General features: G+C 66.1%; 51 protein-coding genes, 5 tRNA genes, 1 other RNA gene and 1 pseudogene (1 of these 58 only partly in view). 26 read left to right on the forward strand and 32 right to left on the reverse strand.

From position 1 onward, the window contains the following. Nucleotides 1-300: 300 nt before the first annotated feature. The gene (locus HMPREF3067_RS04290) at nt 301-1,614 is read left to right on the forward strand and encodes a Mur ligase family protein (RefSeq protein ID WP_070768503.1); all 1,314 of its coding nucleotides are present in this window, start codon (nt 301-303) and stop codon (nt 1,612-1,614) included. Beyond that, nucleotides 1,607-2,362: a type 1 glutamine amidotransferase gene (locus HMPREF3067_RS04295; protein ID WP_070768504.1), complete on the forward strand. Its 756-nt coding sequence runs from the start codon at nt 1,607-1,609 to the stop codon at nt 2,360-2,362. The genes HMPREF3067_RS04290 and HMPREF3067_RS04295 overlap by 8 nt, the downstream gene beginning before the upstream one ends. Here the strand turns inward: HMPREF3067_RS04295 and recR are convergent. From recR to ffs, 9 genes are all read right to left on the reverse strand, one after another. Then, complete coding sequence (gene recR, locus HMPREF3067_RS04300; RefSeq protein ID WP_070768505.1) at nt 2,359-3,015, reverse strand: recombination mediator RecR; 657 nt, start codon at nt 3,013-3,015, stop codon at nt 2,359-2,361. The genes HMPREF3067_RS04295 and recR overlap by 4 nt on opposite strands. Before the next feature lie 128 nt (nt 3,016-3,143). After that, complete coding sequence (locus tag HMPREF3067_RS04305) at nt 3,144-3,491, reverse strand: YbaB/EbfC family nucleoid-associated protein (protein ID WP_070768506.1); 348 nt, start codon at nt 3,489-3,491, stop codon at nt 3,144-3,146. Nucleotides 3,492-3,590: 99 nt separating this feature from the next. After that, nucleotides 3,591-6,290, reverse strand: a complete 2,700-nt coding sequence (locus HMPREF3067_RS04310; RefSeq protein WP_070768507.1) for a DNA polymerase III subunit gamma and tau — start codon at nt 6,288-6,290, stop codon at nt 3,591-3,593. Nucleotides 6,291-6,307: 17 nt separating this feature from the next. After that, a complete protein-coding gene (locus HMPREF3067_RS04315) occupies nt 6,308-6,751 on the reverse strand; it encodes a suppressor of fused domain protein (protein WP_070768508.1) in 444 nt (147 codons plus the stop codon). Between the two features lie 142 nt (nt 6,752-6,893). Continuing rightward, nucleotides 6,894-8,165 (reverse strand): aspartate aminotransferase type Ic, encoded by a 1,272-nt coding sequence (locus HMPREF3067_RS04320; RefSeq protein ID WP_070768509.1) that lies wholly within the window; start codon nt 8,163-8,165, stop codon nt 6,894-6,896. A gap of 94 nt (nt 8,166-8,259) precedes the next feature. After that, complete coding sequence (locus HMPREF3067_RS04325; RefSeq protein WP_141759324.1) at nt 8,260-8,937, reverse strand: hypothetical protein; 678 nt, start codon at nt 8,935-8,937, stop codon at nt 8,260-8,262. 53 nt (nt 8,938-8,990) lie between these two features. Further along, entirely contained in the window at nt 8,991-9,749 is a 759-nt protein-coding gene (locus HMPREF3067_RS04330) for an ATP-binding cassette domain-containing protein (RefSeq protein ID WP_070768511.1), read from the reverse strand. After that, nucleotides 9,746-10,114, reverse strand: a complete 369-nt coding sequence (locus HMPREF3067_RS04335; protein WP_070768512.1) for a GntR family transcriptional regulator — start codon at nt 10,112-10,114, stop codon at nt 9,746-9,748. The genes HMPREF3067_RS04330 and HMPREF3067_RS04335 overlap by 4 nt, the downstream gene beginning before the upstream one ends. Nucleotides 10,115-10,268: 154 nt before the next feature. Beyond that, nucleotides 10,269-10,367, reverse strand: an RNA gene (gene ffs / locus HMPREF3067_RS04340) — signal recognition particle sRNA small type. 194 nt (nt 10,368-10,561) lie between these two features. Between ffs and HMPREF3067_RS04345 the strand changes: the two genes are divergently transcribed. Both HMPREF3067_RS04345 and HMPREF3067_RS04355 read left to right on the forward strand, forming a co-directional pair. Continuing rightward, nucleotides 10,562-10,650: transfer RNA gene (locus HMPREF3067_RS04345), tRNA-Ser, on the forward strand. Between the two features lie 664 nt (nt 10,651-11,314). Next, a complete protein-coding gene (locus HMPREF3067_RS04355; RefSeq protein ID WP_070768514.1) occupies nt 11,315-12,397 on the forward strand; it encodes a 2,3-butanediol dehydrogenase in 1,083 nt (360 codons plus the stop codon). 149 nt (nt 12,398-12,546) lie between these two features. Here the strand turns inward: HMPREF3067_RS04355 and HMPREF3067_RS04360 are convergent, their stop codons facing one another. Then, entirely contained in the window at nt 12,547-13,050 is a 504-nt protein-coding gene (locus HMPREF3067_RS04360; RefSeq protein ID WP_070768515.1) for a GNAT family N-acetyltransferase, read from the reverse strand. A 127-nt stretch (nt 13,051-13,177) separates the two neighbouring features. Here HMPREF3067_RS04360 and HMPREF3067_RS04365 point away from each other — a divergent pair, with 127 nt between their 5' ends. Further along, nucleotides 13,178-13,546 (forward strand): cupin domain-containing protein, encoded by a 369-nt coding sequence (locus HMPREF3067_RS04365; protein ID WP_070768516.1) that lies wholly within the window; start codon nt 13,178-13,180, stop codon nt 13,544-13,546. A gap of 52 nt (nt 13,547-13,598) precedes the next feature. Here the strand turns inward: HMPREF3067_RS04365 and HMPREF3067_RS04370 are convergent, their stop codons facing one another. Both HMPREF3067_RS04370 and gluQRS read right to left on the reverse strand, forming a co-directional pair. Beyond that, nucleotides 13,599-15,155: a cation:proton antiporter gene (locus HMPREF3067_RS04370; RefSeq protein WP_070768517.1), complete on the reverse strand. Its 1,557-nt coding sequence runs from the start codon at nt 15,153-15,155 to the stop codon at nt 13,599-13,601. A gap of 68 nt (nt 15,156-15,223) precedes the next feature. Beyond that, nucleotides 15,224-16,150, reverse strand: coding sequence for a tRNA glutamyl-Q(34) synthetase GluQRS (gene gluQRS, locus HMPREF3067_RS04375; RefSeq protein WP_070768518.1), 927 nt, complete (start codon nt 16,148-16,150; stop codon nt 15,224-15,226). 41 nt (nt 16,151-16,191) lie between these two features. Between gluQRS and HMPREF3067_RS04380 the strand changes: the two genes are divergently transcribed. Then, entirely contained in the window at nt 16,192-16,902 is a 711-nt protein-coding gene (locus tag HMPREF3067_RS04380; protein WP_070768519.1) for a queuosine precursor transporter, read from the forward strand. 18 nt (nt 16,903-16,920) lie between these two features. On the opposite strand, the gene HMPREF3067_RS04385 is transcribed toward HMPREF3067_RS04380, so the two are convergent. The 7 genes from HMPREF3067_RS04385 to HMPREF3067_RS04415 all read right to left on the reverse strand — a co-directional run bounded on the left by HMPREF3067_RS04385 (nt 16,921) and on the right by HMPREF3067_RS04415 (nt 24,062). Continuing rightward, nucleotides 16,921-18,696 carry an ABC-ATPase domain-containing protein gene (locus HMPREF3067_RS04385; RefSeq protein ID WP_083319132.1) on the reverse strand — a complete coding sequence of 592 codons (1,776 nt, stop codon included), beginning with the start codon at nt 18,694-18,696 and terminating at the stop codon, nt 16,921-16,923. A 49-nt stretch (nt 18,697-18,745) separates the two neighbouring features. Then, nucleotides 18,746-20,005: a tRNA guanosine(34) transglycosylase Tgt gene (gene tgt / locus HMPREF3067_RS04390; protein ID WP_070768520.1), complete on the reverse strand. Its 1,260-nt coding sequence runs from the start codon at nt 20,003-20,005 to the stop codon at nt 18,746-18,748. Next, nucleotides 19,989-22,403, reverse strand: coding sequence for an MMPL family transporter (locus HMPREF3067_RS04395; RefSeq protein WP_070768521.1), 2,415 nt, complete (start codon nt 22,401-22,403; stop codon nt 19,989-19,991). Before HMPREF3067_RS04395 ends, tgt begins: the two co-directional genes overlap by 17 nt. Before the next feature lie 175 nt (nt 22,404-22,578). Further along, a tRNA-Ser gene (locus tag HMPREF3067_RS04400) sits at nt 22,579-22,669 on the reverse strand. 73 nt (nt 22,670-22,742) lie between these two features. Continuing rightward, nucleotides 22,743-22,949, reverse strand: a complete 207-nt coding sequence (locus tag HMPREF3067_RS04405; RefSeq protein WP_070768522.1) for a CsbD family protein — start codon at nt 22,947-22,949, stop codon at nt 22,743-22,745. Nucleotides 22,950-23,046: 97 nt separating this feature from the next. Continuing rightward, entirely contained in the window at nt 23,047-23,478 is a 432-nt protein-coding gene (locus HMPREF3067_RS04410) for a nucleoside deaminase (RefSeq protein WP_070768523.1), read from the reverse strand. A gap of 59 nt (nt 23,479-23,537) precedes the next feature. Next, entirely contained in the window at nt 23,538-24,062 is a 525-nt protein-coding gene (locus HMPREF3067_RS04415; RefSeq protein WP_070768524.1) for a tRNA adenosine deaminase-associated protein, read from the reverse strand. A 39-nt stretch (nt 24,063-24,101) separates the two neighbouring features. Between HMPREF3067_RS04415 and HMPREF3067_RS04420 the strand changes: the two genes are divergently transcribed. From HMPREF3067_RS04420 to HMPREF3067_RS04435, 4 genes and pseudogenes are all read left to right on the forward strand, one after another. After that, nucleotides 24,102-25,130 (forward strand): prephenate dehydrogenase, encoded by a 1,029-nt coding sequence (locus tag HMPREF3067_RS04420; RefSeq protein ID WP_070768525.1) that lies wholly within the window; start codon nt 24,102-24,104, stop codon nt 25,128-25,130. Beyond that, nucleotides 25,117-25,623: a DUF1990 family protein gene (locus tag HMPREF3067_RS04425; protein WP_070768526.1), complete on the forward strand. Its 507-nt coding sequence runs from the start codon at nt 25,117-25,119 to the stop codon at nt 25,621-25,623. Before HMPREF3067_RS04420 ends, HMPREF3067_RS04425 begins: the two co-directional genes overlap by 14 nt. Before the next feature lie 229 nt (nt 25,624-25,852). After that, nucleotides 25,853-26,641, forward strand: coding sequence for an acetoin reductase (locus HMPREF3067_RS04430; RefSeq protein ID WP_070768527.1), 789 nt, complete (start codon nt 25,853-25,855; stop codon nt 26,639-26,641). A gap of 216 nt (nt 26,642-26,857) precedes the next feature. Beyond that, a pseudogene (locus HMPREF3067_RS04435) lies at nt 26,858-28,051 on the forward strand (IS481 family transposase). Between the two features lie 73 nt (nt 28,052-28,124). Here the strand turns inward: HMPREF3067_RS04435 and HMPREF3067_RS04440 are convergent. The 3 genes from HMPREF3067_RS04440 to mgtE form a co-directional block, all read right to left on the reverse strand. Continuing rightward, a tRNA-Arg gene (locus HMPREF3067_RS04440) sits at nt 28,125-28,200 on the reverse strand. Nucleotides 28,201-28,321: 121 nt separating this feature from the next. Continuing rightward, complete coding sequence (locus HMPREF3067_RS04445) at nt 28,322-29,905, reverse strand: SLC13 family permease (protein ID WP_070768528.1); 1,584 nt, start codon at nt 29,903-29,905, stop codon at nt 28,322-28,324. Nucleotides 29,906-30,144: 239 nt separating this feature from the next. Beyond that, nucleotides 30,145-31,509: a magnesium transporter gene (gene mgtE / locus HMPREF3067_RS04450; protein WP_070768583.1), complete on the reverse strand. Its 1,365-nt coding sequence runs from the start codon at nt 31,507-31,509 to the stop codon at nt 30,145-30,147. Nucleotides 31,510-31,698: 189 nt separating this feature from the next. Between mgtE and HMPREF3067_RS10945 the strand changes: the two genes are divergently transcribed. Next, on the forward strand, nt 31,699-32,661 hold the full coding sequence (locus tag HMPREF3067_RS10945; RefSeq protein ID WP_083319133.1) for a TIGR00730 family Rossman fold protein: 963 nt from the start codon (nt 31,699-31,701) through the stop codon (nt 32,659-32,661). On the opposite strand, the gene HMPREF3067_RS04460 is transcribed toward HMPREF3067_RS10945, so the two are convergent. Beyond that, nucleotides 32,658-34,160, reverse strand: coding sequence for an MFS transporter (locus HMPREF3067_RS04460; RefSeq protein WP_070768529.1), 1,503 nt, complete (start codon nt 34,158-34,160; stop codon nt 32,658-32,660). The genes HMPREF3067_RS10945 and HMPREF3067_RS04460 overlap by 4 nt on opposite strands. A 119-nt stretch (nt 34,161-34,279) precedes the next feature. After that, nucleotides 34,280-34,368, reverse strand: a tRNA-Ser gene (locus HMPREF3067_RS04465). Nucleotides 34,369-34,684: 316 nt separating this feature from the next. Between HMPREF3067_RS04465 and hisC the strand changes: the two genes are divergently transcribed. Continuing rightward, on the forward strand, nt 34,685-35,743 hold the full coding sequence (gene hisC, locus HMPREF3067_RS04470) for a histidinol-phosphate transaminase (protein WP_070768530.1): 1,059 nt from the start codon (nt 34,685-34,687) through the stop codon (nt 35,741-35,743). 59 nt (nt 35,744-35,802) lie between these two features. Further along, entirely contained in the window at nt 35,803-36,255 is a 453-nt protein-coding gene (locus HMPREF3067_RS04475) for a phage holin family protein (protein ID WP_070768585.1), read from the forward strand. Here HMPREF3067_RS04475 and HMPREF3067_RS04480 read toward each other — a convergent pair. Further along, nucleotides 36,252-36,527, reverse strand: coding sequence for a MoaD/ThiS family protein (locus HMPREF3067_RS04480; protein WP_070768531.1), 276 nt, complete (start codon nt 36,525-36,527; stop codon nt 36,252-36,254). The genes HMPREF3067_RS04475 and HMPREF3067_RS04480 overlap by 4 nt on opposite strands. A gap of 128 nt (nt 36,528-36,655) precedes the next feature. On the opposite strand from HMPREF3067_RS04480, the gene HMPREF3067_RS04485 reads away from it, so the two are divergent. From HMPREF3067_RS04485 to HMPREF3067_RS04500, 4 genes are read left to right on the forward strand one after another with little or no spacing between them, the layout of a single operon-like run. Then, complete coding sequence (locus HMPREF3067_RS04485) at nt 36,656-37,855, forward strand: molybdopterin molybdotransferase MoeA (RefSeq protein ID WP_070768532.1); 1,200 nt, start codon at nt 36,656-36,658, stop codon at nt 37,853-37,855. A gap of 45 nt (nt 37,856-37,900) precedes the next feature. Next, a complete protein-coding gene (locus HMPREF3067_RS04490) occupies nt 37,901-38,374 on the forward strand; it encodes a MogA/MoaB family molybdenum cofactor biosynthesis protein (RefSeq protein ID WP_070768533.1) in 474 nt (157 codons plus the stop codon). Then, nucleotides 38,364-38,831, forward strand: coding sequence for a molybdenum cofactor biosynthesis protein MoaE (locus HMPREF3067_RS04495; protein ID WP_070768534.1), 468 nt, complete (start codon nt 38,364-38,366; stop codon nt 38,829-38,831). The genes HMPREF3067_RS04490 and HMPREF3067_RS04495 overlap by 11 nt, the downstream gene beginning before the upstream one ends. After that, entirely contained in the window at nt 38,828-39,976 is a 1,149-nt protein-coding gene (locus HMPREF3067_RS04500) for a ThiF family adenylyltransferase (RefSeq protein WP_070768535.1), read from the forward strand. Before HMPREF3067_RS04495 ends, HMPREF3067_RS04500 begins: the two co-directional genes overlap by 4 nt. A 93-nt stretch (nt 39,977-40,069) precedes the next feature. Here the strand turns inward: HMPREF3067_RS04500 and HMPREF3067_RS04505 are convergent. Further along, nucleotides 40,070-40,157 (reverse strand) — tRNA-Ser (locus tag HMPREF3067_RS04505). A 123-nt stretch (nt 40,158-40,280) separates the two neighbouring features. Here HMPREF3067_RS04505 and HMPREF3067_RS04510 point away from each other — a divergent pair. After that, on the forward strand, nt 40,281-41,243 hold the full coding sequence (locus HMPREF3067_RS04510) for an NAD(P)H-quinone oxidoreductase (RefSeq protein WP_070768536.1): 963 nt from the start codon (nt 40,281-40,283) through the stop codon (nt 41,241-41,243). Here the strand turns inward: HMPREF3067_RS04510 and HMPREF3067_RS04515 are convergent, their stop codons facing one another. Further along, nucleotides 41,244-42,488: an aminotransferase class V-fold PLP-dependent enzyme gene (locus tag HMPREF3067_RS04515; protein WP_070768537.1), complete on the reverse strand. Its 1,245-nt coding sequence runs from the start codon at nt 42,486-42,488 to the stop codon at nt 41,244-41,246. It lies immediately after the preceding gene. Between the two features lie 310 nt (nt 42,489-42,798). On the opposite strand from HMPREF3067_RS04515, the gene HMPREF3067_RS04520 reads away from it, so the two are divergent. From HMPREF3067_RS04520 to HMPREF3067_RS04530, 3 genes are read left to right on the forward strand one after another with little or no spacing between them, the layout of a single operon-like run. Then, complete coding sequence (locus HMPREF3067_RS04520) at nt 42,799-43,650, forward strand: galactan export ABC transporter permease subunit Wzm/RfbD (RefSeq protein WP_070768538.1); 852 nt, start codon at nt 42,799-42,801, stop codon at nt 43,648-43,650. A 14-nt stretch (nt 43,651-43,664) separates the two neighbouring features. Next, complete coding sequence (locus tag HMPREF3067_RS04525; RefSeq protein ID WP_070768539.1) at nt 43,665-44,465, forward strand: galactan export ABC transporter ATP-binding subunit Wzt/RfbE; 801 nt, start codon at nt 43,665-43,667, stop codon at nt 44,463-44,465. 55 nt (nt 44,466-44,520) lie between these two features. Then, nucleotides 44,521-45,432, forward strand: coding sequence for a galactofuranosyltransferase GlfT1 (locus HMPREF3067_RS04530; protein ID WP_070768540.1), 912 nt, complete (start codon nt 44,521-44,523; stop codon nt 45,430-45,432). A gap of 25 nt (nt 45,433-45,457) precedes the next feature. Here the strand turns inward: HMPREF3067_RS04530 and HMPREF3067_RS04535 are convergent, their stop codons facing one another. The 4 genes from HMPREF3067_RS04535 to HMPREF3067_RS04550 are packed head-to-tail and all read right to left on the reverse strand — an operon-like array spanning nt 45,458 to nt 47,875. Continuing rightward, nucleotides 45,458-45,934, reverse strand: a complete 477-nt coding sequence (locus tag HMPREF3067_RS04535) for a GtrA family protein (protein ID WP_070768541.1) — start codon at nt 45,932-45,934, stop codon at nt 45,458-45,460. Nucleotides 45,935-45,953: 19 nt separating this feature from the next. Further along, a complete protein-coding gene (locus HMPREF3067_RS04540; RefSeq protein ID WP_210400085.1) occupies nt 45,954-46,370 on the reverse strand; it encodes a GtrA family protein in 417 nt (138 codons plus the stop codon). A 50-nt stretch (nt 46,371-46,420) separates the two neighbouring features. Continuing rightward, on the reverse strand, nt 46,421-47,323 hold the full coding sequence (locus HMPREF3067_RS04545) for a hypothetical protein (protein ID WP_371259770.1): 903 nt from the start codon (nt 47,321-47,323) through the stop codon (nt 46,421-46,423). A gap of 57 nt (nt 47,324-47,380) precedes the next feature. Beyond that, nucleotides 47,381-47,875 carry a hypothetical protein gene (locus tag HMPREF3067_RS04550; RefSeq protein WP_083319134.1) on the reverse strand — a complete coding sequence of 165 codons (495 nt, stop codon included), beginning with the start codon at nt 47,873-47,875 and terminating at the stop codon, nt 47,381-47,383. Between the two features lie 33 nt (nt 47,876-47,908). On the opposite strand from HMPREF3067_RS04550, the gene HMPREF3067_RS04555 reads away from it, so the two are divergent. From HMPREF3067_RS04555 to HMPREF3067_RS04565, 3 genes are all read left to right on the forward strand, one after another. Further along, on the forward strand, nt 47,909-48,184 hold the full coding sequence (locus tag HMPREF3067_RS04555) for a hypothetical protein (RefSeq protein ID WP_070768543.1): 276 nt from the start codon (nt 47,909-47,911) through the stop codon (nt 48,182-48,184). Between the two features lie 161 nt (nt 48,185-48,345). Next, nucleotides 48,346-49,761 carry a decaprenylphosphoryl-beta-D-ribose oxidase gene (locus HMPREF3067_RS04560; RefSeq protein WP_070768544.1) on the forward strand — a complete coding sequence of 472 codons (1,416 nt, stop codon included), beginning with the start codon at nt 48,346-48,348 and terminating at the stop codon, nt 49,759-49,761. A gap of 12 nt (nt 49,762-49,773) precedes the next feature. Beyond that, on the forward strand, nt 49,774-50,532 hold the full coding sequence (locus HMPREF3067_RS04565) for a decaprenylphospho-beta-D-erythro-pentofuranosid-2-ulose 2-reductase (RefSeq protein ID WP_070768545.1): 759 nt from the start codon (nt 49,774-49,776) through the stop codon (nt 50,530-50,532). Here the strand turns inward: HMPREF3067_RS04565 and HMPREF3067_RS04570 are convergent. Continuing rightward, complete coding sequence (locus HMPREF3067_RS04570) at nt 50,529-50,864, reverse strand: hypothetical protein (protein ID WP_141759325.1); 336 nt, start codon at nt 50,862-50,864, stop codon at nt 50,529-50,531. The two genes, HMPREF3067_RS04565 and HMPREF3067_RS04570, sit on opposite strands and share 4 nt — an antisense overlap. Nucleotides 50,865-51,014: 150 nt before the next feature. On the opposite strand from HMPREF3067_RS04570, the gene HMPREF3067_RS04575 reads away from it, so the two are divergent. Then, the gene (locus HMPREF3067_RS04575; protein ID WP_070768547.1) at nt 51,015-52,997 is read left to right on the forward strand and encodes a galactan 5-O-arabinofuranosyltransferase; all 1,983 of its coding nucleotides are present in this window, start codon (nt 51,015-51,017) and stop codon (nt 52,995-52,997) included. A gap of 58 nt (nt 52,998-53,055) precedes the next feature. After that, nucleotides 53,056-55,398, forward strand: the 5' portion of a protein-coding gene (locus HMPREF3067_RS04580) for an arabinosyltransferase domain-containing protein (RefSeq protein WP_070768548.1). Its footprint extends 1,116 nt past the window's final position; 2,343 of the gene's 3,459 nt are visible here — the first part of the coding sequence; the start codon lies at nt 53,056-53,058; its stop codon lies off the right edge, out of view.

Genomic DNA, 55,398 nt, shown 5'->3' on the forward strand with positions numbered 1-55,398 from the left:
AGCCGGCGGCGGCGCCGGCGCAGCAGCCGGGGCGGGGCGAACCGTTCCGGGGCCAACAACTCCAGCGCCCAGTCGGCAGCCGCGCCGGAGCATCCGGCGGGGGCGAAAACCGACTCGCCGTCGCCGAGAAACGGCGAAGGCACAGGGCAGGGCGGCTCCCGCGGCTCCCGGCGCAAGCGCGGCGGACGGCGGCGCGGTGGGCGCGGCGGTCAGCGCAACAGCAAACCGCAGGCAAATTCTTAAAAACCCACCCGCGTGCACAATCGCGCCCGGGCCCACCGGCGGACTAACCTGTAGCCTATGAGTTTTAACCTACGCAGAACGCTCAGGAAGGTGCGGACATCCGTCGCCACCTCGGCCGCGAACCTGGCCACCACGGCTTCCCGCGCCACCGGGCGCGGCGCCGGCGGGATGATCGGCGGCTTGGTGGCCAACGCCATCGACCCGAGCATCATGTCCTCCCTGGGCGCCGGCCGCCCGGCCGTCCTAGTCACCGGCACCAACGGCAAGTCCACCACCACCCGGATGCTGGCCGCAGCCCTGCGTACGCGCCACACCGTGGCCACCAACGACGGCGGCGACAATATGGACGCCGGCATCATCTCCGCCCTGCTGGCGGGCAAGGACGCCTCCCACCTAGTCCTCGAGGTCGATGAGCTACACGTGCCGCACGTGGCCGACAACCTGAACCCGCAGGCGCTGGTGTTGCTGAACCTCTCGCGCGATCAGCTCGACCGCGTGGGCGAGATTAACAAGATCGAACGCGCCCTGCGCGCTTGCGTTAAGGCCCACCCGGACATGCTGGTCATCGCCAACTGCGACGACGTTCTGATGACCTCGGTGGCCTACGACGCCCCGAATGTCATCTGGGTGGCTGCCGGCGCCGGCTGGCTGGGCGACTCCGTGACCTGCCCGCGCACCGGCGGCCACGTGGTCCGCGAACCGGAGGACTGGTACGCGGTCAAGAAGCTGCCCGACGGGCGCGAATTCCGCCGCCCGCAGCCGGAGTGGACGGTCAGCGAAGAGGGCATCGTCAGTCCCGCGGGCACCTACCCGCTGAACCTGGCGCTTCCCGGGCGCGCCAACCGCGGTAACGCGGCCCAGGCCGTCGCCGCCGCCGCGGAGGCCTTCGGCATTGCTACCGATGCCGCCGTGACCGCCGTGGAGAGCATCGACGACGTGGCCGGGCGCTATTCCACCATCACCCGCGGCGAGCCCGAAATCCGCCTGCTGCTGGCCAAGAACCCGGCCGGCTGGCAGGAAGCGCTGTCCATGGTGGACCGCAGCGCGGACGGCCTCGTCATCGCCACCAACGGCCAGGTGGCCGACGGCGTGGACATGTCCTGGCTGTGGGACGTACGCTTCGAGGACTTCGAAGGCATTTCCGTCAAGGCCGCCGGCGAGCGCGGCACTGACCTGGCGGTGCGCTTGGTCTACGCGGACATTACCCACGAGCTCATCCCGGATCCGGTCCAGGCCATCGACGCCTGCCCGCCGGGCCGCGTGGAAGTTCTGGCCAACTACACCGCCTTCCGCGATCTGAAAAAGGCCCTCGAGCGCGACGCCGCTGAGCAGCACGGCAACTCGGAGAACAAGGAGAACCGCCATGCCTAATACCCTGTCTATCGGCCTGATTCTTCCCGATGTCTTGGGCACCTACGGCGACGACGGCAACGCCCTGGTGCTGCGCCAGCGCGCCCGCCTGCGCGGCCTCGACGCCGAGATCGTGCCCATCAAGCTGGGCGAGCCGGTCCCGGAACAGCTGGACATCTACACCCTCGGCGGCGGCGAGGACTCGGCCCAGATCCTGGCCGCGGAGCACCTCATCTCCGACGGCGGCCTGATTCGCGCCGCGCACGCCGGGCGCCCCATCTTCGCCATCTGCGCAGGCCTGCAGGTCTTAGGCGAGTCCTTCCGCGCCTCCGGGCGTGTGGTAGACGGCGTCGGCCTGCTGGACGCAACCACCTCTCCCCTGCAGGAACGCGCCATTGGTGAGGTCCAGTCGACCCCCTGGGCGGCCGGTTACACCAGCGAGCTGACCGAGCCGCTGACCGGCTTCGAAAACCACCTGGGCGCGACCATCCTGGGCCCGTCGGCCCAGCCCCTGGGTATTGTCAAGCGCGGCACCGGCAACAGCGATGTCGCCGCCACCGCCGACCTGCCCGATGCCAAGCAGCAGCGCGTCGGCGAGGGCGCGGTCCAGGACAGCGTCATCGCCACCTACATGCACGGCCCGGCCCTGGCCCGCAACCCGCAGCTGGCCGACCTGCTGCTGGCCCGCGCCACCGGCCAGCGGCTCCAGGACCTGGCTCCGCTGGATCTGCCTGCGGTCCAGCAGCTGCGGGCGGAGCGCCTAGCCTAGACCGTCAGGCGGCCCGACAGGGCGCGCGACAGCGTCAGCTCGTCCACGAATTCCAGGTCGCCGCCCAGCGGCATGCCGGAGGCCAGGCGGGTTATCCGCAGGTCCGGGAAGTCCTTGAGCAGGCGCACCAGGTAGGAGGCGGTGGCCTCGCCCTCCGTGTTCGGGTCGGTGGCCAGGATGACCTCCTTGATCTCCGGCGTGGAGTCGTATTGCGGATTCTCCTCCGTGGAATCCGCAAGCTCCCGGTCGGGTAGCACGCCGCCGATGCGCTGCAGCAGCTGGGAGATGTTCAGGTCTTTCGGGCCGATATTGGCCAACGGATCCAGCGCCCCGCCCAGCACGTGGTAGCGCCCCTCGTATTCGCCGGTGCGCTCGATGACCTGGATGTCCTTCGGCTCCTCCACCACGCAGATGGTGCCGCGGTCGCGCTGCGAGTTCACGCAAATGCGGCAGACCGATTCCCGGGAGATATTGCAGCAAATCCGGCAGAAGGTTACCCCGTCGCGCACGGCGGCCAGCGCGTTGCGCAAACGCTCGATGTCTTCGGGTTCCATGTGCAGAATGTGGAAGGCGATCCGCTGCGCGCTCTTCGGGCCCACGCCCGGCAGCCGGGAGAGCTCGTCGATGAGATCCTGCAAAGGTCCTTCAAACACCGGGCACCGACCTACTTTCTTTAATCCGGGAAGGGCAACGAGAACAAGAATAAGGCCGCAGCCTGCTTTTTCCCAAAAGCAAACCGCGGCCCTGTGCCACCGGCTACGTCACGCAGCCGGGGGCAAGACTAACCCATAAGGTTGCCCATGTCGCCCGGGGCGCCGCCCATGCCCTGGGACAGCGGACCGATCTTTTCCTGGGCCAGCTCGCCGGCCTTCTGGTGGGCGTCCTTGAAGGCGCCGATGACCAGGTCCTGCAGGGTCTCCACGTCCTCCGGATCTACGACGGACTTGTCGATCTTCAGGTCCTTGAGCTCCGCGCCACCGGTCATGGTGCAGGTCACCAGGCCGTTGCCGGCGGTGCCTTCGACCTCAGAAGCCAGGATTTCTTCCTGGACCTTTTGCAGTTCGGCCTGCACGCGGGCGGCCTGGGCGATCAGTTCATTCATGTCTGCGGGTTGATCCGGCTGGGTCATGGCTATGCCTTTCTCTCAAGAAAATTTAGGGATAAATTCGCCAGTGCCCGAGTCTACCGCCAAAACTCGGGCGCTGAAGAGGCTGCGTGCCCCTGATCGCTACAAGCGACGCGCCCCCAGCTGATCGCTGAGCAGCTCCATCGCCACTTCCAAAGCGCTGCGGTGGTCGCGCTCCCCGGTCTCCTGGGCCGCGGCCGCCATCATCTGCTCTTCCTCGTCCCGCAGCGCCGCCGCGTCCTGCGGGCCGGGCTGGCCCTGTCCCTGCCCCGGTGCATGTCCCTGCTGCGGGGCCGCTGTCTGACCGGCCGGTTGTTGCGGCACGTAGTCGTCTTCCGGCGGGATACCGTAGCCTTCCTCCGGGCCCGGGTCCGGCGGCAGCGGTACCCCGTTGCTGAAGGTGTTGGCGTCGCGCTTTTTCGCCTGCGCCGCCGCCTGCTGGATGCGGTCCTGCCAGCTGGGTCGCGCGTTAGCGGCATTCCCACCGCCGACACCCGCACCCACGCCCACACCGGGCCCCTGCGCGCTGGTCGCGGCAGGAGGGGCCTGTTGGGGCTGCGGGGACGGCGCGGTCGCCGTCTCTTCCGGCCCGCCCAAGGGCCGCGGGCTGCCCCAGCCAGAATTATTCGCGGGTTGCGGTTCGGGTGCGGGTGCAGCAGAGCTAGGCCTCTCGGACTCCTGATCGTCGCTGGATTCGCGCTGGTTTCTCTGGGGGTCCCAGGCCGGCTTGGCGCCCGGCTGAGCGTTGAAACCCTGTGGTACGGGGTCGGTTCCGACCACGCACTCGATGCCGAGTTCGACCTGGTATTCCTCGCGCAGGACCCGCTGCAGGTCCCCGGCATTCTCCGGGGCGTTCAAGCGCTGCGCCAGCGCCCCGGTGGTGTGTCCTATAACCAGTGTGTTATCGCGGATACCCAGCACGCGCGCCTCGGTCAGCATGATCTCGGCGACCTTGTTCGTCGTGCCCACGCGCTCGCGTAGGGTGGCCCACTGGTTCCGAATAGCCGCGGTCAGTTCCTCCGGGTCGGCAGCCACTCCGGCTTGCGCCGCCGGTGCAGACCCCGCGCTCGGCTCGGAGTCGTGCGCCGCATCCTGCGTTTGCTCCGGTGCTGATTCTGGGGCCTGCCCCTGCATCTCCTCTGCTACCTGGCCCTGCCCGAGCTGCCCGGCGCCGCCTTGTTGCTCCGCGGGTTGGGGCTCAGACTCCGGCTGCTCGGCGCGCTCCCGCTGGTCCGGCTGCGGTGCCTCCTGCTCGGCACGCGCGGTCGGCTGCGGTGCGTGTTCCGGCTTCGCGTCCGCGCCGTTCGGCGCGTGCTCGGTGACTCGAGCAGACTGCTCTTCCTGGGAATGCTCCTGCGTACCCGCTGGTTGCTCGCCCGGGTGCTCGGCAGGCACCGGCTTTTCGACATGGACCGGGGCCGGTGCCTGTGCCGCTGCCGGTTCGGACCCGTGTTTCTGGTTGCCCTGAGCCTGGGCGCTTTGAGCCTGGCTGCCGTGGGCTTGGGCATCGCGGTTTTGAGTGTTGCCCTGCTGCTGGCGCTCCCGGCGGGCGGCGGCGATTCGGGCGGCGGTGGCCGCGGCGGCTGCCGCGCCCTCCTGGGCGGAGCCGGCGGGCCGGGACTGGGCTTGTTGCTGCTGCGGCTGGCCGGACTGGGCTGCCTGATGGGGCTGGCCACTGGTGGTTGGCGCCGCGGGGCCGACGGCCGGGCGGGCGGCGGAGACCAAATGAGCGCAAAGGATTTCCAGTAGCAGGCGCGGCGAGGTCGCCCCGCGCAGGCCGGCAATCTGCTCGCTGACGGTCTCGGCCAGAAAGACCAGGTGGTCGCCGCTGAAGCGCTGCGCCTGATCGGTCAGCGCCTCGGCGCGGTCGGCGGGGGCGTCGACCAGCCCGGCGGAGATGGCGTCCGGGACGGCTTGGAGCACCATGAGATCGCGCAGGCGGTCCAGCAGATCGACAGCGAAACGGCGCGGCTCGTGGCCGGCCTCAATGACATGGTCGACCAGCTGGAACAGGGCGGCCTTGTCGCCGCTGGCCAGGGCGGCGACTGCGTCGTCGATGAGCGTGATGTCCGTGACGCCCAGCAGCGGGCGGGCGAGCTCGTAGGTCAGGCCGTCCGGGCCGGCGCCGGCCAGCAGCTGGTCCAGGATGGACAGGGTGTCACGCGGGGAGCCGCCGCCAGCCTGGATGACCATGGGGTAGACGGAGTCTTCGACCTGCACGCCCTCGGCGGCGACGGTGCGCTGCAGCAGCCCCTTCATCGCCGGCGGGGTCAGCAGCCGGAAGGGATAGTGGTGGGTACGCGAGCGGATGGTGCCGATGATCTTTTCCGGTTCCGTCGTCGCGAAGATGAAGATGACGTGCTCCGGCGGCTCCTCGACCACCTTGAGCAAGGCGTTCGCGCCCGAGGCGGAAATCATATGCGCCTCGTCGATGATGAAGATGCGGTAGCGGGACTCCGCCGGGGCGTAATAGGCGCGGTCGCGCAGCTCACGCATGTCCTCCACGCCGTTGTGGGAGGCCGCGTCCAGCTCGGTGACGTCCAGGTTGCCCGGCCCACCCGGGGCCAGGGAGACACACGACTCGCAGACCCCGCACGGGGTGGAGGTGGGCCCTTCCACGCAGTTGAGCGAGCGCGCCATGATGCGCGCCGAGGAGGTCTTGCCGCAGCCCCGCGGCCCGGAAAACAGGTAGGCGTGGTTGATGCGCCCCGAGTCCAGGGCAGCCGACAACGGGGTGGTGACCTGTTCTTGGCCTACCACCTCGGAGAAACTTGCGGGACGATATTTCCGGTAAAGAGCCACGCCGTAAATCCTACCGCTTAGCCATCGGCCCGGGAGAAGTCGAGCAGGTCAATCCCGCCGTCGGCGACCGCCTGCTGGAAAGGCCCCACGCCTTCGTCAGCGGCGTAGGAGTATTCGGCGTCGGTGAGCACCAGCAGCTGGCAGATCAGCGTCAGGCGTTTATCCTCTGCCACCTGCGGGGTCTGCCCGCCCCAAAGGTAGGGGGCGATGAGCAGCCCGTGCCGGGCCGTGACGGATTCGTCCTGCTCCAGGGCGCTGCCCGCGGCCATGTTCGGCAGCAGGACGCCGGGCTGGGCCGGGATGGCCCCGGCCGCCGCCGCAATCTGATCCGCGGCAGCCTGCACCGCCGCCGCCACCGTGGCGGGGTTCGTCCGGCCCACGGCCAGCAGCTCACAGCGCACGTCGACGCCATCGTCGGCGCGCTGCAGGCCGGTATCAACCTGGCTAAAGCCCACGGTCACCGCCAGCGCCTGGCCGTCGCCGAGCTCGGCGATTCCGATCCGCCAGCGGGTGCCGCCGTCAGCGGAGGAGACGTCGCGGAACTCCAGGGAGGCCGGGATTATCTGATCGAGCCAATACGCAATTTCCGTGTTGTTAATTGCGCTACGCCCCCAGCTTCTCGAGGGCGGCCAGAAGCACGCAGACGGCCACGCCGTCCATGGCGGCCTCGACCTCTTCCAGCGGCGGCATCGACGGCGCGAGCCGGATGTTGCGGTCGTTCGGGTCCTGCCCCAGCGGGAAGGAGGAACCGGCCGGGGTCAGCACAATGCCGGCCTCCTTGGCCAGCTCCCACACGCGGGTGGCGGTGCCATCAATGACGTCCAGGGAGACGAAGTAGCCGCCGGTGGGCTTGGTCCACTGCGCGACCTCGTACTTGCCCAGGCGCTCGTCTAGGATGCGCAGCACGGCCTCGAACTTCGGGGCCAGCAGCGCGGCGTGGCGGCGCATGACCGCGCGCACGCCCTCGGCGGAGCCGAAGAACTCCGCGTGGGCGAGCTGGTTGACCTTGTTCGGGCCGATACCGCGCTTGCCGGCGATCGACTTGAACCAGTCGAGGTTCGCCTCGGAAGAAGCCATGAAGCCCACGCCGGAGCCGGCGAAGGTAATCTTGGAGGTCGAGGAGAAAACGAAGAAGCGGTTGGGGTTGCCCACCTCGCGGGACAGGCCCAGCACGTCGATGATCTCCGGGAATTCGTCGGTCAGCGTGTGGACCGCGTAGGCGTTATCCCACATGATGCGGAAGTCCGGGGCGGCCGTGTCCATGGAGGCCAGCTCGCGCACGACCTCCTCGGCGAAGGTAACGCCCGAAGGATTGGAGAACATCGGCACGGCCCACATGCCCTTGACCTGCGGGTCCTTAACCAATTCGCGGATGGCCTCCACGTCCGGGCCGTCTTCCAGCATGGGCACGGTGACCATCTCGAAGCCGAAGCGCTGCGTGATGCCGTGGTGGCGGTCGTAGCCCGGCACCGGGCAGATCCACTTGATCGTCTCTTCCTGGCTCCACGGGCGCTCCGAGTCGTTGGTGCCGAAGGCATAGGCCCAGGAGATGACATCGAACTCGAAGTTCAGGGAAGAGGAGTCCCCGGCTATCAACAGGTCCGGGTTGATGCCCAGCAGCTTGCCCCACAGCTGGCGGATATCAACGATGCCCTGCAGGTTGCCGTAGTTGCGCACATCCGCGCCGGTGGCGTCGGTGTAGTTGTTGGGGCCCGGCAGCTCCAGCAGGTCCTCGGACAGCGCCAGCTGCTCCTTGGAGGGCTTGCCCCTAGTCAGATCCAGTTTCAGGCCCTTAGCCTTCAAATCTTCGTAATCGGCACGAATCTGAGTTGCTAGTTCGGCGCGCTCCGCCGCGCCCAAATCTAGAAGAGACATAGGAGCTAGTCTGCCTACCTTCCGGTATCCGAGGTGAGAGATCGGTGATTGTTTATTGGCCCCCTAGCATAGCGCCGCCTACGTGATTTAGCACTCAGCTGCGGGCGAGTTTAGCCCTATCCGCACTACCCGCCCAGCGTGTGCGGGACCGCTGGAGACTCACGGCAGCCACCACTACCCCCACGACGGCTACCGGGATGCAAAAGAGGAATACTCCCGGTAGCGGCGCGGACACAGAAATGCCCAGCACTTGGTCGATGAGCCACGCGACGGCAACGGTAGCAGCGATACCGGCGAAGGCCACCACCCACTGCGCGCGGGCCGAGCGGCGGGCGCGCACCGCGCCCAGCCCGACCCCGACGAGGGCGGCGGCCAAGAAAACGGTGAAGACCACCAAGAGGGTCAGGACAACTTCGCGCCCGCCTACCCCGGCGCCGGGGACGATATAGGGTTGCCCGTTGGTATCGAGCCATCCCACCGGGCCAGAGGTGACGATGAAGCTGTCGTAACCGGAGTAATACGGCGAGTCATCCTGCATGACAAACATCGCCACACCAAGCACGCCCGCGGCCACCGCGGCTGCGACTACCGCGCACACGACCGCGGAACCCAACCAGCGGCCGGGTGCGATCTGGTAATCGAGCAAGTGGGCCGAGTCCGCCGCCGCCAGGGTGAAAATCACGGCCGTGGCCACGACGGCCAGGATGGTCCAGGACCCGCCGTCCATAAAGAGGAAGCGGCCGCCTGCGGCCAGCCCCAGGGCCACCGCCATGCACCCGACGATCAGTCCCGGTTGGCTTGCTATAAATACTGGCGCTTTCATTGTTATTGCTCCTCTTCTTCCTGCACCAGCGCACCCGCTACCGCTACGTCCAGCAGTTCACTGGTGTCGAGATACCTCACTTCTACGCCGCGGGACTGGGCAAAATCCCGGGCTGAGGCCGAAAGTCCGGCCCCCAGCACCGCCCGGCGATACCCACCCAGCGCCTTGTCGGATAGCACCGGCGCGCTGCCGATGACCTCTGCCACCACCTCGGCCGGCCCGCTCAGCACGGGGTGGGTCTCGCGCAGTTCATCCATGGTCACAGGAGCCTGGGCGTGGAAATCACGCATGACCACCACCGCATCAACCAGGCCCGCCAGGTCCTGCGAGTGCTGGGAACTCACCCACACCTCGGCGGTTTCTGCGGCCTGCCGCAGCCGCTCCCGCACCTGGTTGCGGTGTGGTGCGTCCAAACCGTTGAAGGGTTCGTCCAGCAGCAACACCGGTTTGCCGGCGGCCACTACGCTGCTGACGATGACCAGCTGGCGTTGGCCCACGCTCAGCTTTGCCAGCGGCGTGGTTGGGTCGAAGCCCAGCGTTTTCTCCGCTTCGCCCACGTCCAGCCCCTGCCAGCCGCGCTGCACTACACGAAAATGGTCTCGGGGCGTGGCGCCGAAGAAGTGAATATCGGCGCTGGCCTGGCCGAAGGCCACATCGGGCTCCGCGCTGCGCCGGCGGAAAAACGTGGTCTTGCCGGACCCGTTCGGCCCGATCAGCCCCATGATGGGCCGCGGGCCCCCAGTATCTTGCGTGCTGGTCATGGTTTTAACTCCTTAGCGATCATCTGGGCAATGTCGTCTTCCCCCAAGCCCAGGGCACTGGCCTCCGCCACCAGCGGGCGGACAAAGTCTTGGGCGAACGCCTTCTTCCGTTGGTCCCTGATGCGCTCGCGCGCCCCGGGCATGACAAACATCCCTCGTCCTCTCTGGCTTTCCACGAGCCCGGCTTGCGCCAGCGCCGTGAGCGCCTTCGATGCCGTAGTCGGCGTGACCTCATGAAAATTTGCTAATTCGTGCGTCGACGGTGTCCTGTCGCCTTCGGGCAGCTGTCCGGACAAGATCATGCCGCGCAGCTCCTCCGCTATCTGCTGATAGATAGGGCGGGGATCCTTAGCCGTTATAGCCATCCCGTCACCTTCCTTGTTGTTCCCGCAGCAAACCGACCTACCAACATGGTTTACTACGTAGGTAGTAAACCTAACCCAGCCTGCCCACCCCGTCAAGCCCCAAAAGCGGACCAGACATAGAAAAAGCCACCCGGCAGGCGCCGGATGGCCACAAAGATTAAGGGGACCTCGCGCACCCGTCAGAGCCTGCTGACCCTTGCTGCATTCCTGCCCTGGGGGAGTTCACAGGATGGACGCCACGCGAGATCCTGCCCCATACTCTAGCCGGGATTCCGGCGATAGTCCAAACAGTCCACTCCCCGCCCAGGCGCCCAGGCGCGTCACCACCGCCGGCCCCGACAACCGCCTACCCGACAGCCACTCTTATAGCCCTAGATCACCCACCCATTTCCCAAGCTGACCTGCCGATTTTGTCGCCACTTGCCGGGGCTGCTACAGTTTCTTCTCGGAGGATTCGACTAGCGGCCTATGTCACACGCCTGGAACGCGTGCGGGGCTCACGCCCCTCGTGGGTTCAAATCCCACATCCTCCGCCACAACGCGCTTCACTTCGGTGAGGCGCGTTTTTCTTTGCGTTAACCAAAGCATGACGGGGTACCGGATTAGTCGCACATGATGTGACTACTCAACGCGTCAGGACCAGGCTCTCATCGAGCCTTTTGGACGCCTGGCAAGTAGCTGCACTCGGTGTCTATCGCACTGCCGAAAAAAGGCCGGTCGTTCGGCTTGGAGAGCAGCTTGAGCTTTCGGGCCTCGTCGACAGTGATGCAAGCTTTGAACCGCCCCAGGTTTTCCTCATAGGCACGTGCCTTGATTCCCATTGCCCCTTGGGGGTCGGCCTTCCAAAACTCGGTTTCAACCTCTGTCGGTGCGCGGCAGTCTAGGGGGCTGGGGAAGGCAACGAAAGTCGCCCCAGGGCAAGCAAACCTAGAGATACCTTCATTCAACTCCACCTTGTCTCTTCTTTGTCGTTTCACCCAAGCCGCTGTTTGGCGTAAAACCCGGGCCGCACCCGTTGGTCTAAAACCAAGGCGGCTCATGCTCAACCTGATATTAATTTACGCAGTCGAGACTGGCACTGCTCAGAAATAGACCACCCGAGGGAGACTTCTCGCGTACCGCCTCTAGTTACCAGGAAGGGATTGAAAATGCGACGTATCCTGGGAATTGAAAGAGCGCACTCGACATGAAGGAACTCCCATGAAAGCCGCCCGCCTTTACGGCAAGGAAGACGTCCGGATCGATGACATTGAAGAGCCACAACTGCAACCCGGTACGGTAAAGATCGCGCCGGCCTACAGCGGCATCTGCGGTTCTGACGTGCACCTTTACTTCGAAGGCCCGTTCCGCCCAGCACCCAGTGAGACCACACCGCACCCGGTCTCCGGGGAGACGCTGCCCGTCGTTTTGGGCCACGAATTCTCCGGCGTGGTGGAGGAAGTCGCTGCCGATGTCGAGGGGTTCGAGCCAGGTCAGCCCGTCGTGGTCGAGCCGCTCATGGTCGATGGCACCTGCCACGCCTGCCAGCGTGGCGACTACCATCTGTGCGACAACATGGGCTTTATCGGCATCTCCGGCCGAGGCGGCGGTATCGCCGAGCACATCGTGGTCGAAAAGCGCTGGGTCCACCCCATCGGCGATATCCCGCTAGACCAGGCGGCGCTGATCGAGCCATTGGCCGTGTCCCACCACTCCATCGCGCACGCCGGATTCGCCAACGACGACCACGCCGGCGAAGTCGCAGTCATCGGCGGTGCCGGCCCCATTGGGTTGCTCGCCGCCGCGGTGCTGAAAGCCTACGGGGTGAAGGTCATCATCTCCGAACCGTCACAGGCCCGGCGCGAGAAGGCCCTGGAGACCGGGGTCGCAGACCTGAGCGTGGACCCGATGAACGAGGATCTAGCCGAGAAAGTCCGCCAGTTCACCGACGGCGCCATGGCCGACGTCGCTTTCGAGTGCACCAGCGTTCCCGCAGTGCTCCAACAGCTGATCGACGTCACCCGACCCGGCGCGCACATCGAAATCATCGCCCTGCACAACCGGAACTTCGAGCTCGACATCGTGGGAGATCTGACCATGCCCGAACGCTCCATCGGCAGTTCCGTGGGATACAACAACGACCACCCACAGGTAATCAAGATGATCCAGGACGGCCGCCTAGACCTCGCGCCGTACATCACCTCCCGGATCCCCATGGACGATCTCGTGGAGAAGGGCTACACGGCCCTAAAGGAAGACCCGACCGAGGTAAAAATCCTCATCGACGTCCAAGGCCGCAGCTAGCGCGCACCTGCGCCTGCCGCACTAAGTGCGGCGGGCGCATACCTTGGGCGACAAGCTCAACAAACAAAAACCTTCATTTTCGTTTCTTGCACGGTGACACCGTTGACCGGGCACTTACTGGTGGGTGATGTCCAAGTACCAGCCCCAGGCTAACCGAACGCCGGGTGGTAACGCGCCTTACCGAGTGGAATCTCGGGGCCGAAGGAGCAGGCGGTGAAGTACTTTGCGGGTACGCCGGGGTATTCCAGGCCGGGTACGGGATGAAAGCCGAAGCGGTTGTAGTAGTCCGGTTCGCCGAGAACCACTGCGCCGGCTGCGCCTGCTGCGCGCAGGCGGGCAAGTGCGGCTTCCATGAGGGCGCTGCCTATGCCTTCGCCTTGGCGCTGCGGTGCGACGGCGACGGGGCCGATTCCGTACCACCCGTGCGCGCCTTCGGCGCTGGTGCCCAGGGTGACTGGGGAGGCGGCCACGTGACCAACCAGGGTGTTGTTGTCCTCAGCGACCAGGGAGACGGTCAGTGCACCTGCTACGCGGAGGGCATCGACGATGTGCTGCTCGGTGTGATCGGACTGCTCCACGGGGGCAAAGGCAGCCTCCACGAGCTGGTGGATACCCGCATTATCGGCGGGGTTCTCAGGGCGGATGGTGGCCATGGCAGCTCCTTTGTTGGCTGAAGGCGGCATCGGTGGCCGAATGCCTCAGGGTACCAAATGCCGGGCGGGTGACTGGTTGTTTCGCGGTCGTGCGCGGCCGGTGTACGGCAAGCGCTAAGCTGGGCCCATGGACGCCCTCACCTACGCCGGTTTAGAAGACTCGCTGGACTATCTCTACGCGTTCTTGGACTCTGACCTGCTGGCACGGATTAAAGACGAGCTGCGCTACATCCCGGCCGGGATGGAGGAATTCTTGCTGGATGACTCGCTCGAGGACTTCGTGTGGCTGTGGTTTAAAGACTCCGGCGCCAACGGCTTCCGCCAGTACCTTGCCGACGGTGGATTCGACACCGCGGAGGTGGAGCAGGCGTATGTCTTCTGCCGGGCGGAGTGGGGAATGAACACCCCGCCGCAGGTGGAGTGGCTCCGCGAAGACGGCTTTAATTTAAGCCCCATCCGCCGGGAAATCGACAAGCTGACCGGCCGCGCATCCTAATCACCACTGGTCTGCTCGCCGGTGGTCTGCTTGCCGGGGGTTGTTCGGCGGCTTATTTCCGGGCAGCGAGCACCATGCGGTCGACCTCGTGGAGGACCTCGTCGACTAGGGCTGGGTTGTAGCGAGGGTCGTTGCGCATCTCCAGCAGGAGGGCTTGGGAGGCCTGGAAGGCGGTAGCGCGGGCCTGGGCCGCGAAGGCGCGGGCGCGGTGGGCCTTTTCCAGGCGGGCCTTTTGATCCTCCGCGTCGAGGTCGTCGGTGCCGAAGACCTTGTCGAACCAGTCGTCGATGTTGGCAGCGACCTCCGGTTCCAAGTCATCGTGCTGTTTACGCAGGCTGTCGATGGCGGCCTTGCGGGCGCGCTCAGTGACTTCGGCGTGCATTTTGTCCGAGGCGGCCTGCGAATCCGCCGTCAGATCCAGCTTGCTCATCAGCCACGGCAGGAGCATGCCAGGCAGCACCATGGTCACCAGCAGCACGGTCAGGGCGATGACGGCGAGCTCGTTGTAGAACGGGATGGCCCCGCTCGGCACCGACAGCACTAGGGCCAGCGTGACGAGTCCGCGCATGCCGGACCAGGTCATCAGGAGGACTTCTTGCAGGCGGAGCGGGGCCACGCCGGGCTTCCCGCGCCGCAGGTTGATCCGGTAGAAGACGTACATCCACGCCAGGCGCACGGCGAAGGCCACCAGGGACAGGATGACGCCCACCAGGACCGAGTGCCACAGATCCGAGCCGACCTGCGTGATGGCGTCGTTGACGGACAGCCCGATGAGCCCGAAGGCCAGGCCGGTAAAGAGCAGGTCCACCGTGGACCAGAAGGCCTGGCCGCTGACGCGGTCCTCGGCCTCAATGGGCGCACGCGAGTTCAGCTCCACCGCGGCGATGACCACGGCGATAACGCCGGAGGCACCCAGCTCCTCGGAGAGGATATAGGTGGCGAAAGGGATCACCCAGGTCAGTGCGTTGCGTGCGGTGACATCGTGCACGTGCTTGATAAACCAGCTGGCCACCCGCCCGACCAGCAGGCCGATGACGCTGGCCACCACGGCGGAGTAGGCGAATTTTAAGATGCCCTCCCCCACGGAAAGCTCCGCGCCACGGGTTACGGCCAACAGGGCCATGTGGAAGACAACGATGGAGGCGGCATCGTTAAACAAGCCCTCGGTCTGCAGGGCAGAGATTATACGGCGCGGAATGCCGGCGGGCTCGGCCACCGCGTCCACCGCGACCGGATCCGGCGGGGCGATGGCCGCACCAATCAACAGGGCTGCGGCCACCCCGACGCCGGGCAGGAAGACGTACGCGGCAGCGCCCACCGCGGCCGTGGTGACCACCACTAGCAGCACGGACAGGCTTACGATGGTCAGCCACTGCTGCCGGATAACTCCCCAGGAGGTCCGCCGCGCCAGCGCCCACAGCAGCGGCGGCAGGAAGATGGGCAGGATGAGATCGGCCGGCACGTGGAGCGCCGGGATACCGGGGATGAAGACGATGACCATCGCCACCACCGATAGCAGGGCGGGCCACGGCAGCCCCAGCTTCTCCCCCACTGCGACTGAAATGATACTGAGCAGCAGCAACGCCACTACCCCTAGGACTATTTCCACAACGCCTTCTCCCCGCGCCTTTTTCTCTTTACGTTTTAAGTGTAGGACGCGGGGCTGGCAGCCACCAGTTAGTTTCCTGCCGGCTCCCAGAAAACCGGATCCCAACCCATCCGTGCCGGGTCGAAGCGCTCTAAGATCTCCTCCGCGCCGCGGGCCCCGACCAGCCCCAACGACGCCGCCAGTTGCCCCACCACCTGCTGGACGCTGGCGGTCTCCAGCAGCTGGCGCAGGGTCACCGCCCCGTCGCGCTTGGACAGGCGCCGGCCGTCGCTGTTGAGCACCAACGGCACGTGGACGTACTCCGGGGCCGCCTTCCCCAACAGGTGCGCCAGATACGCCTGGCGCGGGGCGGAGGTAAGCAGGTCGTCGCCGCGCACCACCTGGTCCACGCCCTGGTAGGCGTCATCAACCACCACGGCCAGGTTGTAGGCGAAGTCCTGGTGCTGGTTTGCGTTCCCGCCGCGGCGCAGAATGAAGTCATCGATTTCACCGGTGTAGTCACCGCGGTGGTAGTCGTGCACGGTATACTCGTCGCGGTCGGCGCGCAGGCGCAACGCCGGCACGCGGCCAGCCGCGGCCAGCTCCGCCCGCTTGGCCTCCCGCTCTTTATCACTCAAGTCCCGGCACGTGCCCGGGTACTGGCCGGGAATGGCGTGCGGGGCGCGGGCGGCTTCCTGGATGTCCTTACGGGAGCAATAGCACTCGTAGTGCGGCAGTCGGGCCAGCGCCGCCTCGTACGCCGCAGAACGGTCCTGCTGGCGCACCACCTCACCGTCCCAGTCCAGGCCGATAGCCTGCAAGTCTTCTTGCTGCCGCGCGGCGGATTCCAGCGAGGAACGCTGGGTGTCCACGTCCTCGACCCGCAGGTAGAATTTCCTGCCGGACCAGCGCGCAAACAGCCAAGCCAGCAGCGCAGTGCGCAGGTTTCCAAAATGCAGGTCACCGCTTGGGCTGGGCGCGTAACGCCCGGCCGCAGGAAGGGTCTCAGAACTCATAAATTACAGCGTACCGCCCACGTTCTGGCACGATAAGGTGCATGACAAAACAATCGGCAACCGCAACCACCAACCCCGGTGGCGAGAGCATCCGATTCATCCCGGTGCAGGCCAGCCTGTACCCGTGGCTGGTCACGCTGTTCGTCGTCACCTTCCTGATCTCGAATATCAACGCCACGAAGGGCGTCGAGCTTGGCCCCCTAGTCACCGACGGCGCCTTCTTCCTGTTCCCCCTGGCCTATATCACCGGCGACGTGCTGGCCGAGTGCTACGGCTTTAAGTCCACCCGGCGCGCCATCTACATCGGCTTCGCCATGGCCCTGCTGGCCGTGCTGTCCTTCTACATCGGCATCTGGCTGCCGGAAGCCGAGTTCTACGAGGGCCAAGAGGCCTTCGCCACCACCCTGGGCCTGGTTCCCCAGATCGTTGTGGCCTCCCTCTGCGGCTACCTCCTCGGCCAGCTGCTCAACGCCTGGGTCATGTCCGTGCTCAAGCGCCGCAACGGCGAGAAGAAGCTGCCGGTCCGCCTCATCGCCTCGACCATCGTGGGCGAGTTCGGCGATACCCTCCTGTTCTGCGCCATCGCGGCGCCCGTCATCGGCATCTCCACCGCCGGCGACTTCATCAACTACGTCATCGTCGGCTTCCTGTGGAAGACCCTCATCGAGGTCGGCCTCCTGCCGGTGACCACCCAGGTCATTAAGTGGGTCAAGAAGAAGGAGAACTACATCGCCGGCGGGGCGAGCGCCTAGGCCCGTAACGTCTTTGGCTTAGCGCTTGATATCCAACCTCCGGTAACGGTTCACCGCAGCCAAAATCTCGTGCTTGCGGGGGCGGGACAGGTGCCCGGGGTGGGCGCGCCCCGGGGTCAGCGCGGTCAGGGACTCGGCGGCGATGGTCGCCAGCAGCTCGTCGACTAGCTCGGTGACGGGGCGGGAGTCGTTGTGCTTGCCCAGCCACTCCAGGCACAGCGCGATGGCGGCGGTCTGCGGGGCATCGGCCAGCTGCGAGACCGCGCTTAGGCCGATGTCGCTCTTGGCAAAGCTGATGGTGTCTAGCCCGCGCGGCTTTGCGCCCTGGGGCTTGCCCTTGTGACCGGCGGTGGGCTTAAGGCAGCCCGGGGCCAGGGCGCGGCCGCTGGGTTCGAGCATGCCGGGCCCCAGCGCCAGCTCGTGTGGGCGGGAGCCGGCGGCGATCTCATGGGCGCGGGAGGTGATCTCGTGCGGCTGGTAGCGGTCCATGGCGATGACCGTGTCGGCCAGGCTGAGGTAGGCGCCGGAGCCACCCGCAATCAGGACGGTGGACATGCCCTTGTCCTGGTAGAGCGCCTTCACCCGCGCCACGTACGGGGTGATGGGCTCCTGGTTGCCGGGGACGAGCTCTTGCATGAGGCGGTCCCGGATCATGAAATTCGTCGCCGAGGTGTCCTCGTCGATCAGCAGGGCGGTGGCGCCGGCCTCAGCGGCCTCGACGACGTTGGCGGCCTGGGAGGTCGAGCCGCTGGCGTTGGTGGTGGAAAAGCGTCGGGTATCCGCCCCGGTCGGCAGGTTGGTAATGAACGGGGAGATATCCAGGTCCGTGACCGAGCGGCCGTCCTCGGCGCGCACGCTGGCGGCATCCGCCCGGGTGATGACCCATTCGCGGCCGTCGCCGGCCACGTGCGGGTAGACGCCGCGCTCCAGGGCGCGCAGCAGCGTGGACTTGCCGTGGTAGCCGCCGCCCACGATGACGGTCAGGCCGGCGGGGACCCCCATGCCGGTCACGGTGCGGCCGCTGGGCAGCTCGAAGCTGTGCGTGAGCTCCTCCGGGGCGATGAAGGCCGCGGCGGTATCCGCGTCCATCGGCTTGTCGCTATCCCCGGCCCGGCGCGGCAGGATGGCGCCGTTGCCCACGAAGCCGACCAGGTCGCGGGTAGCCAGCTGCGCGCGCAGGGCCTCCTGGTCGCGCAGGAGCCAGACGTGACTAGCCAGGTCATCCGGATCGAATTCCTCGGCCACAACCGCCTCTTCCACCGCGTCCGGCAGGTCCTCGGCCAGCAGGCCGGCGGCCCGGTGGCCTAAAACGCGGCGGCCCTGGGCCGGCAGGCCGACCAGCAGGCGCACCTCAATGACCTCGTCGGTGACCACGACGGCGCTGCGCTCCAGCACCTCCTGGCCGATGAACCCGACGCTCACGCTGTTGGACTTGCCGCTGCCCTTGCGGCCTTTGCCTCCCTTGCCGCCGCCGATGGCAGCGACGGTACGCGTAAGCCGGCGGGCCAGGAAGTCGGCCACCGCGACCTTGTCGAGCTCATCGGTGACCACCTCGGCTGGCAGGTCGGCCACCGCGCGGGGCACGCGCACCCGCACCTTGGACGGGGCGGCGAAGGGATCGCTTTGCACCTTGTCGATCGCCACCGTCAGCCCGTCCGGGCCGGGCTCGGTATAGGTGCCGGCCAGCTTCTTGTACGCGCCGTAACCGGCGCCGTCGATACCGTGGCAGGCCTTGGCAAGGTCCTCTAAAGTACCGCCTGCGCGGCGGTCACCGCGAAAATTCTTTCCAGACATACCCGCCACCGTAACACCCGACTAGGCGTCACAGCGCGGGCCCTTCGCGTCAGCGGCCGGCGTAGTAGCGGCCCAGGAATTCGTCGCGGTAGGCTGCGTAGTAGCCGCCGTCGATGGCGGCGCGGATATTGTCCACCAGACGGACCATAAACTCCAGGTTGTGGATGGTGCACAGCGTCCCGGCCAGGTACTCCTTCGCCTTGAGCAGGTGGTGGAGGTAGGCCCGCGAGTAGTTCTCGGAGACGTAGCCGCCGAATTCCTCGTCCACGCCCGCAAAATCGCGCTTAAAGCGCGCGTTCGACAGGTTCAGCCGCCCGTCCAGGGTGTAAACCCCGCCGCGGCGGGCCAGGCGCGTCGGCGCGACGCAGTCAAAGGTATCCGCGCCGGCCTCCACCGCGGTAAACAGGTCGTCCGGCTCGGAAATGCCCAGCAGGTGGCGCGGTTTGTCCTCCGGCAGCTCGTCGCAGACCCAACCGACGATGGTGCCCAGGTTTTCCTTCTCCAGCGCGCCGCCGATGCCGAAGCCGCCGAAGCCGCGGCTGCCTGTCTCCCAGGCCTTATCGGAGATCTCCACCAGGCCGCGGGCAGCCTGGCGCCGCAGGTCCTCGTACTGGGCGCCCTGCACCACGCCCCACAGGGACTGCTTGGGTCGGTGGGTGCGCTCCTGGGTCAGCCGCGTGTGCTCATCGATGCAGCGCTGCGCCCAGCGGTGCGTGCGCGCCACCGACTCTTCCTGGTAGGCGCGGGTGTCGACGAGCGTGGTCAGCTCGTCGAAGGCAAACATGATATCCGCGCCCAGCCCGTGCTGGATCTGCATGGATTTTTCCGGGGTAAACCGGTGCTGGGAGCCGTCGATGACGGACTTGAAGTCCACCCCGTCTTCATCCACCTGCGCCATGCGCTCCTTCTTGGCCGCGCGAATATCCTGCTCCGTCAGGTCGGCCAGGTCCATGGCCAGCACCTTCTTGAAGCCCACGCCGAGGCTCATCACCTGAAACCCGCCGGAGTCGGTGTACGTCGGGCCGTGCCAGTTCTCGAAGGCGGCGACCCCGCCGGCGGCGTCCACGATGTCGTGACCGGGCTGCAGGTAGAGGTGGTACGCGTTCGACAGGATGGCTTGCGCGCCGGTGGCCCGGATCTGCTCCGGGGTCAGGGTCTTGACGGTGGCCTTGGTGGCCACCGGGATGAAAGCCGGGGTCTGGATATCCCCGTGCGGGGTGCTAATCACCCCGGTGCGGCCGCGCTTTCCCGCGCCTTCCTGTTCCAGGCGGGTACGGACCTTAAAACTCAAGTCACCTGCGTGCGTCATGCTGGTCAGTATATTCCCTCTGCTTAGTGGCCTGGGCTTCCCATTCCTTTTCCAGCTCGTTGCCCTCGATGTCGATGGTGGGCAGGATCTTGTCCAGCCAGCGCGGCATCCACCAGGTGCCGCGGCCCATCAGGAACATCGTGGCGGGCACGAGTGCCATGCGCACGAAGAAGGCATCGAAAAGCACGCCCGCGCCCAGGGCAAAGCCGAAGATCTGGATGAACGGCAGCGGCTGGTTGATGAAGGCCACGAAGACCGAGATCATGATGATGGCCGCCGCGGTGACCACGCGCGCGCCCTGGGTGAAGCCGACGATGGTCGCCTCTTCGACCCCGTTGTAGGGCGAGCCCGGCCGGGAGGTGCCGCCGCTGCGCGTGTAGTGCTCGCGCATGCGCGTGACCAGGAAGACCTGGTAGTCCATGGCCAGGCCGAAGGTCACGCCGATGAGGAAGATCGGCATAAAGGAAATCAGCGGGCCCGGCGCCGGCACTAGGCCCCACAGGCCCTCCTGCCAGAACAGCACGGTCACGCCGAACGCGGCGCCCACCGAGAGCAGGAAGCCGAGGCCGGCCACCAGCGGGACCAAGACCGAGCGGAAGACCACGAGCAGCAGCAGGATGGCCAGGCCCACCACGATGCCCAGGTAAAGCGGCATGGCCTGCTCGAGGCGTTCCGTGATGTCCAGCTGCACGGCGGTCAGGCCCGTCATGCCGACCTCGGTGCCGGTCGCGTCCTCAATCCGGGAGTTGGTATCCCGCAGGGCGTTGGCCACGCCCACGGTGGCCTCCTCCGTGGGCGAGGTCTCCGGGGTGACCATGATCTGCGCGGCGTTCTGGTCTTGGCTGAGCCCCACCAGCTGGGCGTGCTTGACCCCGCCCACGCCCTTGAGCTGATCCGTGGTGTACATGAAGGAGGAGAACGCGGCCTTGGAGTGTTCGTCGTTGCCCTCCTGCGCGGACATCAGTGGCTGGAGCGCGGCGGAGTCCTCGTTGACGTCAGCCGCGTCCACGATGACCAAGAACGGCCCGTTCACGCCGGGGCCGAAGCCCTCCGCGAGCAGGTCCGCGGCCTTGCGCTGGGTGGTGTCCGGGTTCGAGGTGGTATCCGCCGGCAGCGCCAGCTCCATGTTGAGCACCGGTGCCGAGAGCAGGCCGAGGGAAAGGACCACGCCGGCCATGGTCAGGCCCGGCACCTTCTGGACCGCGCGCACCCAACGGTTGCCCATGGTGCGGCGGCGGGAGCGCTTGCCCTTGCGGTTCGGGTTGCCGGCCACGCCCGGGATGCGGCCCGCGAAGGCCTTGTCGCCCAGCAGCCCCAGCAGGGCCGGGATCAGGGTCAGGGCGACCAGCACGGAGATGGCCACGGTGCCGGCGGCGGCCAGGCCCATGGCGGATAGGAAGCCAATGCGGGCGATCACCAGCGCGAATAGCGCCACGAAGACCGTGGTACCAGCGAAGACCACCGAGGAGCCGGCCGTGCCGGCGGCCATGCCCGCGGCCTCCGGCCCGGACATCCGCTCGCGCTCGGCGCGGTAGCGCGACAGGATGAACAGGGCGTAGTCGATGCCCACGGCCAGGCCGATCATCACGGCCAGCACCGGGGTCATGTTGTTCAGCTCCACCCAGTGGGTGGCGATCATCAACCCCAGCGAGCCGAGCCCCACGCCGATCACCGCGGAGATGAGCGGCATGCCCGCCGAGACCAGCGAGCCGAAGGTGAAGATCAGCACCAGGAAGGCCACGCCCAGGCCGATTATCTCCGAGGTCGAGTTGACCCGGATATCGTCGCCGAAGCCGGCGCCGCCGGCCTCGACCTGCAGGCCCGCCGCGCGGCCCAGGTCCATCGCGTCGCTTACGATCTCCTTGTCTTCCGAGTCCACCGAATAGGGGCTCTCAGCGTCGAAGTCAAAGGTCGTGTACGCGATGGTCCCGTCCTCGCTGACCATCGCCAGGTTGTCCGCGTCCTGGCGGGCGGATTCCTCCGGCAGCCCCATCGAGGTGAACTGGTCGACGACCTGCTCCTGCAGCTTGGGCGAGACCTCCAGCGGGTTGCCAAAGCGCATGGTGTCGCCCATGTCCAGGTTGTCGCGGAGGTAGTCCACGACCTGGTCGATGGCCTGCGCGTTGTCCGGGTCGCTGAGCTTCTCGCCCTCCGGGGCGTGGAAGACCAGGTTCACCGTGGGCGCATTCGCCGGGTTGCCGCCCTCGGGGAAGAGCTCCATGGTCCGGTAGGTCGCGTCGATGGACGGCGTGCCCGCGATGGAGAACTCACTCGTCATCGGCTTCATCAGCGCCACGGCCGTACCCGCGGTCGCGGCCAGGAGCACAAGCCAGGTGACGATGACCTTCCACTTGTTCAGGTAGGACCAATGCCCCAACCGGTACAGGAGTTTAGCCACGAGGTGAACACCTTTTCTGCATCAATATTCCCACCGCTGCGCGGGAAAGAAACGGGAAGGAAGTTTAAAAAAAATTCTAGGGTAAGGACTGCATAGCCGTATTGCCCTAGTCTAAGTTATGGATCAAAAAATTCCCTATCCCACCGGAATGCGCCGGTCAGATAGGGAATTGAGTTGGCGGTGGCGGCGGGATTTGAACCCGCGGTTGGGGGTTACCCAACAATCGCTTTCGAGGCGATCACCTTCGGCCGCTCGGACACGCCACCGCGTAACAGGTTACGGCAGGCGCCCCGCGTTAACAAAATCGCCGGTTAGCGCCCGCCGCACCGGGACCACGACTTACTTGTCGTCGCCGGTCAGCTTACCCAAGGCCTCGGAGGCCTTGTCCTTGATGTTGTTAGCAGCGTCGGACAGCTTGTCCTTGGCGTCAGCAGCGGTCTGCTCGCCCTTGCCCTCGTTGGCAACCTGGTCGTTGTCGGTAGCCTCGCCGTAAGCTTCCTTAGCCTGACCGACGACCTTGTCCTTGGCATTCTCGAAATCAGCCATGCTTTTCCTCCTTGTTAGAAACAAATTCGTTTGGGTAGCCCCCAGCATACGCGTGAATACTCGACTGCGCCGCCGTAAAGGTGTCGCACCTCACAAACTAGCGCAGTGGTTCAAAAAATCGTGCCATAAGCTGCGCACATTCCTCGTCGAGGACCCCCGCCCGGACCTGCGGAATGTGTAGCCCGCCCGGCGCGCGCACCAGATCGATCCATGATCCGCAGGCCCCCGTCTTCGGCTCGAAGGCGCCGAAGACCACCGAGCTGACCCGCGCCCCCAGCAGCGCTCCGGCGCACATGGCGCACGGCTCCAGGGTGACCACCAGCTCGCAGCCGGTTAACCGCCACCCGTCCCCGTGTTCTTTAACCGCGGCCCGGATGGCCTCCACCTCCGCGTGGGCGGTCGGGTCCTGGCGCTGCTCGCGGCGGTTGACGCCGGTGGTCAGCTCGCGCCCTGAGGCATCAAAAAGCACGGCACCGACCGGCACGTCCCCGGCCGGGGTGCCGGCCGCCACCTCGAGCGCGCGGCGCATGCGGCTTTCTGCCCGGCGCGACCCCTCACTGTCCGGCAGGCCGTGGGTGGGCGCGGGCATCAGTCGAGCTCGTCGTCGGTGTCGCTGTCGAGGTTGTCGATGGCCTCCTCCAGCTCGTCGCCGAAGCCGATATCGCCCGCAATGCGCAGCAACATGTCCGACGGCCAGTCCTCGTCGTTGTCCACGATGAAGCCGAGCTGGTCCTCGCCCACCCCGAGATCCGCCAAGATGTCGAAGTCGCCGTCGGCGAAGCCGTCCACGTCGTCCAAATCATCCGGGTCGATATCCGGCACGTCCAGGTCTCGCATGTCCAGAAAGTCCGCCGCGTAATCATCATCGACCGCCATCGTGGCGTCCGAGAGCAGCATGTAGACTCCGCCGGGCACGGGGCGGATGATGACGAAATAGTCGTCGTCGACGCAGACCATCCCGAAAGCGGCACCCTCGGTGCGCAGGCTCCGCACGGCCCGCACAGTGCGCTCGGCGTCGTCAAAGTCGTCGTCGAATTCGCGCACCACCCAGCGGCCGTTATCTTGGTGAACCGTGACCGCGAAGGAGTACCCGGAAAAATTTGCGTCGTTCATACCTCGTGAGAGTAGTCGCAATGTGGGAAGATTGTCACTGTGAGTTCTTCAGATGTCCAACGTCCCATTTGCATTATCGGTCTCGGCCTTATCGGCGGCTCTCTGCTGCGCGATTTGACCGAATGTAAACACTCCGTTTTCGGTTACAACCACTCCACGTCCGGCGCCCGCACCGCTGTCAAGCAGGGCTACGACGTCACGGACGATCTGCCGGCCATCCTCCACCGCGCCGAAACCGAGGGGGCCCTCATCGTCGTGGCCGTGCCCATGGAGGCCGTCGGAGAGGTCCTCGACGCCATCGCTGAACACGCCCCGAACTGCGGCATCACCGACGTCGTCTCCGTCAAGACCGCCGTCTACGACCTGATCAAGCAACGCCAGATGGAGACCCGCTACGTGGGCAGCCACCCGATGGCCGGCACCTCCAACTCGGGCTGGAATAACTCCCAGACCGGCATGTTCAAGCGCGCCGCCTGGGCCATCACCTTCGACCACGCCCAGGAATGCGAGGCCCGCGGCGAGCGGATCGGCCAATTCTGGATCGATCTCTTCGCCGACGTGACCCGCATGACCCAGATGGTCGGCGCGGAAGCCGTCCCGGTGACCGTGGACAACCACGACGCGGCCGTGGCCCGTATCTCCCACCTGCCCCATATCCTGGCCGAGCTGCTCGCCGTGGTGGGCGACAACGGCGGCATCCTCGCTCAGTCGCTGGCGTCGGGCTCCTTCAAGGATGGCACCCGCGTGGCGGGCACCCGCCCCGAGCTCGTCCAGCAGATGTGTGAGACCAACGCCCCGGCCTTAGTCGACGCCCTGGACGAGTCCCTTGAGCTCCTGCAGGCCGCCCGCGACTCGCTGTCCTCCGCGGAGCCGTCCATCGCGGACCTCGCCGACGCCGGCTACCGCGCCCGCACCCGCATTGAGGCCCGTTCCGGCGCACGCAAGGAGTCGGTCTCCCCCATCAAGATCTCCTCCCGCCCGGTCCTGCGCCTGCACCCCGGCGGCCACGGCTGGGTCGCGCTGCTGCGCCAGTCCCAGTCCCTGGGCGGACGGATTGAAATCTTTTAACCCGCTCCCCCAACACGTCGCCGCCCGCCGGCGCGCCCAGCCGCTGACCTACCAGCCCGCGGAGTTATACCGTCTGCCGCAGCTGCGCGCCAGCCGTGTACTGGACGCCGACTTCGACACCGCCGCGGCCGGCCTGCGCGGCTGGCGGGTTCAGGCCAGCGTCTTCCGCGTCCGCGCCACCGGCCCGGCCCTGTCCGGCGCGGTAGTCGAGCTCGGCTTCGGCCTTGGCCCACTGGTGAAGAATTTCTATTGCCGCGTCACCGACGTTATCGACGAACCCGACCGCTGCGGCTTCACCTACGGAACACTCCCCGGCCACCTCGAGCGCGGCGCCGAAACCTTCACCCTGACCCGCCTGCCCGGAAACCGCGCCCGCCTGGACATCCTCGCCCGCTCCGAGCCCGCCACCTGGTGGCTGCGGCTTGCCCGACCCGTTATCGACCTCGCCCGGGGTGCCCTGACCTCGCGGCGGTACCTGCGGGCGCTGGGTTAGGGCTTCCCATCGGAAAAATATCGACCTCTGACCGATTTCTTCCACGTTTCCCAGGTGGACGGGTCAGATGTGGAGCAGAGGTCGATATTTTCCGCAGCACCCAATCATTCCCCACGCCACACCAAGCCGGACATGTGACCCAGATCATTGTCGAAAACTATATTCTCCCGGATACTTGAATAGTGAACCAATAATCGCGGGTCTCCGCCCGCCGACCGGAGGGAGTTTCATGACAAACCAGCGCATTGATGACAAGGTCGCACTCGTTACCGGCGCCGCTCGCGGCATCGGTCAGGCCATTGCCCTGCGGCTGGCCGAGGACGGCGCCAACGTGGCAGTCTTGGACTTGGACGCCGATAAGTGCGCGGACACCGTCGCGAAGATCGAAGGCACCGGCCGCAAGGCGATCGCCATTGGCGCCGACGTCTCCTCTCGCGACCAGATCTACGCCGCCATCGACAAGGCCGCTGAGGAGCTCGGCGGCTTCGACATCATGGTCAACAACGCCGGTATCGCCCAGGTCCAGCCCATCGCGGAAATCGCCGACGGGGAGGTCGACTCCATCTTCGACATCAACGTCAAGGGCGTGCTGTGGGGCATCCAGGCGGCTGCCGCTAAGTTCAAGGAGCTGGGCCGCGGCGGCAAGATCATTAACGCCTCCTCCATCGCCGGCCACGACGGCTTCCCGGTCCTGGGCGCCTACTCCGCCACCAAGTTCGCCGTGCGCGGTCTGACCCAGACCGCGGCGCAGGAGTACGCCGCAGACGGCATCACCGTCAACGCCTACTGCCCGGGCATTGTTGGCACCGACATGTGGGTCGAAATCGACGAGCGCTTCCACGAGCTCACCGGCGCCCCGCTGGGCGAGACCTACCAGAAGAACGTCGAGGGAATCGCCCTGGGCCGCGCCCAGACCCCGGAGGACGTCGCCGACTTGGTCTCCTTCCTGGCTAGCCCCGGCGCGGACTACATCACCGGCCAGGCCATCCTGACCGACGGTGGCATGGTCTACCGCTAAACCACCCTGTGCATAGCTAAAGCCCCTGGCTGTTTTCACAGCTAGGGGCTTTGTGTTGTGCGCCCGGAGGTGTCTGAGTTCACGACATATTTGACACCCTGTTCCTGCGACGGCAGTCCTGATACTTGACAGGTGAGTCGCGACAAACTTGACACTTAGCCCCCCCTTACCGTGTCAGGTAATGTTTTACAGGTGAGTCGGGACATGTTTGACACCATGAACAGTCCCAACCGCAACCTCGACATCGTCAAAGCCGTCCGTGAGCAAAAGCGAAGCCCATCACAAGTAGCCAAGCAATTCGGCATCTCTCGCCAACGCGTCTACCAAATCCTCAACGCCTTCGGCACCGGCGGCACCGACGCCATCGCGCCAAAATCCCGCGCCCCACGCACTCACCCCCAAGCCGTGCCAGACACCGTGCGCAAAGACATCATCGCCATCCGAAAACAACTCACACGCCACGGACTCGACGCAGGCCCAGAAACCATTGCCTACCACCTGCAACAAGACGGCAAACGAGTCCCTTCAACCTCGACAATCCGCCGCATCCTCACCACAGCAGGACTTATCACCCCAGCATCCAAGAAGAAGCCCAAAAGCTCTTTCATCCGCTTTGAAGCGGCCATGCCCAACGAATGCTGGCAGGCTGACATCACCCACCTGTACCTAGCAGACACCACCCGCATCGAAGTCCTTGACTTCCTCGACGACCACTCCCGTTACCTGCTATCAATCACCGCAGCCCCAGCCTTTAGCGGCACACAAGTCGCCGAGGAACTATCACGCCTGATAACTGAATACGGACCGCCAGCATCCACCCTCACCGACAACGGCCTCGTCTCTACCGCCCGCCTAGCAGGGCGCAAAGGTGGACGAAACGCCTTTGAAAAAGTCCTCACCACCAACAAAATCCAACAGAAAACGGCCGGCCAGGACATCCCCAAACCCAAGGAAAAATCGAGCGCTTCCACCAAACACTCAAAAAATGGATCACTGCCCGCCCACTCGCTAAAACCGTTGCTGAACTGCAGAAACGCCTTGACGAATTCCGCGATTACTACAACACCACACGCCCCCACAAAGCCCTAGGCCGACGCACCCCACACCAAGCCTACACCACCGGCACCAAAGCCAGCCCAGCCCACAACCCAACACAAGAAAGGCGCACCAGAAACGACGTCGTCTGGGACAGACGGCAAAACCACCGTGCGCTACGCCGGCAAACTCTTCCACCTAGGCATCGGCTGCAAGTGGAAAAGACAGAAAATCCTCATGGTCATCGCCGACAACCACGTCATCACATCACTAGCCGAAACCGGCGAAGTCATCACCGAGCACTACATCGATACCAGCCACAACTATCAAAAGCCCTACTGGAAACAAACAGACCCACCCCTAGCCCCAGAATAAGAAGAAACCGGCACCCCAGAACAAAAAGAAACTGAGATGCCGGTTTGTCAACCATGTCGCGACTCATGACAATTGGTGCGCCCGGAGGGATTCGAACCCCCAACCTTCTGATCCGTAGTCAGATGCTCTATCCGTTGAGCCACGGGCGCATGTTGCTTAACTCGAAGAACCGCTGTTCTCTCGGCAACGAAGAATTACTATACCCGCCCTTTTGGCGAGTACCAAAACGCCAGCTTATTGCGCATAAACCGGCGTTTCGGAGGCGGGTTTTTACAAGACCATCCCGAAGACGGGGACGGCGATGAAATAGGTCGCCAGGGTCACCAGGACCAAGGCGATGACGTTGAGCCAGAGGCCGCCCTTGATCATCTCGCCGATGGTGACGTAGCCGGAGCCGTAGGCGATGGCGTTCGGCGGGGTGGCCACCGGCATCATAAAGGCACAGGTGGCCACGAGCGCGACCGGGACGGTCAGGATCATCACGTTGATGGCGGCCGCGTCGGTCAGGCCGATACCGACGGCGACGCCTCCCATAATCGGCAGGAAGGTCGCGGCGGTGGCGGTGTTCGAGGTGAACTCGGTAAGCACCAGCACCAGCGCGGCGACGGCGGCCACGAGAAGGAACAGCGGCAGGACCTGCAGACCCTTGGCCATCTCACCGACCCACAGGGACAGCCCGGACTGGGTGAACATGGCGGACAGCGACAGGCCGCCGCCGAAAAGCAGGAGCACGTCCCAAGGCAGCTCGTTGGCGGTCTTCCAGTCCAGCAGGCGCACGCCGTTCTTGCTGTCGGCGGGCAGCAGGAAGAGCAGCAGGCCGGCGATGATGCCGACGATGGCGTCGTCGTAGCCGACCTCCCAGCCCTGCCAGTCGATGAGCAGCGGGACGAAGACCCACGAGATGGCGGCCAGCGCGAAGATGATCGCAACGCGGATCTGCGGGGCGGTCCACGGGCCCATGTCCTTGATTTCCTGGTCGATGAGCTCCTTGCCGCCCGGGATCTGTTTCATCTCCGGCGGGAAGACGGTAATCAGCACGACCCAGGCCAGGAAGGTGAAGATGATGGCCACCGGCATGCCGACCATCATCCACTGGGCGAAGCCGATCTCAATGCCGTGGGTTTCCTTCATGTAGCCGGCCAGCAGCAGGTTAGGCGGGGTACCGATGAGGGTGCCCAGGGAGCCGATGGAGGCCGAGTAGGCAATCGCCAGCATCAGGGCGGTGGCGAACCGCTTCTGGTTCTTCATGCCGCCCACCGTGTCGGCGGTCAGCTGCAGCACGGACATGCCGATGGGCAGCATGACCACCGCGGTCGCGGTGTTGGAAACCCACATGGACAAAAAGCCGGTGGAGATCATGAAGCCCAGGATGAGGCGCTTGGGCGAGGTACCCACCAGCTTGACCACCATCAGTGCCATGCGCCGGTGGACGTTCCAGCGCTGCAGCGACAGCGCGACGAGGAAGCCGCCCAAGAACAGGAAGATGGTGGACGAGGCGTACGGCGAGGACACGTCGGAAATCTCACCGACCCCGGCCAGCGGGAAGACGGCCAGCGGGATGAGCGCGGTCGCGGCCAGCGGCAGGGCCTCGGTCATCCACCAGGCACCCATCAGGATGGTCACTGCCGCGACGGTGCGCAGAGCCAGGTGACTGTACTCCGCGTCCGGATCCGCGCCGCTGGAGTTCATCACGGTCTCCACCGAGCTGGCCGGGAAGATGAAGAAGACAATAATGGCGAGCGCGAGGCCGCCGACGATCCCGATGAGCTGGCGGCGCAGTTCACCCTTCTTGACGCCTTTGTCCTCTTCGCCTTCTGCGTGGGCGGTGGACTCGTGAGTCTGTGGAGTTGTCATGGGGAAACACCAATCTGTGAGACTGAGATATAGCGCCTAGGTGATGTAGCGCCTCTGCGATTTAGCGCCTAGGTGTGCGCATATGGGGTAAGGAAACAAACAACACTTTGTTGCCTAATGTGGGGAACTTTACAAAACTTGTGTCACATATGCCACAACCCAGCCGCTTGGCCACCCCCGAAAACGGCCCGCGCGGGGTCGACTAGTCAACCGCTCACACCCGGGGACTCCCCCGGCCCCTAAATACCCAGAACAGCCTTGGCGATGAAGAAGTAGATGATGAGGCCGGTGGCGTCGCAGAAGGTGGAAATGAACGGGTTGGAAAAGACCGCCGGGTCCGCGCCCACGGCCTTGGCCAGGATCGGCATCATCCCACCCACCGTGGCGGACATGGAACAGACCAAGAACAGCGTGATGCCGATGACCAGGCCGATGTCGAAGCCGTAGGCCAGCGTAGCCAGGCCGACGCCGAGCAGGCCGAGCACCGCGCCGAGCAGCATCCCCACGCGCAGCTCCCGCCACATCACCGCCAGGATGTCCTTTTTTCGCACGTCGCCTAGCGCCAGCGCGCGAGTGACGGTGGTGGCGGCCTGGTTTCCGGTATTGCCGCCGGTACCGGTCAGCAGCGGGATAAACAGACTGAGCACCACGGCGGCCGCCAGGGTTTCCTCGAAGGCGTCGAGCACCTGGACGGTCAACAGAGCGGAGACCGCTAGCACCAACAGCCAGACAATGCGCGAGCGCACCAGCTTCAGCAGCGGGGTGGACATATACGGCTGCTGCAGGGCCTCAGTACCACCGGCGCGGGCGGAATCCTCGGAGTCCTCTTCTTCCACGATGTCCGTGGCATCATCCCATGTCAGCAGGCCGACCAGGCGCTTTGATTCGTCGACGATCGGCATGGCCAGCAAGTCCAGGGGCAAAAACCAACGGGCGGTTTCCTCCGCGTCGTCGTAGGCGTAGGCGAAGACTGGCTCGCGCATCAGGTCCTCGACCATGCGGTTGCCGCGGGCCATGAAGAGCTCGCGGAAGCTGACCACGCCGACTAGGCGGCGGTCCTTGCGGGTGACCGGCAGGGTGTAGATAGTCTCGACGCCATCGGCAGTAGCGCGCAGCTTGGCCAACGCCTCATCCACGGTCATCTCCCGGTAGATCTCCGGGACCTCCGGGGACATGCGGCGGCCGACCGAACCCTTCGGGTAGCCCAGCACGACACCGGTGACATCCCGCTCGGTCTTGTCCAGCGAGCGCAGCAGGCGATCGGCGATCTCGGCGGGCAGCTCGTCCAGCAGGGAGACTCGGTCGTCTGGGTCGAGCTCGTCGAAGAAGGCGTAGACGTCGGCGTTGCCCAGCTCGTCGATGATATCGGCCTGGTGCGCTGAGTCCAGCGCGTCGAAGACCTCGATGGACTTGTCCCGCGGCAACAGGCGCAGCACCACGGCCGCACGGACGTTGTTCTGGCGCTCGACCAGCGCCACGATGTCCTGGATGGGAGGCGTGTCCAGGAGCCTTTGCATGTCCGGCGCCGCTTTCGGATCGATTTCCCCTTCGGTCCGCAGCAAATCCTCTAGCCGATCGATGGCCTCGTCTACCGAATTGCTCATGTCCGCCACCTCCCTTGATATCCACACTGATTGACGTTGGTTCGGTGCCGGGGTTCCCGGCGTGCCTTGCTAAGAATAAACCCAAAGTGCGGAGTTTGGGCAACGGACGCGACTGCCAGTCTTTTGCGCCTTTCAATGCACCGCGTCAACCGGCCTAACCACCGGCGGGCGCGGTGTAGTCTGTAGCCCATGCCCACTCCGACCATTAACGTCAGCGCCGTCATTTTCCGCAACCGCACCGGGCAGGTGCTCACCGTCCGCAAGGCTGGCACCGAGCTCTTCCAGTTCCCCGGAGGGAAGCCGGAGCCGGGCGAAAACGCCCTTAAGGCCGCGGTGCGCGAGGTGGCCGAGGAGCTGGGTGTGGAACTTGCCGGCGCGGCGTTGAAGGAGCTCGGCACGTTTGACGCCCCGGCGGCCAACGAGGCCGGGCACGCCGTGTCTGCCACGGTCTTTAGCTACCCCTACGAGGTCTCCGCCCGGGCCAGCCACGAGATCGCCGAGCTGGCCTGGGTCAACCCGCACGCGCCGGAAAAGCCGCTCGCCCCGCTGCTGGCCGAGGAGGTTTTCCCGGCACTGGCGGCGAGAACCGCCCCGCGCGCACTGGCGGTGTACACGGGGGCGAGCACCGGCACGGACCCGCACAACCTGGAGCTGGCGCGGGAGCTGGGTACCGCGCTGGGCACGCACGGGGTGCGCCTTATCTACGGCGGCGGCAAGGTCGGGCTGATGGGCGCGGTGGCGGACGCCGCCCACGCCGCCGGCGCGCCCATCACCGGGGTCATCCCCCAGCACCTGGTGGACGGCGAGATCGCCCACCCGGGGCTTGACCGGCTGGAAGTGGTAGAGACCATGCACGAGCGCAAGCAGCGCATGAGCGAGCTGGCCGAGGCCTGCGTGGCGCTGCCGGGCGGCGCCGGGACCTTGGACGAGTTCTTCGACGTCTGGACCCGCCAGCAGCTGGGCCTGCACGCCACGCCCCTGGCCCTGTTCGGCGCGGCCTTCTGGGCCCCACTGGTGGACCTGCTGGACCACCTGGTGGAGCAAGGCCTGGTGCGCGCCACCGACCGGGACAGCCTCATCGTGGCGGACACAGCCGAGGAGCTCTTCGTAAAGCTGGACCGCTGGGTCGCGCCCCGGCCCAAGTGGTCCTAGCGCCGGCGCCCCACCCGGTCGGCCACGCCGAAGCCCAGGGCCGCCAGGCAGACCGCGGTAATCATGGCGAAGCCCATGATGATGGCCCCGGGCCAATCGGCGTCGGTGTTGCCCAGGGTGGCAAAGACGATGGCGGTGGTCACCGCCAGCCCGACCGCGGTGCCGATCCGCTGCCCGGTCTGCATGACCGCGCCGGAGGAGCCGGCGTAGTTGGCGGGCACCTCGGCCAGCGTCAGCGTCTGGTTCGGGGAGACCACCGCGCCCTGGCCGGCGCCGACGAAGCACAGGGTGAGCACCAGCCACCACTCGCTGACGGACCAATGCGTGGTCCCCCAAATCACCGCGATGGTCGTCACCAGACCGAAAAGCGTGGTCAGCATGCCGATAATCACCACGCGGCGCCCGTAGACCGAGACGCTCTTGCCGGCCAGGGTGGCGGTCACGGAGTTCAGCAGCGCCGAGGGCAGGCCCACACAGCCGGCCACCAGCGCGGAGTAGCCCAGCCCGTTCTGGAAATACAGCGCGACCAGCACCCAGATGCTGGTAATGCCCATGAACCACAGCGTGGCGATGATGGTGCCGTTGCGGAAGGTAAAGGTCTGGAAGATTCCCAGGTCCACCATCGGCTCGTGGCCGGTGGACTTATGGTGGCGCTCCCAGGCCACCCAGATGGCCACGCAGACCGCCCCGGCCGGTAGGAGGGCCCAGACCCACCGCGAGCCGGAGGATTCCACGAACGGGAAGAGCACGCACAGCACCGCCAGCCCCAGCAACAGCGCACCGACCGGGTCCAGGGACTTAAACGCCTGCCAGGCCCCAACCTTCTCCCCGGCGCTGTCGCGCACCCTGGAAAACAGCGGCCGCGGGAACCACATGAGCCCTAGGACGATGGCCAGAAGCCCGATGGGGAAATTGACCAGCATGGTCAGGCGCCAACCCAGGTCCGCGCCGCCGACACGGATGAGGAAGCCGCCCAGCACCGGCCCGATGGCCACCGCCACGCCCACGGTGGAGCCGAAATAGCCGAAGGCTCGCCCACGTTCCGCCCCGCGGAAGTACTGCTGGATCATGCCCACGCCCTGCGGGTTGAGCAGGCCCGCGCCAATGCCCTGGATGAAGCGGGACAGGTTCAGCGACTCGGCGTTCGGCGCGAAACCCGCGGAGGCACTAGCCAGGGTATAGATAGCGATACCGACGAGGAAGATGCCGCCGCGGCCCACCAAGTCCCCGGCGCGCCCGGCGGCCACCAGCACCACGCCGAAGGTGAGCGCGTAACCGGACAGCACCCACTGCACGTCGGAGTCGCTGGCGTCCAGGCCGGCCTGGATGGACGGCAGGGCCACGTTGACAATGGACACGCTAATCAGCGACATGAAGATCGCGACGAGCAGGACGATGAGTACGCGCCACCGGGCGGGATCCTGCCCGGCCGGGTGCTCCGAGGCATTCGCCTCCGATACTGTGGATGCGTTTTTGTCTGGCCGCCCGGATTTTGTCATTACACTACTTATACTCTGCTCACGCAGATTCGCAATCCGCCGTGACAAGGCCTGCACAAAGCCAAAAACGCCCGCGTCCCGAGGAATAAGCTACCTCGGAGCGCGGGCGGAAAATGCGGCGGAGACGAGAGGATTTGAACCTCCGGCCCTCCGTTAAGAGGGCAACTCATTAGCAGTGAGCCCCATTCGGCCGCTCTGGCACGTCTCCAGCGTAAAACGCGGTGCTTCTAGCTAGCGCGAACCAGCCGTCGCACCATGAGTTACGAAGATTTAGGGTACCTGTTAACCAAAACAGAAACAAACTCACCCCTCCCTACCGCCGCGGGAAGGTCCGCGGGCATCGCGAGCCAGGGAAGATCCTGCCGACGTAGTGACCTTCACACTTTTCTCGGCATTATCGGAAGGCAGGACGTTTACAGCACGAGCCACCACCCCTGCACCGCAAGGGCTCAAGGCCTTCGGCCCGACCACCGCAGATTTCGATTTCGGCCCGCGCGGGCCCCGCAACCCCTAAGGTTAAGTCCATGATTCGTCCTGATCTTTCCTCCCTACCCGTCTACCGGCCCGGCGCGCGCAACGAGGACGCCGTGAAACTGTCCTCCAACGAGGCCAACCACCCGCCGTTGCCGGCTGCGCAGGAAGCGATGAACCGGGCCGCCGCCGGGGCCAACCGCTACCCGGACATGGGCGCCGTGGCCCTGCGCGAGGCCCTGGCCCAGCACCTAGGCGTGGACTTCGACGAGGTGGCGGTAGGTACCGGCTCTTCGGCCATCTGCCAGCAACTGGTGCAGATCACCTCCACCGCCGAGAGCGAGGTCATCTTCCCGTGGCGCTCCTTCGAGGCCTACCCGATCTTCGTCCAGGTGGTCGGCGCGCAGCCGGTGGCCGTCCCGCTGGGAGCGGACCACAGCATGGACCTGGCCGCGATGGCCGGCGCCATCACCGAGCGCACCAGCCTGATTTTCCTGTGCAACCCGAATAACCCGACGGGCACCACCATCACCAACCAGGAGTTCACCGACTTCATGGACAAGGTGCCCGGCGACGTCATCGTCGCGCTCGACGAGGCCTACTTCGAGTACAACCGCGCCGCGGATACCCCGGACGTCAGCCAGTACCTGCACCGGTACCCGAACCTGGTGGGCATGCGGACGTTTTCCAAGGCCTACGGCCTGGCCGGGGTGCGCGTGGGCTACGCCTTCGGCGCCGCGAATATCATCGCCGCGCTCAACCAGGTGGCCGTGCCGTTTTCCATCAACGCCGTGGGCCAGGCCGGCGCTCTGGCATCGCTGGCGGATGCTGCCGCGCTCCAGTCCCGCACCGACGAGGCGGTCGAGCAGCGCGAACGCGTCGCCGCCGAGCTGGCCGATTTCGGCAGCCCGCACTCGGAGGCCAACTTCGTGTGGCTACCGGCGCCGGCCATCGCCGCCTTCGGCACGCCGCAGGAGCTGGCCGAAAGGATCGCGGCCGAGGGTGTGCTGGTGCGCGCTTTCGACGAGGGCATCCGCATCACCGTCACCACCACGGAGGAAACCGACGCGTTGGTAGCCGCCTTCCGCGCCGCCACGGCACAGGCGGACTAGGCGGTCACGGCGGGACCGCTAGAATGGGGCGAAACGTCAACCGCAAGGAGTGCCCCGCCATGCGTACCCTCGTCAACCTGGCCCTGAACGTGGTGGCCATCGCGATCGCCCTGTGGGTCGTGGTCGCCTTCGTGCCGGGCGTGGACATCGTCCCGCCGGCGGCCAACGGCTTCAACGAAATTGGCTCGACCAACGAGCCCGGCTCCTCCGGCACATTCATCGCCGTGGCCATTGCCTTCATCGTGGTCAACGCGGTGGTTACCCCGGTGCTGCGGATCCTCGGCGCGCCGATTACCTGCCTGACGCTGGGACTATTCACCCTGGTCATCAACGGCGCCGTCCTGCTGCTGGTCGAGCGGCTACTCAACCAGCTGGATCTAGGCGTGGGCAACCTGGCCATCGACGGCTGGTGGCCGGCCATCCTGGGCGCGGTGGTGCTCTCGCTGGTCTCCGGCGTGGTCAACTTCTTCACCAGCCCGGTCCGGCGCCTGGCCAACGGCGGCCGCTCCTAGCCGCCCGCGAAAGGCGGCAGGACGTCCACGCGGGTAACCCCTTCCAGCGCCACCCCGCGGTAGCTGTCGCCGGCGGCCGAACCGTCGACGAGGAAGGTGCAGCGCGGAAGGATTTCTTCCAGACCCATACCCGCTTCCGTGGTCCCTGGGTGCGCGGCGGCCAGCTGATCGAGCAGCTCGCCTAGGCGGGCGGGCACCTGCACGTCCGAGATCTGCTCCTGAGCCGTCCCGGCGGCGGCGCGGGCGGCCGCGAAATAGTGCACCTCCAACATGGCCTCTACTATGCCGGGCTAGGCCGTACCTTGTCGAACCCACCACCCCAGCGCGCCTAGAACGCCCGTTCAGTCCGCGGCCAATTCTTTTCCGCGGCTGCCGCGCCGGGGCGGCTAAGATAGGGCCCATGCGTACTCCGGAACAGCACCATGCGGAAGTCAAGCAGCTGCTGGATGACTGCGGCGCGCTCCACCGCAGCCGACACCACGAGGTGGCCCTGAGCGAATCCTTGGGCGCCACGCTGGCGGCGGACGTGGTCGCCGCCTATGACTCGCCCCGCTTCGATAATTCGCAGATGGATGGCTATGCCCTGCCCACCGCGGCTGGCGGGACCTTCACGGTCGGTGAGACAATCCCGGCCGGCACGGATCCGGATCGCTTCTACGCGGACGGCTTAGGCGGCCAGGCCGCGCCCATCATGACCGGCGCAAAAGTCCCGCGCGGCACCGCCGCCATCGTGCCGGTCGAGCGCACCGAGCCGGCGGACTTCCTACCGCAAGGAGCCACCGTTAAAGCGCCGGCCGTGCCGGAGGGCCAGTTCGTGCGCGCCGCGGGCAGCGATATTTCCCGCGGCTCCACGCTGGTCACCGGCGGCACCCGCATCAACGCGGCGGTCATCGCCACCCTGGCGGGCCAAGACATCCCAACCGTCAACGTGGTCGCCCCGGCGCGGATCGTGATCTGTACCGGCGGCGCGGAGATCGGTAGCAGCAGCGCGGACCTGGCGGATCGCTCGGCCGCCATCCCGGACTCGAACGGGCCCATGCTCACGGCCCTGGCCGCGGAAGCCGGCATCGTCGTGGCCGGCCACGTGCGCACCGACGACGATCCGGTGAAGCTGCGCCGCGACCTGGACACCGCCATCGCGGAGCTGCAACCGGACGCCATCGTGACCTCCGGCGGCATCAGCGCCGGCAAGTTCGAGGTCGTGCGCCAGGTGCTGGAACCGCACGGCTGGTTTGGCCACGTCGACCAGCAGCCGGGCGGGCCGCAGGGGCTGGCCAAGCTTTCCGAGACGCCGGTCATTTGTCTGCCGGGCAACCCGATCTCCTCACTGGTCAGCTTCCACCTCTACGTCGCCGACCTGCTGGGGACCACCCTGCCGGCCCTGCCCGCCCAGCTCGCGCACCCGGTGACCGGGCTGGACGACCGCGAGCGCTTCCTGCGCGGCCACATGACAATCGGGGCCGACGCCATCACCGCCAGCCAGGTCGGCGGGCCGGGTTCCCACCTGGTAGCGCAGGCTATCGGCGCCGACTGCCTCATCCGCATCCCCATCGCCGCGGAGCTGGACGCCGGCGCCCAAGTGACCATCTACCCGCTGTGATTCTTTGTAATTTTCGCCCAGTTTGAAGGAATTGAAGGAGCTGCCATGACCCGCACCGGACTAGTCATCGTCGCCTCGACCCGCGCGGCCGCCGGGATTTACGAGGACCGCTCCGGCCCCATCGCCGTGGAATTCCTGCGCCGGAAGGGCTTTGATACTCCTGACCCGGTGGTCGTCCCCGACGCCGATATCGAGCAGGCCGTCGACACCGCCTTCGCCGCCGGGCACTCCGTCATCCTGACCTCCGGCGGCACCGGCCTGACCGCAGACGACCGCACCGTCGAGGCCGTCTCCAAGCACCTGGAGCGCGAGCTGCCCGGCATCCCCATGGCCTTCTGGGCCAAGGGCCTGGAATCCGTGCCCACGGCCCTGGCCTCCCGCGCGGTGGCAGGGGTGACCGGCACGACCTTCGCCATGACCCTGCCCGGTTCTACGGGAGGGGTGAAGGACGGTTGTTCAGTCCTGGAAGAATTAGTGGTTCCCCTGGTTGACATGCTAGAAGGGACACATGAGCACTAACGGGGATCCGGATTACGTCCACGCCCAGACCGGCAAGGTCCTGGGCGCTTTCCTGACGCAACAGCCCCTGGAAGAACTGGTTGACCCCGCCCGTGAGCAAGTCCTGACCCGGGCGATGGGCGCGGCGGTGACCTTCGATGGCATCGTCCGCAATCACGACGGCGGCCAGCGGGTAAAGCTGCTGACCTATTCCTCCTACCCCAGCGCTGATGCGGAGATCGCCCGCATCGCTGGCGAGGTCGCCGCCGCGCACCCGGCGGTGCGCCTGTGGACCGCCCACCGCACCGGGCCCCTCACAATCGGCGAGCTGGCCTTCGTGGTCATCGCGGCCTCGGCCCACCGCAGGGACTCCTTCGTCGCGGCCGCGGAGCTCGCCGACCGAGTAAAGGCCGAGGTGCCGATCTGGAAGGAACAACTGCTGGACGACGACTCGGTGCAGTGGGTGGGGATCGAATGAACACTGAGCCGTCCGGCACCGATCCACAGTTCAGCCCGGCGGAGGTCTCGCGCTACCGCCGCCAGCTCAGCCTGGCGGGCTTCGGCCGCGCGGCCCAGGCGCGGCTGCGCGCGGGGCACGTGGCCGTCATCGGCGCCGGCGGGCTAGGCTCACCCGCCTTGTTGTACCTGGCCGGAGCCGGTATCGGCCGCATTACCGTCTTCGACGACGACACCGTTGGGGTATCCAACCTGCACCGCCAGGTCATCCACACCAACGCCGCGGCCCGCGCGAACGAGCCCAAGGCGGAGTCGGCCCGGCGGGCCATGCTCGCCCTCAACCCGACTGTTGAGGTCAACGCCGTCTCCACGCGCCTGAACGCGGACAACGCCGAAGAGCTGCTGGCGGATGCCGACGTGGTCCTGGACGGATCCGACAACTTCGCCACCCGCTACCTGGCCTCCTACGCCTGCGCCCGGCGCGGCATCCCGCACGTGTGGGCCTCCATCCTCGGCTTCGACGCACAGATGACCGTCTTCTGGGCCGGCCGCGGGCCCATCTACGAGGACCTTTTCCCCACCCCTCCGCCGGCCGGTTCGGTGCCCAGCTGTTCCCAGGCCGGCGTGCTGGGCCCAGTGGTCGGCACCGTCGGATCCGCCATGGCGCTCGAGGCCCTCAAGCTGCTGACCGGCGTCGGGGACCCGCTCATCGGCCAGCTCGGGTACTTCTCCGCCCTCGACGGGACCTGGGAATACATCCCGGTGAACGGCGATCCTTCCGTCGCCGAGCGGATCCGCGCGCACGGGCCGGTCACCGACGCCCCGGCCACGGAGGAGCCCACCGCCTCCTCGCCCGCGGCCTATCCGGACGTGCACGAAACCGAGACCATCCCCGCCGGCGCCCTCGTGCTCGACGTGCGCAACCCAGACGAGGTCGCCACCTTCGCCCTCGACGGTTCGGTGAAATGCCCGCTGCCCCGCCTGCGCGAGGGCTACACCCCGCCCGAGGTGACCGCCGCCCTAGACAATGATCAGACCGTGGTGGTCCACTGCGCCGGCGGCGTCCGCTCGGCCGAGGCCGTGCACATTTTCAACGAGCGCGGGCTGACCGGCCCGCTCTACTCGCTGCGCGGCGGGATTGATGCCTGGTTGGATTCGAAGGGCTAGGGAAACTATCGACCTTTGCCGCCCCGGGCGCACGTTTCCCCAGCTGGGGTGTCGGCGAAAAGGACAGTAGTCGATATTTCCCCGAACCCCCGCTGGCGGAGACGGCGGGATTTGAACCCGCGGTGAGTTTCCCCACGCTGGTTTTCAAGACCAGTGCATTCGGCCGCTCTGCCACGTCTCCATCTGCCGCCCGCAGGCGACATGCTCACCTTACCCGAGCGGGTCTCCGCTCCGGTAAAGCGGGGCCTTTCCTGCGGATTCTCTACCTGCGGAAGCTGGGGAAGTTTCGGTACCGTGGAAGGGCATGAAGGCAATCATTCAAAAAGATCCGGATACCCCACGCTCGCTCGAGCTCGCCGAGGTGGACCAGCCCGAGCTGCAGCCCGGCGAGGTGCTGCTCAAGGTCCACTACGCCGGCGTGAACCGCGCCGATATCCTACAGACGCAGGGCAACTACCCGCCGCCGGCGGGGGCGTCGGAGCTGCTCGGCCTGGAGTGCGCCGGCACCATCGCGGACGCGGGCGACACCGATTTTGAGGTCGGCCAGGAATTCGCCGCGCTGCTCGCCGGCGGCGCCTACGCGGAATACGTCGCGGTGCCGGCCGGTCAGTTGCTGCCCATCCCGGAAGGCTACAGCCTAGAGCACGCGGCCTCGGTCGTCGAGGTCGCATGCACGGTGTGGTCGAATATCGCCATGGAGGCCGGTCTGCACGAGGGCCAGACCATCCTGATCCACGGCGGCGGGGGTGGAATCGGCACCTTCGCCATCCAGGTCGCCAAGGCGCTCGGCGCCAAAGTGGCGGTCACCGCCGGTTCGGCGGAGAAGCTAGAGACCTGCCGGAAGCTCGGCGCGGATATCCTCATCAACTACCACGAGCAGGACTTCGCCGAGGTGCTCAAGAACTCCTGTGACGTCATCCTGGACATCATCGGCGCGAAGTACCTGAAGCAAAACATAAAGGCCCTGGCCAAGGACGGCCACATGGTCACCATTGGACTGCAGGGCGGGACCAAGGAAGAGCTGAACATGGGCATCCTGGTGGCCAAGCGCCTGACTCTGCAGGGCACGACGCTGCGCGCGCGTTCCCTGGAGGACAAGGCGGCCATCGTGCGGGATACCGTGGACAACGTCTGGCCGTGGCTGGCGGACGGCACGGTGCGCCACCACTGGCACGCCACCTACCCGCTGGCCGAGGCCGCCGAGGCCCACGCGGCCCTAGATTCCGGCGAGGTCACCGGCACGCTGGTGCTGGAAGTCGCGGACTAATTAGGCCAGCGAGGCCACCACACGCGTGAGGTGCTCCACGTCGCAGGCCGTGTTGAACGGCGCGAGTGCGACGGTTACTGCGCCGCCGATTTCGTCGGCGCCCATCTCGCTCAGCAGCGGGGTGGACGGGGCCAGCGTGGTCACCAGGCGGTTATCAAAGAGCCGCTGGTGCACGGTCTCCGCGGGCACGCCGTTGACGGCGAAGCTCAGGCGCGGGAGGCGATCCTCCTTCGCGCCCGCGGCTGCTTCCCCAGTCACGCCCAAGATGTGGACGGCGGGCAGGGTTCCGAGGAACTGGTAGAGATCGTCGCGCAGCCCGTTCAGGTAGGGCTCGAGCAGCTGCATCGAGGCAATCAGGCGGCGCCGGCGCGATCCGCGGCCAGCCGCCTCCCCACCCAAGGCGGCAAAGTGATCAATGAGCGGGCTGACGCCGCCGGCCAGGCCCGTGGACACGGGGGTTTCTAGCTTGGCCGCGCCGTGGCGGCCGGGGCTGAGTGCATCGATCCGCTTGAACATGCGGGTATCCCGGAAGACCAGGGCGGCGACCTGCGGCCCTCCGAGCTTGCCCAGGTCCACGCCCAGGATGTCGGCGCCGAGCGCGTCGATGTCCACCGGCCGGTAGCCCGCCGTGGCGGAGATATCCACCAGGGTCCAGGCCCGCGAGCGGGTGTTGACCGTGTCGATGATTTCTTCCACCGGCGCCACCGTGCCCAGCAGCTCGTGACCGGCGGCCAGGGAGACCAGGCGGGTCGAGCCGTCGACAAGATCGGCAAACTGGAAGGCCGGCATCTCCCCGGTCCCCAGGTCCGGCTGCGCCCAGCGCACCTGCGCGTCGACCTCCGTGAAGGCGGAGTAGAGCTCCGGCGGGTCCAGCTTGGACAGCACGACGGAGGAATTAGCGCGCAGCAACGGTGCGATCGCCCGCGCCAGCGCCTGGTAGAGCACCGGCAGGTTGGCGCCCAGCACCACGCGGTCGGCGGTAGCGCCCACCAGGTCCGCCACGGCGGTGCGCGCAGAGTCGATATAGTACTGTCCCTCCAGGCAGCCGGGCTGCGGAGCCGCCGAGTGCGTGCCCGAGGGGGTGTCCTGATCCGCCACCAAGGCGGAGGTGCGGAAAGCGCGGGATACGCCCGCGATCACCTTTTCCGGGATTTGCGGTACGTCGTGTGCATTGAGATACGTCCAACCGCCCGACAAGCCGGTATATAGGCCGCGCACACTGGCGACATCGTACCGTGTGACCATGCGGTTCGAACCCTCCTTGGGTGGTTGTTGCAGGCGCAGCTGCGCGCCTTATGCCACCCCACTTTATACGCCACTTCACCACAATACTGAAATGCCCAGGAATGGCTAATCTGCTCTGTCAATAGGTATATATTACCATCTTTATACCGCCATTAACGGCACTGTTGGAGACGCCCAAGGCGTGAGGAGCCGGCCCGCATTTGGCCGGCTGTGCGTTAACTCTCGGGCGGCAAGACCCACTTTTGTCCTTCAGCGCGATAGGGTATTTCACGTGCAAGACGAAAATAAACTGCAGGAAGACGTAGCGCGCATGACGGCTACTCCGGACGGCGGCGCCGCCCCGGAGTCGAAGTCCATGACGTTCAGCGCCGCTTTCGGAGACCTCATCCAAGGCGCCAAGCAGCGCGAACTGTGGTTCATGTTGGGCCTGCAGGACATCAAGCAGCGCTACCGCCGCTCGGTGCTGGGCCCGCTGTGGATCACCATCGCCACGGGCGTGATGGCCGCGGCGCTCGGCCTTTTGTACTCCATGCTGTTCCAGATCCCCGTCGCGGAGTTCCTCCCCCACGTCACGGTGGGCCTCATTATGTGGAACTTCATCTCCGGGGCCATCAAGGAAGGCTCCACCATCTTCATCGACAACGAGGGGCTCATCAAGCAGCTGCCCGCCCCGCTGTCGGTGCACGTCTACCGCCTGGTCTGGCGGCAGACGCTGTTTTTGGGCCACAACATGATTATCTGGCTGCTGCTCATCCTCATTTTCCCCCGCCACCTGGGCTGGGAGTTCTTCCTGTTCATTCCGGGCCTGTTCTTGCTGCTGGTCAACGGCGTGTGGGTAGCGATGTTCTTCGGCATTATCGCCACCCGCTTCCGCGACGTGGCTCCGCTGCTGGAGGCGCTGACCCAGCTGCTGTTCTACGTCACGCCGATCGTCTGGATGACCAACACCCTGAAGGACCAGGGCGGCGCTGTGGCAGACCGCGCCCGCATCGCGGAGATCAACCCGCTGTACCACTACCTGGAGGTCGTGCGCGCCCCGATGATCGGTGAGCCGGTGGCCGCCTACCACTGGTGGATCGTCATCGGCTGCACTATCGCCGGCCTGTTCATCGCCGGTCTGGCCATGCGCAAGTGGCGCTTCCGCGTGAGCTACTGGGTCTAGAAGGAGCACCAACTATGGTTTCTATCGATACTTACAACGCCTGCGTGGACTTCCCCATCTTCGACGCGAAGTCCCGCTCCTTAAAGAAGGCAGTGCTCTCCTCCGCCGGCGGCGCCATCGGCAAGAACTCGGACAACACCGTGGTGGTCGAGGCCCTAAAGGACATCAACCTGCACCTGCGGGAGGGCGACCGCGTCGGCCTGGTCGGCCACAACGGCGCCGGCAAATCCACGCTGCTGCGCCTCCTGTCCGGCATCTACGAGCCCACCCGGGGCTCTTCCGACGTGCGCGGCCTCGTCGCGCCCGTCTTCGACTTGGGCGTGGGCATGGACCCGGAGGTCTCCGGCTACGACAACATCATCATCCGCGGCCTGTTCCTGGGCCAGACCATCAAGCAGATGAAAAAGAAGATGGACGAAATCACGGAGTTCTCCGAGCTGGGCGACTACCTGTCCATGCCGCTGCGCACCTATTCCACCGGCATGCGCGTGCGCCTGGCCTTGGGCGTGGTCACCTCCATCGAACCGGAGATCCTCCTGCTGGACGAGGGCATCGGCGCCGTCGATGCCGCCTTCATGGCCAAGGCGCGTGTCCGCTTGGAGGAGCTGGTCAAGCGCTCCGGCATCCTGGTCTTCGCGTCCCACTCCAACGACTTCTTGGCGCAGCTGTGCAACACCGCCCTGTGGATCGACCACGGCGAAATCCGCTCGGCCGGCGAGGTCGCCGACGTGGTGGCCGACTACGAGGGCCCCGAGGTGGGCGAATACGTCCGCGACCTGCGCAAGCGCTTCGAAAACGAGGACGCGCAATCCTAGTTCCGCTGGGTGTCAGTAGCCGGGCCGGCACCCCGCCGGTGGCACAATAGAGCGCATGACTGCCACCTTGCATTCCTCCGGCACCACCGCCGCCGTCATCGTCACCCACCAGCGCGCCGAGCTGCTGCGCCTATCGCTGGATCAGGTGGTCAACCAGACCCACCCGGTCGACTGGGTGATCGTGGTGGACAACGGGGCAGAGGACGCCGTGCGCGACTCCCTTGACGAGCTCGCGGGCGAGCGCGCGGTCTACGTGCCCTCGGAAACCAACCTGGGCGGGGCCGGCGGCTTCGCTCTGGGTTTTTTGACCGCGCTGTCCCTGGGCGCGGACGCCATCTGGTGCGCCGACGACGACGGCCGGCCAGCCGACCACTCCGTGCTGGAAACCCTCTACCGCGTGGCAGAAGACCACCACCTGGCGGAGGTCTCCCCGGCGGTCTGCAATATCGACGACCCGCAGCGCCTGGCATTCCCACTGCGCCAGGGGCTGGTCTGGCGCCGCCGCCTGGACGAGCTGGAGGGCGACTTCCTGCCCGGCATCGCCAGCCTGTTCAACGGCGCGCTGATCTCCGCCAAGGCGATGGAGGTCATCGGCGTGCCGGACTACCGCCTGTTCATCCGCGGCGATGAGGTCGAGTACCACCGCCGGCTGGTCGGTTCGGGCCTGCCCTTCGGCACCGCCCTGACCTGCGCCTACCTGCACCCGGACGGCTCGGACGAGTTCAAGCCGATTTTGGGCGGGCGGATGCACGCCCAGTACCCGGAAGGCGAGTTCAAGCGCTTTTTCACCTACCGCAACCGCGGCTACCTGTTGTGGCAGCGCGGCATGCGCAAGCTGCTGCCGCAGGAATTCGCCCGCTTCGGATGGTTCTTCCTCATCCAGCGCCGCGACCCGGCCGGCTTTATCGAGTGGCTCAAGCTGCACAACCGTGGCCGCACCGAAGACTTCCGCCGGCCCAAGAATTAGCCCTTAAGCTCCTAGTAGCTAGCACCTAGTTCACCTCGAAGCTCTTGCGCGTGGAGCGGAAGATGATCCAGCGTTGGACCCAGAAGTTTACGAAGGTGGCCAGGCCCTGGGAGACGGCGTAGGCCACCACCAGCGCCGGGGTTGATGGCCACCCCAGTCTGTGATCCAGGAAGCCGAAGCCCCAGCGGTAGAGCATGATGTTGACTAGGAAGGTCAGCGCGTAGGTGGCGGCCACCGCCAGCAGGCGCCGCAGGCTGGGCCGCGCGTTGAACGTCCACTTGCGGTTGAGCAGGTAGGCCGTGAGCGTGCCCGCGACGAAGCCGACGGAACGCGCCCCGGTCTCCCCCAGCACGCCGAGTACGATCTGCAGCAGCCAGGTAATCCCCAGGTCCATGACCGCAGAGATGCCGCCGGTGATAATAAACTTGGCGGACTGAGCGCGCAGCGAGTTCGACTGGGACAGCCGCCCCGCCGTCGTCGATAAGTCTGCCTGCTCAGCCACTGTGTTCTCCGCCGCTTTCCTACTTAAAGACGAATACTCGCTGGACAACGAAGTTGGTCACCGTCGCCACGCCCTGGGCGATGACGAAGGCCACGGTATTTTTGACCGCGCCGTCCAGCCCCAGCGCCATCAGCGGCGAGTTGAGCAGCCAGAACAACAAGTTTTGCACCGCGAAGGTGCAGCCGTAAAGCGCTGCCACCGTCGCGGCGGTGCGGCCGGTCACCTGCGCGCCAAAGGTCCAGCGCGCGTTCGCCAGGTAAGCGGCGATAGTGCCGAAGACCCAGCCAATGGCCTTGGCCGCGGAGCGGTGCAGGCCGAGCGCGATCAGCACCATGGTCAACCCGTAGTCCAAGGCAGCGGTGAAAACGCCCACCGCGATGAAGCGCCCCAGCTGCTGTTTCAGGGATCCGCGTTGGATTTCGGTGTTCTCCGGCATGTCATTCACGGGTCACTAGCCTACCGCCTTCCGCCCCGCGGCCTTGACGATCAGCGCCGTAGCAGGGCGCGGTAGATATCCAGGCGCTCGACCGGGGAGGCCTTCTTCTCACCCAGCCCGCCAATCTCCGCCAGGGCCCTCAGCGAGGCCTCGCAGACGTGGCGGGCTTGGTCGGCGGCGAGCTCAGAACCGTCGTCATCGACCCAGCCCAGGGCGTTCATGGTGGTCTCGATGACGCGGTCGGTGACCTCGGGCCCGGACAGGCAGGCCAGCCCCAGCACCGTGGACCAGAAAGCGTCCTTGCCCTGGGAGGTCACCTCCCGCGGCAGGCTCGCCAGCACCCGCTGCGTCTGGGGGCTGATGTCCCCCTCGCGCTCCAAGTCGAGCGCCTGCAGCAGCGGCACGAAATCATAAAGCCGGGTGCGCTCGACTATCTGGCGCACCTCTTCGGTGACCAACTCCAGGACCTCGTCGATGGTGTCCTGCCCGGTCAGCGCCGCATTAACCGCGGTCAGGTTGAAGCTCGAGCCCGGGAAGGAACCCGAACCGCCCACGCACAACGCCCGGGGCGAGCCCGCGTCGCGCGGGTAGATATCAGCGACCACCAGGGAAAAGTCCCACAGCCCCCAGGTGTAGTCCACCTGCGAGCCCACGCGCCACAGGAACTCCGAAACCTGGTGGGTGGGATCTATGCGCTTGCCGCGGGCATCGTGGTGCTCGAAGAAATGCCAGGGCGAGTCCTCGTCCGGCAGGTCGAAGCAGACGGTGAGGACGTCGTGGAGGTCGTGGAAGGACAGGGCGTCGTTCAGCCCGATCTGGCGGTGGACCTCCGCGTCGGCGCGCACGTTGGAGACCTGGCAGATGACCGTCAGCGGCTCGCGCGCAAGGCGCACCAGCGGATCCCCGCGGCCGCGGGCGGCGCGGATATCGGTGACGCTGGCCATCTCTGACATAGGCCCCAGCGTAGCGCTTTCGCCGCTAGCTAACCGTTGCCCCAGTTGAGACGGACCTTAATCCGCGCGGCGGGCGATCTCCCGGGCCTCCGCCTCGCTGACCACGAAGGTCACCCCCGCCCCGATGGCCCCCAGCAGTGTCCACGGCTTGGTGACCCCGCGGGTGCGCAGCCAGCCGGCCACCCGGCGGGTGACCGCGATGTCCAGCGCCGCGCCGAGGGCGAAGACCGCCACGCCGGCCACGATTGACCACGCGGGCAGGGTCGGGGCGTCGTCCGGGACCTGGCCGAATTCCTCGTCGTCTTCGTCCTGGGCGTTCAGGTAGCCCACCAGGCCCAAAAAGCCGGCGGCGGACAGGGCGTAGGCGCCGATGAGCACGGTGCGGTTTTTGATCCAGTCAGGGTAGGCAGTCACCGCGCCGATGATCGCCGATTGGGCGATCCTTCCGGCGAGCGTGTCATCCAGGGCGTAGTTGTCAGTGCTGTCAGTATTGTCTGCTTGCTTGTCGGCGCTGACAGTGGTGGCGGTCCGTTCGCGGTCGGTAGAAGTCATGACACCACTGTAGGCAGGGCTAGAATTGGGCGCATGTATTCTTCGGATCCGCAACACCTCACCCCGGCGCAGCAGGCGGCGAAAGACCAGACCAACGAGGACGACCACCGCCACGGCCACTTTCTGGCCACCGAGCACACCAACCTTCCCTTCGACGGGTTCATGACGCGGCTGATGGCCGAGGAGCTGCCGATGTTGGACTCGGCCTCCCGCACCCGCGTCATGGAGATCATCAAGGCCTACGACGGCCCGGTGATCTGCTCCCAGGAGGAGCTTCCCGCCGAGATCCGCGAGCTCATGGATCTCTAGGCTTCCTTCCCGAAAAGATAGAGTCCGGGCACAAATAATACGGTTGTACTGCCCGTTTTGTTCCGAATATCACGAACTCGCCGCGCTGGCTTTCACACCTATACCGATCGGCACTAGGTAGGCTAGGACATTGAACTATCCGTCAAGCAAAGAGTTGAAAGATGGAATTACACACCACTGAGAAGTCTCTCCACGGCTGGGGCCGCACCGCGCCGACCACCGCGCACGTGCTGTCCACCCCGGATGTAGATGTCATCAAGAACGCGGTCGCACAGGTTGCGGACGCCAACGCCGACGCCCCGCAGCATCTGCGCCGCGGCGTCATCGCCCGCGGCATGGGCCGCTCCTACGGCGACCCGGCCCAAAACGGTGGCGGCCTCGTCATCGACATGCAGGCACTGAACCAGATCCATTCCATCGATCCTGACAGCGCCATCGTGGACGTCGACGGCGGCGTCACCCTGGACCAGCTGATGAAGGCCGCCCTGCCGTTCGGCCTGTGGGTCCCGGTCCTGCCGGGCACTCGCCAGGTGACCATCGGCGGCGCCATCGGCCCGGACATCCACGGCAAGAACCACCACTCCGCCGGCTCCTTCGGTGATCACGTGGTGTCCATGGAGCTGCTGGTGGCCGACGGCCGCGTGCTCCACCTGGAGCCGGAGGGCAGCTCCGATGACCCGGACGGCACCCTGTTCTGGGCCACCGTGGGCGGCATGGGCCTGACCGGCATCATCCTGCGCGCGCAGATCCGCATGACCAAGACGGAGACCGCCTACTTCATCGCGGACACGGACCGCACCGAGAACCTGGAAGAGACCGTCGCCTTCCACTCGGACGGCTCGGAGAAGAACTACACCTACTCCTCCGCCTGGTTCGACGTCATCTCCCCGGAGCCGAAGCTGGGCCGCTCCACCATCTCCCGCGGCAGCCTGGCCACACTGGACCAGCTCAAGGAATTCGCGCCGAAGCTGGCGCAGGATCCGCTGAAGTTCAACGCGCCACAACTGATGACCGTGCCGGACATCTTCCCGTCCTGGACCATGAACAAGCTGACGCTGTCCGCCATCGGTGAGGCCTATTACCTGATGGGCGCTCCCGCCCGGAACCAAGTCAAGAACCTCACGCAGTTCTACCAGCCGCTGGATCTCATCGGCGAATGGAACCGCGGCTACGGCTCCAAGGGCTTTTTGCAGTACCAGTTCGTGGTCCCCATGGACGCGGTCGAGCCGTTCAAGGAGATCATCCGGGACATGCAGCGTTCCGGCCACTACTCCGCGCTGAACGTCTTCAAGCTCTTTGGCGAAGGCAACCGTGCGCCGCTGTCCTACCCGATGCCGGGCTGGAACGTCTGCGTGGACTTCCCCATCCGCGAGGGCCTGGGCTCCTTCCTGGACGACTTGGACCGTCGCGTCATGGAATTCGGCGGCCGCCTCTACCTGGCCAAGGAGTCGCGTACCTCGGCGGAGAACTTCCACCGCATGTACCCCGGCCTGAAGGGCTGGCTGAAAACACGCAACGAAATCGACCCGACCGGCGTCTTTGCCTCCGATATGTCGCGGCGCCTCGAGCTGCACTAAGAAAGGACACTCATGCTTAACGCAGTAGGCCAAGCACAACACATTCTCCTTCTCGGCGGCACCAGCGAAATCGGCCTGGGCATCGTCGAAGAATTCCTGGACCGCGGCCCGGCCAAGGTCACCCTGGCGGCCCGCCCGGGCTCCCAGCACCTGGAGGCCGCCCGCGCTCAGCTGGCCCACAAGGGCGCGGACGTGGAGGTCATCGAATTCGACGCCACCGATTTCGATTCCCACCCGGCGGTTATCGATGCCGCCTTCGCCCGCGGCGACGTCGACGTCGCCATCGTTTCCTTCGGCACCCTGGGCGATCAGGAACAGCTGTGGCAGGACCAGGCCAAGGCCGTGGCTTCTGCCCAGGTCAACTACACCGCGCCGGTCTCCGTCGGCGTGCTGTTGGGCCAGCGGCTCAAGGCGCAGGGCCACGGCACCATCGTGGCGCTGTCCTCGGTGGCCGGCATGCGCGTGCGCCGCTCCAACTTCGTCTACGGCGCCTCCAAGGCCGGCCTGGACGGCTTCTACGTCAACCTAGGCGAGGCCCTGCGCGGCGACGGCGTGAACGTGCTGGTGGTCCGCCCCGGCCAGGTCCGCACCCGCATGTCCGCCGAAGCTGGCGATGCCCCGCTGACCGTCAACGTCTCCGACGTCGCGAAGGACACCGTGCAGGCGGTCCTCGACGACAAGCAGGCCATCTTCGTCCACCCGCTGTTCAAGTACGTGAGCTTGGCCTTCAAGTTCATCCCGCAGACGGTTTTCCGGAAGCTGCCGTTCTAAATCGGTTCGCCGGTTGAGTCGTAGGCCCCGGAGCTTTCGTTCCGGGGCAGCTGGCGGCACTCCTGCTGCTCGGCATCGCCGAAACGACTGACGTAGAGGCCCGCGTCGCGCTGGGCCTCTTTTTCTATCTCGCCGTTGCCAACCACCGAGCCCACAACGCGCGTGTCCCCGGCCGCTCCCGGGCCTTCCACCGCGCATTCGACGGTCACTCCCACCTTCTGGGCGGGCACCGACTCCGACTCATCTTCGCCAAAGGACTGACCGACCACGGGGACGGCGATAGCCACCGCCGCGACCGCGCCCGCCGCTGCGACTGCGTATCCTCGCTTCATAGTCCTTCCCTAGTTCTGACCACGGTATCCGCGAATCACCGTACCTAAGATCCCTGGCGCTGTATAGCGACATCCGCAACCTCGGCCAGTATCCCCGTTCGCAGCGTGCGCTATGAGGAACGAGCCGCGCCATATGAGAAACTAGAGAGCATGTCCACTGAGTCCACCGTGACAACTCCTTCCGCACCTGCCTTAGCCCGTCCGCTGTCCCAGTTCGGCGATCACCGCGATGAGCTCGGCCGTGGGCCGGCGCTGCTGGCCATCCTGCTCGCCGCGCTGGGCGGCGGGCTGGTCACCCTGGCAGGCTGGGTAGTCTTCCGCTCGGTGTCCCTGCCGGCGTTTTCGACCTCGATGGTCACGCGCGCGCTGGCCACGGTAGGTATTGTCGCCACGCTGGTGGTGGTAGGTGTCCTGCTGTTTTTCTGGATCCGGGACGAGCACTCGGCCGGCCCGCGCCCGCGCTGGCGCGCCTGGCTGACCACCGTCGTGTCCTACCTTTCCCCGGCACTGCTGGTGCTGTCCTCCATCGGCTTGCCGCTGTCGGCCAGCCGCCTGTGGCTGGACGGCATCCAGGTCGACCAGGTCTTCCGCACGCAGTTCCTGACGCGGATGGCGGATTCCGCCACGCACGCGGACATGAACTACCTAGATCTGCCCACCTTCTACCCGATGGGCTGGTTCTGGCTGGGCGGGCGCCTGGCCAACGTGCTGGGTATTCCCGGCTGGGAGGTCTTCCAGCCCTGGGCGCTAATCTCCCTGGCCCTGTGCGGGTGCCTCCTGGTGCCGCTGTGGCAGCGCCTGGTCGGTTCCCTGCCCGTAGCCACCGCTATCGCGCTGACCACCACGGCGGTGACGCTCACCATCGGCGCCGAGGAGCCCTACTCCGCCGTCATCGCGATGGGCGTTCCGGCGGCGGCCTTCCTGTGCTCCCGGGCCTTCCACGGCTCCTGGCTGTCCACGCTGGGCCTGGCACTCTTCCTGGGCGCTTCGGCCTCCTTCTACACCCTATTCACCGGCGCGATCTCCCTGACCGTGGTCAGCTTCGTGGCCATCATTACCGCGGTGCTGGAGCGTCGCTGGGAGCCCATCGTGCGCCTAGTCTGCATCGGCGTCGGCTCGCTGGCCCTGGCCGCCATCTGCTGGGGCCCGTACGTCCTCGGCGTGCTGCGCTCCGATGTCCCCATCAACTCCACCGCGCAGCACTACCTGCCGGAAGAGGGCACGCAGATCCCGGTGCCCTTCCTGGCCCCGACCATCATCGGGCTGCTCTGCCTCATCGGCCTGGTGTACCTGTTCCTGCGCCAGAGCAACCGCGATATCCGGACCCTGGGCTGGGCGCTCGGCGGCGCCTACCTGTGGATCGCGGCATCGATGGTGCTGACCCTGCTGGGCAGCACGCTGCTCGGCTTCCGCCTGGAAATCCTCGTGGTCCTCATCATGGCCACCGCCGGCATCCTGGCGCTGGCCGAGCTGCGCATGCACGGCATCGATAAGCTCTGGCCGCAAGGCTTTAGCCCCGCCACCAACCGCCGCATCACCGCCGCGTTCATGGCCGTGTTAGTGCTGGGCGGGGTCTTTTACGCCCAGCGCATTCCCGAGGAAAACGAGTCCGCCATTGATCACGCCTACACGGACACCGACGGCTACGGCGAGCGCGCCGACCGCTACACCAGCGACTCCTCCGGCCACTACCAGGAGATCCAGCGTTTCCTGGAGGACCACGGGGTAGTACCCAACGAATCCGTAATGCTAACCGACGAAAAGCTGTTCATGGCCTACCACCCCTACTGGGGCTTTAACGCCTTCACCTCGCACTACGCCAACCCGCTGAGCCAGTTCGACGCCCGCAACAAGCAGATCGAGACCTGGGCCAACGACTCCTGGGACCAGACCCCGGAGGAGTTCCTCGACGCCCTAGACTCGGCCCCCTGGCGCGGGCCGGACGCCATGCTCTTCCGCGGCAGCCTGGAAGACTCCGCCGACGGCTTCAAGACCCACCTGGCCGAAGATATCTACCCGAACCAGCCGAACGTGCGCTACCGGGCCGTCTTCTTCGACTCCGCGGTCTTCGACGAGGCGCACTGGGCGATGGAACAGATCGGCCCCTTCGTGGTCGCCGTCCGCACGGATTAGTCGGCGGAAGGTATGCCGCGACATGGAGTTTTAGCCGCAGTGCCGTAAACTATTCGCCGTGTCAGATAGCCTCGCACCTCCGTATACGCCAGCCGAACCCACCAGCCACGGCTCCCCCGCCCCCGGGTGGCTCCGTCTTAGCGCCATCGTGGCGGGCCTGGTGGGCTTCGTGCTGTTTATCGCCACACCGCTGCTCCCGGTCAACCAGGTCCAGTCCTCGTTCAGCTGGCCCAGCGACGACTCGCTGAACTCGGTCAACGCGCCGCTCATTTCCTTGGCGCCGGAACAGCTGGAGGCCGACATCCCGGTCTCCGCTATCGACCAACTGCGCGAGGGACAGACCCAGCTCTTCGGCACGCTGCCGGCCTCCTCCAAGGAGGCCACCGACCGCGGTCTCTTCGTCAACGCGGGCGATTTCGGCCTGTCGGTCAGCTCCCTGAACGAGGTCGTGCTCTCCCTGACCCCGGATCAGATGGAGCGCCTGGACGACAAGGACGTCATCCATATCTCCTCGACCGAGGACGAGACCACCGTTGAAGTGGGCCCGTTCTCCCAGTCGATCGATGACGACGACCTGCGCCCGCAGATCACCGGCGCCTACTCCGAGATCGAAGACACCCCGGAAAACCTCGCCCAGCTGCGCGCGGACGGGCTTGACGTCCAGGTCGAGATCAACTCGCGGTTTACCTCTTCGCCCACCCTGTTAAAGTCGCTGGCAATGTGGGGCGGCCTAGCGATGGTACTGGTTAGCCTGTTCACGCTGTGGCGCATCGACCGCTTGGATGGCAAGCGCCCGGGCTTCATGCCGGAGTCCTGGAAGAAGATCCGCCCGCTGGACGGCGTGGTCGCCGCGGTGCTGATCTTCTGGCATATCTTCGGCGCCAACACCTCCGACGACGGCTTCATCCTGACCATGGGGCGGGTCTCGGAGAACGCGGACTACATGGCCAACTACTACCGCTGGTACGGCGTGCCGGAATCACCGTTCGGTTCCCCGTACTACGACCTGGTGGCCTTCCTGTCCCAGATTTCCGCGACCTCGGTCTTCATGCGCCTGCCCGCGCTGGTCTCCGCGTTTCTCATCTGGTTCATCCTCTCGCGCGAGCTGCTCCCCCGCTTCGGCGAGCTGATTGACTCGCGCCGCGTGGCCCACTGGACTGCGGCGTTGATGTTCCTGGCCTTCTGGCTGCCGTACAACAACGGTGTCCGCCCGGAACCGGTCATCGCGCTCGGCGTAATTTTCACCTGGGCCTCCTTCGAGCGCGCCATCGCCACGCGCCGCCTGCTGCCCGCGGCCGTGGGCACCATCGCCGCCACACTGACCCTGGGCGCGGGCCCGACCGGCCTGTTCGCCGTCGGCGTGTTCCTGGTTTGCCTGCCGCAGCTGTTCAAGATCATGCGCGAGCGCCTGCCGCTGCTGGGCGGCGGAGCCACCGGCTGGCTGAGCATGATCGCTCCCTTCCTGGCCTCCGGTACGGCGATCTTCGTGGCCGTCTTTGGCGACCAAACCCTGGCCGCGGTGATGGAGTCCATCCGCGTGCGCTCCGAGGTCGGCCCGGCGCTGCCGTGGTACTCCGAGTACGTGCGCTACTCCACGCTGTTCCAGCAGTCCGTGGACGGCTCCATGACCCGCCGCTTCGCCATGTTCACCATGCTGTTTAGCCTGGTGCTCATCATCTACGCCTACATCAAGGACCACCGCGTGGCGGGCGCGCCGCAGGACATCACCCGGCGCCTGTTGCTCATCGTGGCCATGTCCATGTTCTTCCTGCTGTTCACCCCGACAAAGTGGACCCACCACTTCGGCATCTACGCCGGGGTAGCCGGCGTAATCGCCGCGCTCGGCGCGGTGGTCTTGTCCCAGATCGCGCTGAAGTCGCCGCGGGCGAGGACCTTCTCCCTGGCCGCTGTGGTTATCCTGCTCGCCTTCTCCACCGCCGGCTGGAACGCCTGGTGGTACGTCTCCTCCTTCGGCGTGCCGTGGTGGGACCGCACCATCCAGTTCCGGGCCATCGAGGCCAACACCGTGTTGCTGGCCATCGGGCTGATCCTCTTAGGGATCGGCATCTGGCAGTCCTTCCGCCACAACTCGCGCAAAGCGAAAGCCGAGGCCGCCGGCGCCACCGACGAATTCGAGCGCCAGGAGGCCGCCCGGGTGTCCCGTTGGGCCGGCGTCATGTCCGCGCCTATCGCGCTGGCCTGCGCGTTCATGGTGGGCATCTCCGTGGCCTCCTTCGCCAAGGCCTATGTCGACCAGTACCCGGCCTACAGCGTGGGCAAGGGCAACACCCAGGCCCTGGCGGGCAAGACCTGCTCGCTGTCGGATGAAGCCATGATCGAGACCAATACCAACGACGCCTTCCTCGCCCCGATGGACGGCGACTTGGGTGACTCCTTGACC

This window comes from Corynebacterium sp. HMSC04H06, assembly GCF_001815935.1.
GTDB lineage: Bacteria > Actinomycetota > Actinomycetes > Mycobacteriales > Mycobacteriaceae > Corynebacterium.

Bases quoted from the DNA above. Each gene is read 5' to 3' on its own strand.
- HMPREF3067_RS04525 (WP_070768539.1), top strand. From the start codon at position 43,665: ATGGTTTCTATCGATACTTACAACGCCTGCGTGGACTTCCCCATCTTC.
- HMPREF3067_RS04560 (WP_070768544.1), top strand. From the start codon at position 48,346: ATGGAATTACACACCACTGAGAAGTCTCTCCACGGCTGGGGCCGCACC.
- HMPREF3067_RS04495 (WP_070768534.1), top strand. From the start codon at position 38,364: ATGAGCACTAACGGGGATCCGGATTACGTCCACGCCCAGACCGGCAAG.
- HMPREF3067_RS04405 (WP_070768522.1), bottom strand. From the start codon at position 22,949: ATGGCTGATTTCGAGAATGCCAAGGACAAGGTCGTCGGTCAGGCTAAG.
- HMPREF3067_RS10945 (WP_083319133.1), top strand. From the start codon at position 31,699: ATGCCCACTCCGACCATTAACGTCAGCGCCGTCATTTTCCGCAACCGC.
- HMPREF3067_RS04365 (WP_070768516.1), top strand. From the start codon at position 13,178: ATGGACGCCCTCACCTACGCCGGTTTAGAAGACTCGCTGGACTATCTC.
- HMPREF3067_RS04430 (WP_070768527.1), top strand. From the start codon at position 25,853: ATGACAAACCAGCGCATTGATGACAAGGTCGCACTCGTTACCGGCGCC.
- HMPREF3067_RS04295 (WP_070768504.1), top strand. From the start codon at position 1,607: ATGCCTAATACCCTGTCTATCGGCCTGATTCTTCCCGATGTCTTGGGC.
- HMPREF3067_RS04460 (WP_070768529.1), bottom strand. From the start codon at position 34,160: ATGACAAAATCCGGGCGGCCAGACAAAAACGCATCCACAGTATCGGAG.
- hisC (WP_070768530.1), top strand. From the start codon at position 34,685: ATGATTCGTCCTGATCTTTCCTCCCTACCCGTCTACCGGCCCGGCGCG.
- HMPREF3067_RS04510 (WP_070768536.1), top strand. From the start codon at position 40,281: ATGAAGGCAATCATTCAAAAAGATCCGGATACCCCACGCTCGCTCGAG.
- HMPREF3067_RS04540 (WP_210400085.1), bottom strand. From the start codon at position 46,370: ATGCCGGAGAACACCGAAATCCAACGCGGATCCCTGAAACAGCAGCTG.
- HMPREF3067_RS04355 (WP_070768514.1), top strand. From the start codon at position 11,315: ATGAAAGCCGCCCGCCTTTACGGCAAGGAAGACGTCCGGATCGATGAC.
- HMPREF3067_RS04545 (WP_371259770.1), bottom strand. From the start codon at position 47,323: ATGTCAGAGATGGCCAGCGTCACCGATATCCGCGCCGCCCGCGGCCGC.
- HMPREF3067_RS04480 (WP_070768531.1), bottom strand. From the start codon at position 36,527: ATGTTGGAGGTGCACTATTTCGCGGCCGCCCGCGCCGCCGCCGGGACG.
- HMPREF3067_RS04360 (WP_070768515.1), bottom strand. From the start codon at position 13,050: ATGGCCACCATCCGCCCTGAGAACCCCGCCGATAATGCGGGTATCCAC.
- HMPREF3067_RS04320 (WP_070768509.1), bottom strand. From the start codon at position 8,165: ATGTCTCTTCTAGATTTGGGCGCGGCGGAGCGCGCCGAACTAGCAACT.
- tgt (WP_070768520.1), bottom strand. From the start codon at position 20,005: ATGACGCACGCAGGTGACTTGAGTTTTAAGGTCCGTACCCGCCTGGAA.
- gluQRS (WP_070768518.1), bottom strand. From the start codon at position 16,150: ATGAGTTCTGAGACCCTTCCTGCGGCCGGGCGTTACGCGCCCAGCCCA.
- HMPREF3067_RS04290 (WP_070768503.1), top strand. From the start codon at position 301: ATGAGTTTTAACCTACGCAGAACGCTCAGGAAGGTGCGGACATCCGTC.
- HMPREF3067_RS04570 (WP_141759325.1), bottom strand. From the start codon at position 50,864: ATGAAGCGAGGATACGCAGTCGCAGCGGCGGGCGCGGTCGCGGCGGTG.
- HMPREF3067_RS04490 (WP_070768533.1), top strand. From the start codon at position 37,901: ATGACCCGCACCGGACTAGTCATCGTCGCCTCGACCCGCGCGGCCGCC.
- HMPREF3067_RS04550 (WP_083319134.1), bottom strand. From the start codon at position 47,875: ATGACTTCTACCGACCGCGAACGGACCGCCACCACTGTCAGCGCCGAC.
- HMPREF3067_RS04515 (WP_070768537.1), bottom strand. From the start codon at position 42,488: ATGGTCACACGGTACGATGTCGCCAGTGTGCGCGGCCTATATACCGGC.
- HMPREF3067_RS04305 (WP_070768506.1), bottom strand. From the start codon at position 3,491: ATGACCCAGCCGGATCAACCCGCAGACATGAATGAACTGATCGCCCAG.
- HMPREF3067_RS04380 (WP_070768519.1), top strand. From the start codon at position 16,192: ATGACAAAACAATCGGCAACCGCAACCACCAACCCCGGTGGCGAGAGC.
- HMPREF3067_RS04385 (WP_083319132.1), bottom strand. From the start codon at position 18,696: ATGTCTGGAAAGAATTTTCGCGGTGACCGCCGCGCAGGCGGTACTTTA.
- HMPREF3067_RS04520 (WP_070768538.1), top strand. From the start codon at position 42,799: ATGACGGCTACTCCGGACGGCGGCGCCGCCCCGGAGTCGAAGTCCATG.
- HMPREF3067_RS04575 (WP_070768547.1), top strand. From the start codon at position 51,015: ATGTCCACTGAGTCCACCGTGACAACTCCTTCCGCACCTGCCTTAGCC.
- HMPREF3067_RS04530 (WP_070768540.1), top strand. From the start codon at position 44,521: ATGACTGCCACCTTGCATTCCTCCGGCACCACCGCCGCCGTCATCGTC.
- HMPREF3067_RS04335 (WP_070768512.1), bottom strand. From the start codon at position 10,114: ATGGCTATAACGGCTAAGGATCCCCGCCCTATCTATCAGCAGATAGCG.
- HMPREF3067_RS04565 (WP_070768545.1), top strand. From the start codon at position 49,774: ATGCTTAACGCAGTAGGCCAAGCACAACACATTCTCCTTCTCGGCGGC.
- HMPREF3067_RS04555 (WP_070768543.1), top strand. From the start codon at position 47,909: ATGTATTCTTCGGATCCGCAACACCTCACCCCGGCGCAGCAGGCGGCG.
- HMPREF3067_RS04410 (WP_070768523.1), bottom strand. From the start codon at position 23,478: ATGCGCCGCGCGCTCGAGGTGGCGGCCGGCACCCCGGCCGGGGACGTG.
- mgtE (WP_070768583.1), bottom strand. From the start codon at position 31,509: ATGAGCAATTCGGTAGACGAGGCCATCGATCGGCTAGAGGATTTGCTG.
- HMPREF3067_RS04330 (WP_070768511.1), bottom strand. From the start codon at position 9,749: ATGACCAGCACGCAAGATACTGGGGGCCCGCGGCCCATCATGGGGCTG.
- HMPREF3067_RS04325 (WP_141759324.1), bottom strand. From the start codon at position 8,937: ATGGCGGTGGCCCTGGGGCTGGCCGCAGGCGGCCGCTTCCTCTTTATG.
- HMPREF3067_RS04445 (WP_070768528.1), bottom strand. From the start codon at position 29,905: ATGACAACTCCACAGACTCACGAGTCCACCGCCCACGCAGAAGGCGAA.
- HMPREF3067_RS04500 (WP_070768535.1), top strand. From the start codon at position 38,828: ATGAACACTGAGCCGTCCGGCACCGATCCACAGTTCAGCCCGGCGGAG.
- HMPREF3067_RS04475 (WP_070768585.1), top strand. From the start codon at position 35,803: ATGCGTACCCTCGTCAACCTGGCCCTGAACGTGGTGGCCATCGCGATC.
- HMPREF3067_RS04485 (WP_070768532.1), top strand. From the start codon at position 36,656: ATGCGTACTCCGGAACAGCACCATGCGGAAGTCAAGCAGCTGCTGGAT.
- HMPREF3067_RS04415 (WP_070768524.1), bottom strand. From the start codon at position 24,062: ATGAACGACGCAAATTTTTCCGGGTACTCCTTCGCGGTCACGGTTCAC.